Genomic DNA, 56,269 nt, shown 5'->3' on the forward strand with positions numbered 1-56,269 from the left:
CGCTGCTAAAGTGTGGCGGTTGTTATAAGCAGTCGATAGCCCGTCCTTGTTTTCTTTAACAAGCGTTTTGGAATAGCCAAATTCGGTCGAACCGGGAATAAGCGCAACACCGCTTAATTGTTCTTCCTCGTAGCCAACGGCGCGCACAACTTCAAACGTCATTTGCGGCAACCGGTTGCCATATTCAGCAAGTGCCAGCTCTTCAAACACAACATAAGCAAGGCCGCGATACGCTGGAATATTGGCCGTACCCTGCTTTGCAGCAATGAGAGGGTCTGCATCCTGTGTTTCGCTGCCCTTGTAAACGCGCATGGTGATTTTCGTCAGGTCAACTTCTTTACCATCTGCCCATACACGCAAAATTTGCGAGATTGGCCCCTCACAGATCCCAACGGCAAAGTTGGCAGAGTAGCTATAAGTTGTTTGTGTCACGGTTGAAGAAGGCCCGCCGCCTTTGCCGCCTGTCTTTTCCGTTGTGGTGGTCACAACCTCATGCAGACTTGTTGCCCAGATAACCTGCCCGGAGACACGCGCACGCCCTGCCACAATCGGAATTGACGCGCCCTCATTGGAGCCCATCACCTGCAGGCTGTCCAGCCGCTGCCCCTCTACATGGCTCTTACTGCCCGGTGTAAACGCGGAGACAATCAGGCTATCAAGATATGCGCCCGCAACACTTGCAGCTGCAGTAATAGCAAAGGACGCAACCGTCCCCGCCCCGGTTGCACCAATTACAGCACTTGCGGCCGCTGATAAAACGACGGTAGCCATATAATCACCTGTCTGGAAAAGAAAAGGCAGCTACCGCCCGGCGCTGCCACCACCCCGAAAAGGGAACTTCAACGACCCCGGCGCGCTCTTGCGCATGGATCATCCGGCCCGGCCCGCTTATAAGCCCCACATGCTTTGCAATGGCATGGGGCCGCACCCTGAACACAATCACACTGCCAAGGCCGGGCGGGTCCAGTCCTGCACGCTGGAAGTGCGTTTGACCCGCCTCTAAAAGCGTTTCATGTGTTCCAACCTCTCCCCAGTCAGGGGAATAGGTCGGGATCGCTTGCGGCTCTTGTCCGTAAAGTTCCCGCCAGATCCCGCGTAGCAAACCAAGACAATCACACCCCGCCCCCTTACAGCTGGCTTGATGGTGGTAAGGCGTGCCAAGCCACCCGCGAGCAAGCGCAACAACCTCATTTGACAATCGCAGAACCGTCATTGGTTTGTTCATCCTGAGTTGCATAAGCTGTTACAAAATCAGCGCCGGGCATATGGGGAAAGCCGCGATAGTTAAGCGCGTTGTCAAACTTGTCTGCACACGCCGCAAAAGTGTGGGCACATCCAGCAAAAACATTGAAGGTATCGCCCGGTGCAATCGGCCTTGCCGGGGCTTGCCACAAGGAAAGCTCTGCAGCCCCCTCACTGGTGATCTTGTGCACCTTCACCTTGACCCGTGCGCCTTGATTTGCCCCGCTCAACCAAACCACAGACCCCCATGAAAACAAATCAGCGTCAAAGCCGTCTAATCCCGCGCATACAAACACGCGCCCGCTCACACCAGCCACACTGCCAGCCCCAAAATAGGAGGCAGAAAGCAAATTAACCCCGCAACGCTCATCACCTAACTCAGCGTCACAACCATATTGAAACGTGCGCCCGGTGTTCTGGTTAAGCCTATGGGAAAGGCTGCGCATTTCTGCACTAAAGGCCAACTCTCCCCGGCTCACCTCGCCAATGTTCCCCCGTTGCATCACCGCACGCTGCGCCGGATCACTCCAATTCACCCGGTAAAGGATTATTGCTGCATCATCATAAAGCCCGGCCGCAATATCAGCCTCAATAATCACATCAGAAGAAAGCGCGCCTTCAACTTCCATATTGTCAACGGCAAGCCCTAAACCCGCCTCAATGTCAGATCCGGTAAAACCAGATGAAGCCTCAAACGTCACACCGTCAAACTCTATTGGCCGGTCATGATCTGTAAACCCAAGTGTAACCCCATCGCGGCGCGTGACCTGCCAGCACCAACACAGCGTTGTGCACGCCCCGCTTAAATGCTCTTCAAAACCTGCAGAGAACGTTTTCATTAAAGCACCTCTACAACTGGAATATTGGGCACACTGCCAAGTGTGTGCGCGGCAAGGGAGACTTCTAAAATGTCACTGTCAAAGCGTGCTGGAACATCAAATTGAAAACCGGCAGTCACCTGCACGCCCACATCTGGCGCGTTTTCAAACGTCACAACACCCGTTAAAGGGTCAGTTTCAAAACCCGCTGTCATCACACCATCAAGAGCAACCAGATGATCTGCCTCAAGGTCTGGCAAGGTGATTGAACGCGCATAAGGTGCAAAGGCCGCCCCATAGGTTTTAATGAGCTGGAACTGCGTTTGCGCCCCGTCACCAACACCAATGATCTGATCAGCCGCGCTGATCTGATCACCGGGCGCACAACTTTTATAGTCGCTCCAATCCTTCCAACGAAACGCGAACATTCGCCCGCGCCGCTCTTCAAAAAAGGCAATCACCTGATAAAGATCGTTTACAGAGCGCACACCCTTGGCCGCATTATAGCGGCGGCGACTGTCTGCCCATTGCTGATTGCGGTTTTCCCGGCCGTTGCCTCTGATTACAATTTGCGTTTTACGTTCCGGCCCGCCTTTCGCTCCAAGGGAGATATCAGGCGGAAAACGGGTGTCATGAAATTCAGTAAGCATCAAAAGCCCCAATTCTCACCTGTTAGCGGTTGCGTTGCCCGCGTCCGATTGCGTCAAACATCATTGCCGCAACTTGTCCCTGAGATTGCCGGAAGCTTTCAACGTCCTGCGTTTGGATGTTGAATTGAACGTTCAGCGGGGCAGAACCACCGCCAAACGCATCCTGATTAGAGATAATCTTTGCAGGTCCCACCACCGGCTCAACGCCATTTTCACCTGCAAGCCCCCATTCTCCGGCCCCAAGAGTACCGCCTTGCGCAAAGAACCCTTTAAACCCGCTAATAAGTGCCGTTGTCACGTTCGCTTCTGGCGAGCTTCCAAACGTTGAAGCAAGCGGCCCTTGCCCCAAAAAGGCAGCCTGCAGGGCAGCTTCTGCAAGCGTTGCAATCAAGTTACCGGCCGCTGTATCAGCAAGCCCCAGCGCGCCAACCAGCTCACTTATGGAATCCGTTGCAACGTCACCAAACAGGCCCGCCAGATCGTTCACCTGTTGCTGCGCCAAAGCTTGCGCATGGATCTCATCTGTTATCTTAATCAGCTCCTGGCCCTGCTGGCTGCTTGCCTCAACCCCGGCAAGCCTTAAGGCATTCATGCGCCGTTGTTCCTGCGCATTCATCCCAAGCAAGTCTTGCTCGCGCTGCAGCTGCTCTAATACGCGTGCGTATTGGTCAATTCGGGCTACGCTTGATGAGGTTTTTTCTGACTTTTGCGGAATAATTGTAGGCTTGTCTTTTGCCCCTTCAAAAGCTGTAAAACCCTGCCCGATACGATTAGAAAAATCTAAAATCCGATCGCCTTTGCCTTGTGAATTTGCACGCCCTAAATCAAGGTCAGTCAGCATGCTACGATCAATCAGGCCGTACCGGTCCAAAAAGCGGTTGGCGTCCTTCCAAATGTCAGCATTGCCAAACTCAGCAAGCGAGGCCTCCAACTTTTCATACTCATCAAACAATTGGCGAAAGCCCGAAACGGCTTGAAGAGTTGCCCGCTTCGCACCAACTTCAAAAGTGCGCCACACCTTTGCAAATTCATCATCAATTTGCTCAGCCTTACGCAGCAATTCCTCTTCAATTACACCGCCTGCCTCATCAGCGGCCCGCATCAGTTCGCCCAAACCTTCAGAACCATTCTTCAAAGCAAGAACCAGCCCTGCGCCCTCACGGTCAAAAGCTTTAAACGAAAGCAAGAGCCGCTCTTGCTCAGAGCCTGCGTTCTTAATCAGATCCGCATATTCGGCTAATATCTGCCCTTGTGACTTCATTTTGCCAGTCACATCGCGCAGTTCAATTCCGTTAGCCTTTAAAACATCATTCAGCACACCGGAGCCGTTGGCAGCTTCACCAATCCGCCGCGAAAACCGTTGCAACGCTGTATCAGTTGTACCCGCTGCAACACCGGTTAACTCAAAGCCATAGCGTAAGCGTTGCAACTCATCAGTGGTCACGCCCACCTTATCGGCAACTTTGGCAAGGCTTGAGGCGTCCGAAATCGTTTTGCGAGTGGCTACACCCAAAGCAACAACGGCCGCCGTAACAGAGGTGATGCCAACGGCTTTCAATCCCCCCATAGAACGGCCTAACAAGCTCATATCCGTATTTAAAAGCTGCGTTTCCCGGCGTGTCTTTTGCAAAGAGCGCCGGTTGCCTTCAAAGGCCGCGCGGGATTTATCATTAGCCCGCACATTATAGACAAGATCCGGCACGGTCATGATTGAGCTTCCCCGGTAACTTTAAGGTAGATGGACCATTCTAAAAGCTCAGGTTCCGGCCAGTCTTCAAGGTCGCAAACCCGCATATGCAAGCGATCCGCAAGCCTGAAAAGAAACAAGCGCCACGGATCGCCCCTTAGTTTTTTTCCAGCACCTTTGCATCAGCCGGGGCAAGCATCTGCAGCGCAACACGGCCAATTATCGCGCCATCTGCCTGCGTTAAAAGCTTGTGTTTATCATCAGCATTAAACAGCAATTCGCCGGTCTCATCCTGGCTCTTCATAATCAACACATCAACAAAAGCCTCAGAGTTTAAATCTGAATGATCGCCAGAAATGCGCGTGCGTTGTCGCGGTGTCATTGGGTCATAAAAGACCTTAAACGGCGCACCGTCTTCACCCCACTCAGGCACTTCAACAACCTGATTTTTTGCCCGTTTGTAATGGCTGTTCACACGCTCAATCGCACGCATATTTGCACTCCTTGTCTCTGCGCTAAACAAAAAGGCAGCCTGCACAAACAGACTGCCTTCGATTATTTTGGGATCCACTTGGTCAAAGACCTATGCGGAACATTCCGAACTAGTTGGTAAGGCGTATCCAGATACCGCCCATTTTATATTCAGTATCACCAACTTTCAGTTCAGATTTATTGTCCAAATTATTTTTGGCAATTTCTGAAACATTTCCGGTCGCTGGGTCATAAACACTGCATTTATTTTGATCATCAACACTTTGAACAACTGCGATCCAATGCATAGCCCCGGTATCTTCATATCTGACCATCAGTGCATCTACGCCACCATTTGAAGGAGACGTGTAATGATCTTTCTTAGTCCTTTTTATTTCATGATTTATTTTCTCAACCAGCTTAATCTCTACGTCAAATAAGTTTTTGTTGTCACTGCCTTCATTTACGACAGGCTTATAGCCTTCGAATTCAGCTTTTGCTGAATTTGTGTAAAAAAGCTCTACCTTGTCTTTCTTTTCACCATTCAACTGATAAGCAACCTGTATGAGGCCTGAAGGGCTGTTACTGTAAAATCCATTCGCATATTTGGCTCTTTTTTCCGGGCAGTTCATAATGAGATTTCCAGTTACGGAATAACTATCTCGTGCTGCGAGTTGGGCCTCTCCCTGTCTCTGGTTTTCCGGTGAGCTTGCTACTTCTTTCAGGTTGATTTTCACGGCGAACAGGCCATCAGTGTATCCTTCTGAGATATTGTCATATTCCAACAAACTGACACTTGTTTCACCTGGAGATATACCCAACTGGAGCAGACTTGCATTGACTACATATGCACCACATTCAAGAATTGAATGCTGTGAAACATCTTTGTATGCGCGAAAGGCTGCCATCTTCATGTATCCCTTATTTTTATTGATACAAAGAAAGACGGTTGAATTTTATAGTTGTGATCCTTCTCCATTTTCGCGCTAAACAAAAAGGCAGCCTGTACACACAGACTACCTTTCTCACTTCACCGGAAAAAACCGGAGTTAAGGCACTTCTTCCTGTGCCAGCTCACCATTGCCTGTAAACTCAAAGGTTAGATCAACGGTATCGGTGCGCCCCTGTGCATGGCTAATGCTGGTAATTGTCGCCGTGCCGGAATAGTAGTTTTCGCCGCTAATCTCGCCATTGTCATATAGATGCAGCATCACAGACGCCCCGGCGCTAAGCTCCTCTTGCCCCGCATCATCTGTAACCCGTTTTGCATTAATCGAACCAGACCAGCGTTTAGGTGCGCCGGCTAAATGGGTTTCCCACTCTTCACCCATTGCCGTTGCATCTGAAACAGGGGCTTCAATGCTCAAATTGAAGCTTTGCACCTTGCCCACATTTTCACCGCCTGCAGTTACACTGCCTTTATTCCCATGCACCAAAGCCATTTGAATGCTCTCCTTTAGTTTTGAAAATCAAAGTACCAGCCACCCGCTACATGCTGGATTAATGCGCGGTTTGCGGGTCTGCTTCCGGCGTTACTGCAAGCACTGTAAAACTCAGCGTTAAAACGCCCGTTCGCTTTTCGCCTCGATCCCGGCCGGTTGCTAAATTCAAATTGCTGGATTGCAGGTAAAGCTCTTTCACCAGCCCGTTTAAATAGTGACTGCCAGCAAGAGCGCCCTCTACCTCAACTGCAATTTGGTCAAGTTCATCGTCAAAGCCCCTGCCATCTGCAATCGCTTCAACGGTAATGCTCATTTGCCGTTCAATATCGCGGCCCGGCCCCATTTCTGCAGGCTGGCTTTGTTCATCCAAAATATAAATAAGCAAGGCAGGTAAGCGCTTATGTTCCAACGGATATGTACGAGTGACAAAAACCCGCTCTGCAGTGCTTGGCAGCCCTTTTAACGCAGCCTCCACCGCATCACGCACCTGTGTTCTGATATGTGCCATACCTGCCCCTATTCGCGTTCTAACACGATCTCGCTTAAGCCTGCCCCGTCACTCATGGGAGCGCTCGCAGCTGTAAAGCGCTGCCCGTCAATTAAAAGCTCTGCGCCCTCGCCAAACTCATCGGGGATTTCAGAGGTCTTCACCGCAAACACAGGCTTAGACGTGAGCATGCCAGCCTCACCAAAAGGGGTTTCTTCCCCCTCATTGGACAAGATCCCAACAAGCGGCCCGTTGCTCCCGTTTTGCAACGCGTAGGTTGCGTTTGTGGCAAACTCATCAGTGTTCAGCAGGGCGTTCAAGTCATCGTCAAAATCAATCATTGCCGCTTCACCAGTACTTGCCCGCCCTTAACCCCAATTGCCCGGTTTACAGGGGCTTTTCCCATGGCCCGCGCCAACTCTTTAGGCGTTAGGGGTTTGGGCTGTGTCAGCCTGGTTGTGTTCGCCAAGTCTTTTTTCATCGGTACGCTCTCACCTTCCAAGATCCAAGATAAACGGGAGGCACTGCCCCCCGTTTATCTCTCATAAAAGCCGGGGTTTAATTCCCGCTTGGGTCAGGCTCCGGCGCTTTTTCCGGTGCCTTGGCTTTGCCAACCGCCTTCTTTGTTTCTTCCGCTTTGCCCAGATTAATCAAAAAATTAGCCTCTTTTTCAGGGGCGTTCACCACATCACCGGGCCCAACGTTTTCACCGTCGCAAACCGTGCGCTTTACAATTACAATCTTCTTCTTAGCATTCGCCATAACATGACCTCTTAAGTGTTTGAGTAATCAAAGGAAGTTCAAAAAAAGCAGCCGGGTTGCCCGGCCGCTTAAGGGCTGGAAAGCTTAAGCTTGGAATGAATGACAGAAGCTTTGCGGGTGGCGGGTTGCAAAATCTACATCTTGCATTGCAACAACGCGCACCGTGCTACTTGTTGCCTGTGTGAACGGGTCAATGGTCAAATCAACACCGGTCCAGATCGCAATTAAAAGATCTGCCCAGTTACCAAAAAAGGCATTGCTATTAAGCACTTGGTTGGAAATACCGGCATTATAACCGTTTACCGTATTGCCCCGTTCCCAGATAAACTGCGCTGTACCCGCTGCCTTTTCCGTGGTCTTTAGCGCCCCGCGCATCTCTGCATTGAGCACATAGCCAAGCGCCCCAATATCCGCATCATCGCTTGCAACAGAGGATTCCATTTCAACCACCTCTGTAAAAGTTGGTGCACTTGCTGCAAACGTTGTTGAGTTAATGCCGGTTGTGGCTGCAATGCCCTTGGCTGCGTTGCCTGAACCATCACTGTGCAAAGCTGCCCGGTTGATTTCCAACCCGATCACCTTAGCCAGATCATCACGCACCAACGCCTCAACATCTAGTGAGGATTGAATAAGCAACTTACGGGAATAATCGGTGAAGGCCCCAAGTGTCTTGGGCGTTAGGGCGACCTGATCAAACGCAGCTGCGCTTTTGGTCACGTCATCACCTTCACCAACCCAATATGCCGTTGCACCCCCAACCATGCGCGGAATAAGCAAATCACCTTGCAAATCATTGAGCATATGAGCGCCCATATTCATCACAACAGCACGCTTGCGCAGCAATTCAATAAACGAGCCTGCAATCAAATCCTCTGAAACCAGAGCCCCACCGCTCGCAATGGTGCCGGTGTTAAGGTTGCGCGTTTGCCCAAGCACATTGGCGCGCATCACATCAGCAGGCACAAGCAACCCACCTGCAGATTTACCGCGCTTTCTTGCAGCCTCATCAGAGCATTCATATTCAAATTTTGCCGCCTCCACATATTCCTTGTTGTGTGGGTTTGCCAGGGCATTGAGCGCGCGCACAAACGAGAACTTTTTGCGCTCTTTGCCAGTCAGGCCAATATCAGCAGCCCCGGAGATTTTTTCTTGCCCGCGCTCGCCCATTTGCAAAAGCACTTTGCTAGAAAATTCACCAGCAGACAAACCCGAACGGATCGCATCTGCAGCCAGGTCACGACAGTTCCAGCTTGCCGCTGTGGCTTCAATTTCACGAATGCGTGTGGCCTCATTTGCAGCCGTTTCAGAACGGATTTGCGCAAGCTCTTCTTCTGAAGGGCCGTTATTTGTATTTTCAAGTGGTGCAGGCATTGCAGCAGCCTTTCTTTCAAGTGCAATGGAAACAACAGCCCCCTCAAATTGTGAGCGTCCCACCCCCACAGAAGGATCTGCAGGAACGGATACAATTGAAATTTCATGAGGGGTCCAGCGGGTGACGCGGTACACGTCTAAATCATCGTCATTTTCTTCTTCAAGCCGGGCTTTGTGGATCTGATAACCAACAGAAACATTGGTAAGCTCACCATCCAGAACACGGCTTTTAATCTCTTGCGCCCGCTCGGTTTTACCAAAGCGAACAAAGGCCCGGCCCTTGCCGTTCTTGACTTCAACGCGCTCAATCACGCCCACCTGATTATCTACGCTTGCGCGGTGATCAATCAGCAACGGCGCACGCCCGCTCCCAATAAATTCAAGGTCAATTTCGCCGGCCTCGTGACCCAGAATTTCAACGCCCCAATAGGTGCGAATAGGGGAGTCACTGGAAAAGGAAAGCTCTAAAAGGTCTTCTTCTGCGCCCTCTTGCGCGCGCACGAAAGCACCCTGCCGGAACAACCGTTCCGGCAGCTTCAGGTTATTTGTTGGCATGGTGTGGTTAGTCCTCTAAAGCGCTATCTTTATCAGGAACCGGGGCAACCTTGCTCCCAGCTGAAAGCACGGCTTCAAGATCAATGCCGCGATCCTTAGCAAGCTGGCTTGCCTCTGCAAAATCGTCGTAGATATCTTCAAGGGTGCGCCCGCGTTCGCTTGCTACTTCCTGAGGGCTTTTAATGCGGGTTTCCATATTGGTTTTATTGGCGGTTGCATCGTCTTTCGGGTTGACCGATTGCCAGCCCCGGCCTGTCCATTCAATTGCGTTAAACCGCTCGCGCTGCGTCATAGACAAAGGCAATTTGCGCGTTAGCATCGCCATATTCAGCCAGTCTGAAACAATCGCCCCGCAATAGTGATCTGCAAACCAGCTTTGCAATACACCCCATTGCTCACGCTCTTCACCAAGCCCGGCCCGCAGCGATGAAAAATTAGCCTTTTCCAAATCGCTTGAAAGGGATGAATAAGCAACATCCAGCCCGGTTGCTACGCCGCGCAACATGATTTTCATGAAGGGTTCCATTTCCCCGCTTGGGTAGGCTGGATCGAAGGTTTTAAAGTCGTAGCCTTGCGGCAATTCCTCTAAAACCCCACCTTCCATTTCTTCCAGCCGGGGCCGCTCTTCCTCGTCCAAATATGCCTCACCCTCTGCGCCGCCACCTTCTGCAGTCGTAGCCCCGGTTTGATCACTGCCTAACAGTTCATCCGGGTCAGCATCAGCAGAGCGGGTGTAAAAACCCATCTTTTGCGCGCCATAAACCGCATTGGAAAGCGCAGCCTCTTCAAAGCGGTTCATTTGGCTTAAGCGGCGCAAAGCCGTGTGAGCCCACGGCACCCCAATCACCGGGGCCGTTTGGTCGTAAGGTGCAAACAAATGCACGATCTCTTGCGCTGGAATGCGAATGCGTTCACCGCGCCCGCCAAAACGGGAGGGGTTGCGCTTGAACATGTGATAGGCAACCGGCCTGTCAACTGCGTTACACTCAACCCCTGCAAGAATATAATGCCCCGCCCCTAGGTCCTTGTTCAGTTCAATATCAAGCATGGTGATATCAAGGTGTTGCAGCTGAAAGCCAAAGGCCCCGAACTCCGGCCCCAAATATTTGCGCGCCAGAAAATTACCGTCACGGGCAACAGATGTAAGCGCAATGCGCTGGCTATCAGCAAACGAGAACTTGCCGCACGTTGTACACGTTCCCCGTTTACTCCAATCCAAAAAAGCCCGGCGAATAGCCTTGTTGCTTTCCCGGTCTAAGCTTTCATCTTCAAAGCGTACAACCGGCTTGATAAGCAGGCCACCACGGCCCACCACATTGCGCCGCAAATGAGAATAAAAGCCCTTCAGATAGTCGTTGTTCTGGCTTTGCTCTCTGCTATGGGAAACCAAACCCAAAAGGTCCTCTTGCGCATCGTGCATCAAAGAGGAATAAAACCCCATAGCCTTGAAATTTGCCAGGCGATCCGGCCGCGCTGCCTTAAATTTCCGCTCAGCCTTGCGCGGCTGTTTTACAGGTGCTTTGCCTGTGCGAAAGAGCCTTGCCAATACACCCATTATTTAAACCCCACCTTGATAAAGCGGTGACTTGCGCGCCCTGTGCGTTTGCGCTCTTCAATCGCCAGCAGCTTGCGGTAATGCGTGTGCCAGTCGGCAAGCTCTTTCGGGCTGAGCTTCGTCAACTTGCGCCCTGCAATCTCATAGGCGGCAACATTGGATTTTGCCCGCCCTTCCAAAAGCGCTTCAATTTGATCCAGCATGCGCCGGTTATGGCTGCGCGCGTCCGGCAAGTCTCCGGCCCACAAATTAGGCAACACTTCAAACCGGCCGCTGTCTACGCTTAAGCGCTCACTGTCACTCTTGCGGGTAATAAAGGCCGCCCACCGGTACGCCCCTGCAATCCAACCGCTGTTTTCATCAGCCCCAAGGCTCACAAAAAAACCGCCATCAAGGGCGGTTGCGGCAAACTCGATTTTTTCCGGGGCTTTCCCTTCCAGTGTTCCCACATAGGAAAGCGTATAATCAACAGGTGGAAAATCCTGTGCCAGATCATCCCGCCGCCATGAGATAAAGTCACCGGCCCGCATCGTCTTAGGCTCGGCACTTAAAGGTTCATCAAATCCATTTCCTGCCATACATCCCCCTCACAACCCGGCAAGCATGCCGCCTCTGCGCCTTGGCCGCCTGCGTGCTTTCTTCGCAGGCAGCCGCTTTGGTTTTATCGTTGTTGCAGTTTCTGACTTTTCCGTCTTCGTCTCCGGCGCTTGCGCCTGTACTGGCAAACTTTCAGGCACACTTTCCCCGGCAAGATCCGTTGAACCCGCCTCACGGCTTGTCTCTTGCTTTGGTCTAAGTGCAGCAAAACTATTGGTTTCCATAGATCGCGCCCAAATCGGCGGGCGCTTCCAGTTGATTTCTTCACCCTTAAGAACCAGCACCAAAGCCAGCCCGTAAACGCCCAGATCAAGCGCCTCGTTTCGCTTGCGCCCCTTGCGAAGCACCCAGCCTTTCGGGGTGCGCCGCTCTGCGCAAAACTCTTCAAACACTTCACCAGGTAGGTTGCGGGTCAGGTGATAGGCATCTGCGCCCGGATCTTCACGGGCAAGGCTTGCAGTAACTTCAGATTTAAGCCGCCATGTTCCAACGCGCACAATCTTTAAATCAGTGCGTTTAACCCGCTTGCCCTCTACTTTTTCAGGGGTCACTTCTTTGGCCCGGTCGCGCTCCCAACCATTCAGACCTTTGGCAAGAAACACCCGCCTGCGCAGGCCAAGCTTGCGCGATTTACGATAAAAAGCATAAGCATTCTTCGTCACACCATCCGCCCCGCCGCTATCTACGATCAGCGCAGCCGGTTTGATCTGGTAGCCACTGCCCGCAACCGGATAGTACTTTTCCAGTAAAGGCAAAAGCGCGTCCCAGTCTTCTTTGTATTTTGCCGGGTCAATCGCGCGTGCGTCGGCGCTTGGTGCTCCTGCAGGCGGGGCGTGAATGTCAAAGCGATCTATCAACCAGCGTTCCAGCCCCGGCCCCCATGCATCCACTTGGCACACAAAGCGACCCTTTTGCACGTCAACCGCAATGGTAAGAAAGCGGGTTTCCGGTGGTGCGACCTTAAGCAGATATTGCTCTGCCTTGTCCTTCAGTTGCTTCACGCTCAAATCGTCATCATCTTCCACCATGCGCGATGAATAAGGCTTGCCCTGATCAACGTTCACAGTGGTCTTTAATGAGGTTTCATCTCCGGTTTGCTGGAACTCCTGCCAAGCTGTCTCATATCTGGAAACCAAGGACGCCCACGGCTGGAAGGCAGCGGCCGCCCCTTTTAGCCAGTAAGTGACAAGATCCGTTTCCCGCAAAGCCTCATCATGAACGCTCACCAAATCCCCGGCTTTGCTTTCATGCAACCAGCGGCCCGCCCGGTTTAGCTCCACTTTATGCCGTGGTGCAAAGATTGCACCGCAATGCGGACACGCCATCACAGCAGCAAGGCCGCGCTCTTTCGGGCTGCCTTCATCTGGAAAATGCAATAACTCATAGTCTGGTTCAAAAACCTCTGAGCAATCCGGGCAAGTCCAGTAATAGCGCCCACGGGTGCCCCGGTTATAAAGCGCTAAAATACCCGTTGCCGGTGGTGCCATATGGGGCGCACCCTCAGGCGGCAAGAAGTCATTATCTTCAATCAGACGGCCCGGAGAACTTTCTGCAATCGCCATCCCGCGAGAACCGAAAGTTTCCGTACGCTTCAAGGCAAGGTCAAACAGGTTGCCTTCCCCTTCAATGTCTTCCGGCGCACGGTCATAGTCAGTCAGCAGCATTAAAGGCAGGTCAGAAGCAGACACTTTGGAGACCACCGGCCAACCGATATCCAGCGTCATGCCGCCCTGAAAACGCTTGTCTAATATGTTGTTGTCGAACCGGCCCCGGCCTAAGCGCCGCTTTATTGAAGGCGTGTAGTTGATCAGCGCCCCTACTTTTTTCAAGGCAAATTCACGCGCCGCGTTTCTGTCCATATGAATGACACGCATGTCGCACGGCTCACAGCAGATCGCCTGCCCTATGCGGTTGATTATCAGAGCGTCCGTTTTGCCAGTACGCGCAGGCCCGGCAAACACCGTCCCCCGGAAGCGCCGGGACGCACTCATGTCCATAGGCTCTACCATGTAAGGTGTTACCTTGTTATCCCACGCAATGATTGCCCCATTGTCCCGCAGCTTGCGCTCACCACCTGCCCAACTTGATACCGACATACGCCGCACCGGCGCAAGGATTGGCAGCGCATCAGCAAGGCACCCGGCCGCACTCGCATAAGCAGGCGGCCGCCAACCGTGCAAACGGGGCGGAAGTTCGAATGAGGGCATGGTGGGGAACCTGAGTTACTTGCAGTTCTAGCTATATATTTTTGACAATTGTACTCAAAATCACTGAGTACCACCTAATAAGTCTTCAGGGAAAGGAGCCCTGAAGTTTAAACTCAATCCAATAGGAAAGGTCACACCTTATGAATCGCCCCGAAAAAATCACTCGTACAATCACTGACTTTGAGAAACTGCCTATTCAATTTCCGACCCATATGCATCCACCAGAGTTTTGGGAGCAACTAGGTAGAACAATAGGCACTTTTGGTTTTCTAGAGGAAATACTTGCCAAAGCAATTTTGGTTTTCACTGGAACAACACCCTATACTGAGGACAAAATCCAAGAGGCATATGAGGAATGGGACCGAAAGTTAGAACGCACGCTTACAGACCCGCTATATCATTTGGCTAACACCTATCAGAAAGCAGTGAAAAGCAATCCCGCATCAACAATCGAAGACATTGACGACCTAGTTTCTATGATCAAAGAATCTATTAAGATCAGAAACGTCTTATGCCATGGATCATGGAACCAAACACCCGATGCAAATGGCGCGAGTATACCATTCTACTTTCGCAAAGAGGGAAATGATCAGCTCGAATTTGAGACACCAATTAACATTATGTTTTTAAAGCAGACGCAAAAGCAGGTTGCCGATCTTTGTTGTAAAGTGATTAAATCAGTTACCGATATGGGCTACCAGTTTCCAGGCGGGTCGTGACCTGGTCGAAAATTCGTTCTCACCCCTAGTGAAGAAAAGCCCAACTAGATTGCTTTTGACAGCTTGAGCTGCATAATTTTCCACCCGCGATTTTACGAAGCACATCCACATTGCAAGGCTGGTCGAAAGAAAACCAGCAGACCAGTTCCTTGCGTTGTAATCTCTCTGCATCTACTCCGCAGCTTCCATAATCGCAGCTTGCCCGGTGTTCTCTTCCGCGCTCATTCCCTGCATGAATTCAGAAAGCTCCCGGTGAAGTTCCGCCAGCAGATCATCAGCAACCACAACCGCCGCCTCTGACTGGCGACCATCCAAACCAACATCCCTAGACAAACGGTCAGGCATGCCGTTCACCGCATTGCGAACCGCTGAGAAAGTCCGTTCCAGCAACGCCACCACATCAGCACAGGCGATCAGCTCACCACGCGATTGTGCAAGCTTGTTATAGGCTGCCTCAGTCTCATAAAGTTCCTTGCGCTGCCGTGGTGTCAGCGCCATTTCAGAATTGCCAGATCCGCCACCCAGCAACGCCATCTGCATTTGCCGGATATTGCTTTGAATCTTCTCTTCTTCCGCAGCCTCTGAAGCTTCCCTTTCCTTCTGCCATGCATAGCAAACCGAAAGCCGGAACTCATAAGCCTGCCCATTGGTGCCCTTGCTCTCACAAGGCATCCCCTCGCAAATCCACTGATCTATGGTGGGCAGGCTCTTCTTAAAAGCCTCCGCAAGGTGGCGCTTATTCACCACCACATCTTCCACACCATCAGGGAGCGGATAGCGTTCAACATTCTCCATGCACGCCCCCTCTCATCTGGAACAACAACAGAAACGAAAACACCAAGTGCTCCCACACCCCACACAACCCAAAGCCCCGCAGTTCCGAACTACCCGCAGGCCGGGGCAGGTCCAGGAAGGACCCAAAGCTTTTCAGAATATGGAAACGCGCCCCCAAGTTTTAACGGGCAGTTTTCAGAGCCTTCTGCATTGCACGCCGGAAGTTGCGTTTCATCCGGGCGTCTGCAGTCTTGCGTGCACCTTCTTCAAAGCGCAGGCGCGGTTGGTAGTCTGCGCTCTTCTCATAGGCAACCAGCAGCTTTAAACCTGTGCGGCCCTTGGTGCCCCGCGAGCTATCCCGGCGCTTGCCGCGCTTAGGGCGCTGCCAGATTCCCTCAACCCCGTTGATCTCACCTTGAAACACATCCGGGCGTTTCAACAGCCGGTCAATACTGCGCCGTGGTAGGTTGCCGTATTTGTTGAGCCGCTGTGAGAACGGAACCGCCAGCACCTTCCGCTTTGGCTTCCTCGTTCCACCCTTCTCCTGCAGTTCCAAATAATCCGCCTGTCTGTCCTTGAAGAAGACAACGGCCGAAAGGTTGCGCTTACTTGCCCGCTTCAATGCAAGGCCACGTTTGGTGAAGGGTGTGGGGCGATCAAGTCGCCTGCTTAAGGTCTTTTCGGTGTTGGTCTTGATATCCTGTGCGGTCGCATTCAACGCTAAGCTGATCGCATAGGGCACCTGCCGTTGTTCCGCTTTGGTCAGCCCCTTGGCGACCTCACTAAAGTTTACGGTGTACTGGAACATGCAGCCCCCAACGAAAAAGCGCCCTCAGGTAGTAACCTGAAAGCGCAATTATTCATCATCGCTGAATCATGCCGATTAGTGCTGCAGTTGTCAATGCAGCTTTACCGACTAACAAGGCTTCGTGTTAAACATTTTGCATTTTAACGATTGGCTTCCAGCTCTATTATAACGTGTGCGCAATCATTATACTCTCTTGTCGTTATATGGCACATATTAGAAAATAAGCATTGAATGCGATTCAAATATTACTATTTTTCATTACGGGGTGCCCAGACATGAATTCAGTGACCTCACATAATAAAAAAAAAATAAACGTTAATGAAGGAGAGGTAGATTTTTTCTCTGATCTTATAACTGGAGAAAGTGCCCTAAAAAAAGAGTTCACAATTCAAAAGAGGCCCTATTACGTTAAAAGTGTAAAAAACACTGAAACTACAGCTGAATATTCCAAAGGTTGGGAAGTTATTCGGACTGGAAAAATAAGTACACGCCTCAAAAAACTAAAAACTCATGACCAGTTATTGGAGAGTAGAGTTTGGTGTCTTTTGAGGAAGATGGGATTTAGTACTTTAAGTGGTTCTAACTTCAAAATCAGTTTTACACGTGATAATGGAACCATTGGAAATAAGCAAATTGATGTATACGCAGAAGATGATGACGTAATATTTATTGTAGAGTGTAAAAGTAAAGAAAAACGTGGAAGACGAACTCTGCAGAAAGATATACAAGAAACGATTTCTCTTCAGGATTACATAAGAAAAACTATTTTTAGACGATTTAGTGACTTACCAAAACCAAAAATTGTCTGGATCTACGCTACAAGTAATATTTTATGGTCTGCGCCCGACCTGGAGCGCGCAGAGGACGGCAATATTCACGTCATTACTGAGAATGAGCTTCAATATTATGAAACTTTTACAAAACACATGGGGCCAGCAGGCCGATATCAAATAATTGGTGAATTTTTAAAAGGTCAGAAAATACCTGGTTTATCAAACATGAAAGTACCCGCAATACGAGGAAAAATTGGAGGCGAAAAATTTTATAGTTTTGTGACGACTCCTCGCAACCTTCTCAAAATTGCGTATGTGAACCACCAAGCATTAAACAATCCAGATCAAAAGCCAGCTTATCAGCGGATGGTGTCTGCCAAAAGAGTCAAGGAAATTGGCGAGTTCATCTCTAAAGGCGGATATTTTCCAACCAACATCCTTATAAATTTGACAGATAAACCTAAATTTGAACTGATTTCTGATAACGAAAATACTGATCCTAATTTAAAATTTGGTTGGATTACACTTCCATCAAAATTTAGGTCAGCTTGGGTGATTGATGGACAACACCGATTATTTGGCTTTTCACATTTAAGCGATGAGTATCTTGACCAGAGCTTATTTGTTCTTGCTTTTCAACAAATGCCGACCCGCAAAGAAGCTGATCTATTCATTACAATCAATCATGAGCAGAAAAGTGTCCCCAAAGGGCTCCTAATGAGCCTTCTTGCAGACATCAGAATGGGTGATGACGACCCGTCAACAGCATTATCAGCCTTGGCCTCAGCAGTAATCAGAGCACTAAACGACACTAAGTCTAGTCCTTTGTTTGGGAGATTTGTTAAACCAGGGGTTCCACCTGAACCGGAACAGAACTTAACAATCTCCGAAGGCATAAACGGGTTGAGAAGGTCTGGCTTAATTGGAAGAGTAAACGGTAAATACTTAATGCCCGGACCATTATCTGGTGCAACAGATTCAGAGACAGTCGAGCGAGCACAATACATACTCTCCACATACTTCGACAAAGTCTTATTGGCAAATCCAGATAGATGGGAAGCTGGCCGAGAAGCCTACATTTCAACTAACCCTGGGATCAGAGCACATATGACTGTAATCTCCGAAGTCATCAATCATATTACGAGCAAACAATCCCTAGACTTTCAATTAATAAATCAAACTGAAGCGGCAGGACACCTAACAGAATTCTGCCAACCCGTATTTGATTTAGTCGAGAGTTGCCCAGATGATCAAATTAAAACCATGTTTTCAAGGCGTTTTGGTGAGGGCGGAGTGAAAGAATATATATTTCACCTACTTAAGCCACTAAATGAACATCGTCCCGATTTTGGCAATGAAGAATTTCAACGCTGGATAGAACAAAGCACCTCTGAAAAAATTGACCAATATAACCAGTTCCTTATGAAGCTAGCTGAACGTCTTACAAACTACGTTATTGATACACTTAAGGAAGTACACGGACAACACCGATTAGATAGTGACGAACCGGCTTACTGGGAACTGGGTGTTCAAAGTGCACGTATCCGAAAAAATGCCTATGAAAAACAGCAAAGAGACGATAAGCGCAGGAAACCAAAAGAAGCCTATCTTGATATCGTAGATCTTGAAGAAATTGTTCGACAGAAAAACAACTGGATCCGCTTTGAAGCTGTGTTTAATAATCCTAGAGAGGGTGACAGAAAAGGCCAGAAGTATTACCTTAGTTGGATACAAAACTTTAATGAGCTGCGAAATATCGCTGCACATAAAAATCAGCTAAAAACCTATACAGATGACGACTTGGAGTTTATCGAGTGGCTCCGTACGACTGTCAGTCCGAAAGTCCCAGAATGAGTACTAAGCCGCTTAGACCCTTTTTAAAATGGGCAGGAGGAAAACGCTGGCTTTTTGAGAAGCAACTGTTCTCCGCCCCACACTATAGTGGCAAATACATAGAGCCCTTTCTTGGAGGAGGCGCTGTTTTTTTTCAGCTACTCCCCTCTTTTGCGTTATTAAGTGATGCAAATGGTAGATTAATCGAACTTTATACTGTAATTCGCGATGAACTCCTTGAATTTGAAGCAGAATTAAAGACACATGCAGCATTGCATTGTAAAGATTATTACTATGCAATAAGAGGGAAATCCTTTAAGAAACCGGTGGAACGAGCCGCACAGTTTATGTACTTAAATCGCACATGCTGGAACGGTTTATATCGTGAGAACCAAAAAGGACAGTTTAACGTCCCAATAGGCACCAAGCTTAATGTATTTTTGCCTAGTGATAACTTTACTTCTTGGTCCAAGGCTCTATCGAAAACAACACTGTTGCATCAGGATTTTGAGTTAAGCATCGATACTGCAATGGAAGGGGATTTCATATTTGCTGATCCTCCATACACTGTGCGCCATAACATGAATGGCTTCGTAAAATACAATCAGAATATTTTTGCATGGGAAGATCAAATTCGTTTGTGCAATGCCCTATCTAGAGCTGATGAACGAGGCGTGCAATTTGCTTTAACAAACGCAGATCACGAAAGTATTCGAGAGCTATATCGTGGAATAGGTATACAGACCCAACTAACTAGACACAGCCGCATAGCAGCCAGCTCTCAACATCGCTCAAATTCTACAGAAATACTGATAAGCAACACATCATAAATCTCAATTCGTAACCTCTGAACAGCCAACACATACGCACCAATTAGATATCTTCCTCACACCTCTCCGTTCACCCTACGAACTCCCCCGCCACATGCCCCAGGCCATTGCGCATGAGGCGGGAGACGTAGTCGCGGGTGGCTCTGCTTGGGGCGCCAGCCTCCCGCTTGGCTTCGTTCTCCTCAAAGCCGATAGCTGCTTCTGTGATGGATAGGCCCTGCCCGGCGATTGCGAAGACTGCCTGAGATTGATCAGGCCCTAGCAGGGCCGCGATCCGTTCTAGGGTTCTGTTTGCGTCTGTGGTGGAGACAAGAAGCCAATCGCGCACTTTGCGGCTGCAATCTACGCGGGGTTGTGTGAAGTCGATGGAGCTGGCTTGCCCCTCGCATTCAGCATACAGCGCCCGAATTTTACAGCCTGCCAGGTACTGCAGCTTGGTGATGTGTTTGTTGTTGTAAAGCCATTCCAGCGCCTGCCCGCGTTGGTACTTTGCCCGGCGCAGTGCTTCCTGCTTTTGCTCTTTCTTGGTGCCGCGTAAGCGGAGTGGATCTGTATTCTTAGAGCTCAACATCCTGCATCTCCCCATGTCGTAAAACTTCTTTAGCAATCAGACCTGCCAGCCGTTCACGCCGCCGCTCAAATGTATCTGCCATCAACTGAATTGGATGGTTTGGCGGGAGCGCTGCGAGCTCCCGCGTGGTTTCCCCGCGCAGCACGTCCAGAGCAGTCTTCACCTGCCCGGCCACGCGTCGGTTGCGCTCCATTGTGGCGACCACGAGAGTTTCAGTTTCCACCATATCCGGCATGCGCTTTTCCCGGCGCACAAAGTCCACCAGATCCGCTTGCCAGCCAGCAATACAGGCGGAAAGCGCAACATCCGCATCAGCTCCCACCATGACCTTAATCGCCACATGCTCCGGCCATGGATAGCCGCCCACCTGCAGGCTTGGTTCCGGTGCGCCTTCCAGCTGCCGTTGTGCCTCTGTGCAGGCCTTCACGCACTCTCCAACAAACGGCCAGACAGTGCTTTTTGCAGCCAACACCAATGCATCCGCTCCGGCTTTCAGTACGTCCTCTGAAAACCCGCTCAGCTTCTCCCGCAAAGAGGTGAAATAAGCTTCTTCGTTGCTGCCTGGCACCTTTTTGAAAGTACCGCCCAACGTGCTCAAAAAGTACAGCGCTATGAGGTCATTGGCTGATTTTGTCTGTGTGGCCGCGCTCATGCATAGCCCTCACCAAACACTTTGGTAATCGCCGCCCGGCAACGCTCTGCGGATCTGTCCAGATCCCGCGCCCGCGCTGCTTTTGCCTTGCTACCATCAGGGATAAACCGGCCTTCAATCTTGCCCAGTTCTTCCCGGCTTCGTTTGGCCGCAAGAATGGCGCGGGTGAAGTAGTTGAGGCTGCGCGGTTGCTCCGGCGCACGCCCCAAAACATGGGCAATTGTGGGTTTTACGTCCTTTTCAAGATCGCACCCATGGATCAGCCAGCCCCAAACCGGATTTAGGCCGCCCCGCACCTGTGCTGTGGTTGGGTCCAACCCAAGTGACTTTAGAAACCGGCTACAGCCCTCAACAAACCTCTGCCCGGCCCTATCCGCAATTGTGGGAGCCTGTGAGAGTGGAGAAGTGTTTTCGCATAAAGACCCACTCGCAGCCGCTTTGTCTTCTTCTTCTTTAGGTTTTAAGGACTCGTTCTTATAGGTGCCGATCTGGGGTGGCAGGGCCTGCCGATTTTCATTCGAAGCTTTAAGCTCATTTACATGGGCAGTGTGCGGAGCATCCTCGATGAGGTCGCCCTGCTCTTCCTCCTCCTCTTTGAGTGCCCGCATCACACGGTAGGTGTGGGAGCAGCTGCCTCCATCAGGGCGGATACCAGCCATCACCCGGAGCCACCCAGCCTTAGCCAGGTTGCCAATGGATTTTTGCACCGTAGAACGCGCAATCTCCAACTGCCGAGCAATCTTCACCTGACTGCGATAGGTCACGCCGTTGCCGTCCGTGGAGCAGCACAGGACACCCAGCACCTGAATATCACGCGGTTTCAACCGCCGGTCCTCAAACACACCAGCAGGAATAAAAGACAAACGGGGACGATTAACAGGTCTAGGCATTTTATAACCTCCTGAGCAGTGCGGATAATTGGATAAGTGAGAACTAGAAAATCAGTGGCGGAATACGCGCTCTGATTACAAAGGGATTGAAGCTAACAAGGTGACTTGTAACTATACCCTCAGAACAGCCCTAGCGGCTTGTAGCGGTCACGGTCCCATAGCTTTCCGTCTCCCGTTGCCATGTCTCCAATTGAAGAGATGGCGTGGCAGTTCCACATCAGCGGCAAGCGCCAACTGTTCCATCTCATGAAACCACGAAGCAGGAAATTGTCCTCGCATCACGGCAGCGCTTACAGCGCCCGACTTAACCCCGAGAGCATTTTGCAAACTGCCTCTTCCTAGTTTCTGCGCGATCATCCTAGCTGTAGTCATACGACGAGTATTCTAATAAATTTAGAATACGTCAATATGTTATCTGAGCGGTGGTCTAAGAAATGTAGAATGTGTTAATCTAAGCTCATGACAAAAAAGCTAAAAAATATTTCTGGACCTTTTGCGGAAATCGCAATCCGCCTTCGTGCGGTTGAAACATATGTAGGCATGTCACAAAAAGAGTTTTCAGAGTCTGCAGGTGTTCAGCAAAAATCCATGAGCCAATGGCAAAGTGGTGATTTCCGAATTTCTATTCAGGGGGCTCTTAAGCTGCGGGAGAGATACGGAATATCATTGGATTTCATATACTGCGGCAATATAGATGCATTACCAACCAAAATGGCTAATGAGCTTTCATCCATATTACGCGATAGCATTTCCAGCAGGTCAAATGACAATGGTGATCTACAAGCCCCATAATACAATAACTTGTATCGCCGATCCTCATCCATGACCACCTCCTGAACTATCTACTCATTTCCACCAATCAAAATTCCAATATTGTTCTTTTTAAATTCTCAATCGCCATCATGTTTCTGCCGAAACATGTCCGAAGTGAGACGCTAGTAGCTTTATATCTGCTACTGATCAAATAATTGCATTCCGCATAAAAGCATGTTGCGCGTGTATTGCCTACCCATTTCAGGTGCGCCATTTTGTGCACCCCTTAAACAAAACTTGTCTCCCCGAATATAGCCAAGCGAGTTTTTGTGTTTTCTAATTTATTTAGAAATGTATATTGACATTCTAAATTTATTAGAATTAGGATGAGTGGTATTTTCTAGCATACCAAGAAGTAGAGCCGCATAAAACGACGGCCATTTTCCTGAATAACAAGTCCCGAAGCTTTCTTTTACGAAAGGAATAGGCAATGCATGTTTTTCATAACTTCGAAGATGGGGGCGTCACCCACAAGAGCCCACACAGCCTTTCCAGCTACTACAGCTTATTGCAGCCAGAAATATTCAGCCTCGAACGGCTGATTGAGGCTGCACCTCTCCCCTTAAGTGAACGTGGCGAACTTGCGCAAATAATCGCAATCCGCTTTTCCAGCGGAGCAAGCCGCGCCCTTTCCATAGCTCCAACTCAGTGAGGTTCAACATGGCACCTCGCAAAACCACCCCAGAAGCGGAATCAGTATCCGAAGAAACCAAGCAGGCACAAAGCACCAAAGCTGCAACCACCAAGCCTAAGGCCAAGACCACCCCGGCAAAGACTGCCCCGAAAAAGGCAACACCAGCCAAAACGCAAACCGGGTCAAACAGCTCCGGCATTGCCGCCGATCATCTGCAAAGTTTCTTTGATCGCATTGAGCGGCTGGAAGGCGAGAAAAAGGGCATTGCAGACGACATCAAAGACGTCTTTGCTGAAGCTAAAGGCAACGGGTTTGATGTGCCCACCATGCGGGCAATTCTGAAAATCAAAAAGCAGAAGCCGTCAGAGCGCGAAGAGAAGGAATCCATGCTGGACCTCTACATGCACGCCCTTGGCATGCTGGAAGGAGACCTGGACGAAGCCCAACAACTTGGCATAGACGCAGCAAGCGCAGGCAAAGCAGTCACGGACAATCTCTACATAACCGAAGATCCGCGCTTCAAAAAATGGGAACAAGGCTGGCAAATGCAAACAGCTTTCCTAGCAGCGCAAGACAACCAGTAAGCCTCAGCGATCAAAGCCACGGGAGCGGCGCAGGTCATGCAGCCCAATCACCAAAATCAAATAAAGCTGCCTGCGGCCCCTCCTCTCCCCACACGGGAAGACCTAGAAACCGCCCTCAACCTCTTCGCCAAACTCGTCGATAAATACGGCACAGACTACCTCCCCTTCTTCCTGCGCATAGAGCGGGAGCTGATCGCACTGGAAGAAGAAAAAGATGCCCTTTCACGTGCAAAGGCACGGGCGCGTTTACAGGGGTCTACAAGGCGAGCCTAAAATGGGTCAACTGGAAAGCAGCCGGACTGCGGGACTAAGAAATACGATCAGTCGCCATAGTCTCGCTCTACCGATGAGTTTTCTGTCACCCAGTAGCTTTCGTGTCTTTTTTTATCGTAGGCATGATAGCGCTTCGAGAATGCCTTCAAAGCCTTATCGTATTGAACCATCACCAAGACGGCATCACTGTTCTGCGGCAGGTCATCCTCATCCAGCAAATCTAGATACTTTGCCTCCGCCTCATCACCCAAGACTTCCTTGAGGTCTTCGAGCACCCTGTTGAGAAGCTTCACCTTACCCTTGCTAAGCGTCGCATCAGCCTTCTTCTTTGAGAGTTCTCTCATTTCGGCAAGCAGGCCGGAAAACACGCCTATTGCCGCTCGATACGTTGCGACCTTCGCCGTGCTCGTTACGGGTTGATCTGCCATTAGCCTTTACCTCGCGTTTTTGCATCCGCCAAGATTTCGCTCGGATTACCTTCGATCAGATAGACCCACTTGTAGTCATGGTTGACAACATTGTCTGTCCTAAACCTCTCAATCTCTTCAAGATACTGCGCAATAACAAAAACCACATCACTATTTGATGGCAGCTCGTCCGTGTCGAAGGCTTCGAAGTCCTCGAACGGCCGATAGTCTGATCCAAGTACATCATTGGCAGAAGCAATAACCTTGTTGATCATACCTAATTTGAACTTATTGACGGCATCATTCTGAGACTTCTTCGAAAGAAGTGACATTTCGCCGTGAACAGCCTTGAGCTGCCCTATTGTTTTCTCAAGTTTTTCAATATCTTCAATACTCTTCAATATTCCTCCTTAAGGACAAGCCCTTCTAAATTCGACATATTTTTTGACGATGACATCAAGCGGATCGCGTTGATTGCTGTCAAAGACCTCGACCATCTGCTCGATATCAGCGTCCGTTAGAGCAACAATCGCCTTTCGCTGCCCCGACCACAAATCAACCGTGCTTGAAAAACGCGCCTTCTTCAAAGGATTACGCGTCACGAAAACTCCAAAGTTTCCCAAGTTGTCCTTCAGATACCGGTTAAGCTGATCGACATGCTTGGTCTCGATAGCCTTCACGTTCTTCATTTCGAACGTAATCTGCCTCGAACCATAGTCCGTCATAAGTTCCTGGAGAAACGGGTGCGTCCGACTGTTGTAGAAGATCAGATCACGGATGCTCACGCCGCTGTCGGTGCGCGCCTGTTCCTGGGCAAAATCGAGCTGCGGATACAGGAGCGACGGAAGAAGCTGCCCGATCAACTTCTCATAGGCAATGTCCGCCCCATCGTCTTTGCCGGTCGGCAGTTTCTTGATCGCCGCCAGCTTTCGGCGGGCCCACAGCGCCGGAATCTGCGAGAAAAGAGGGTCGTTTTTGCAGTCTTCCAAAGATCGCTCTCGCGCCTGCACATAAGCATCCACGACTGCATAGTTATCGCGGTTGTAGATTTGCACTCTAACGCGGGTTAGTTCTTCGCCCTCGTGCGCTATGTCGTCCTGGGGGCAGAAATTACGAAAATAGGTATCATAGTTGATCCAAGGAACGTGCCGAAGCCAACGCTTCGGGACAAACAACACGGGCAATCCAGTTTCAGGATGTATAGGAACTTCGGCCTGAACGTCCTCGAACATCAGCGAGGATGGATTGTAGACGTTTGAGACCACGGTTCGCTTCAGCCCGACGCCCAACGCTTGACATTCCTGTGCCGTGTAGTCGATCAGGAAACTCTTGATGAAGTTGCAGGCAATATCGCTGATCCGATCCTTACCGATACCATCAACAAATAGCTGGACTTCTTCGAAGTGGCGAAAGCCATGGTCTCGGTAGTAGGGTATCCGTTCGAAAAGGCTGAGAACCTCTTCTGCCTTAGCGCGACCGATCCGCGTCCCTTTTTTGGTTGCGGAAGTCCCTAGTCCCACTTCATCGCATTCCGACGCGGCGATGAGTTGCTGAATAGCTTGTTCCTGGTTGCCCGATTTGGAAAGAACTCCAATGTTATTGAAGGCTCCCAAAATCATCTGGTGCAACCCTTTATCTTGAAGGCTAGGGGAACGCCACAAGAGAAAAGGATCGACATAGAGAGGAATGTCTTCGTCTAGGAACGGGATCGCAAAGTCGAGCTCAGCTTGCGGAACAAAGATATCGTGAAATTCTGTAAATCTCGGGCGAATTATGTTCATGTATGTCATTCTGACGTGAATTGCTCGTTTGCCGATGCGTTGCATTCGACAAAGCTTACCCGTTGAGGTCGAAACAATCCAGAAAGATACCCGACGATTCCGTTTTAAGCACCGCTTTTGTTAAACCAGAGGGCAAGGCGGCCAACGCAGCGAATTTCCGCTTTCCGCCTAAAGCAACATGCCAACCTAGATCAAGATTAAGTTGTGTATCGGACTGGTTCGAACTCCCAGACTTCAGATTGAATGTCCGCAATGGTCACCTTGCGACATGCAGCGCTAGCGAAGGCCAGCGCCCTCACTGATGATAGCAAAGGGCTCAAACAAGCAACTCTCGCGACTTAATCCGACCGGCAAGAACTGGCACTATTTGCCTTTATCCGCTCAAATAACTCCATAGAAAAGCCAAGCTGAATCTTCCGCAGCTCCCCGGCACGATACGCCATAGATCCACCATCCCCGTATTCCGGCCGGTCAATAGCATGCCCCATCAACAGGCACCGCAGCTCATAGTCTAACTTGGCTTCTTTCATGCGGGTTTCAAAGGCATGGCGCAGCGAATAAATCCGGTGGTTCTCAGAGGGTAATAACCCCGCCCGCCGGAAAGCCTTCATAGCCGTTGCAGAAAAGTTGTTTTCCTTATCTACATAGCGCGGGAAGCCCTCAGGCGCCCGCCGCATCGCTTCATAAGACACGCCGATCAGAGGAATATCACGCACGCTGGATTCCGTTTTAATGGCGCGATCCGGCTTAAACTTGATGGAGATATAGGGCACCTTGGCGTCAAGATGGATCTGACGCGCGGAAATATTGCAAAGCTCGGAAGGACGGCAGCCGGTTTCAATGCACGCTAGCACAATCAGTGCTGCATCTCTATTCAGCGAGGCCAGCGCTCCAGGTTCAAGAATTTTCTGTTGTATCCAAGAGGCAGGAAAAGGCGGCACATCCTGCCGCAAGGCTTTGGGACTGCGGAAATTGAGGTTTCTAAAGGGATTCTCTCGCTCTTCCTCCCCGACCCTCTCAAAATAGGCACTATAGAGCTTGCGCATATTGCCAACATCGCGATTGGCAGAATTACCGGAAAGTGGCTTTTCCCCTCCCTTGCCAGTCACACGATCTTGCCACCAGTTGAAAAACTGCAAGGCATCCTCGCGGGTCACCTCTTCCAGGTCTTTATCGCCAACAATCTTGATGAAGTTGCTCACAGCCCGGTTCTTGACTTTCTCAAAGCTCTTTTTCTGAGCTGCACTCATGCCCTTTTGCTCATCCGGTGCAATCTCAGCCAAATAAACATCCATGGCCCTAGAAACCGTCACAGAAGGGCGTTTAGCAGTGCCTAGCAATGCCTGCGCATCTGATTGCAAACCAGCCTCAGGCCGCCCTACCAACGCCAATGCACGCGCCACTACATCCACCACCGGGGCCGCTTCCAGCTCAAAGGCAGGCTTAAATACAAAACCAAGCGCAAGCGCTCGATGCTGCGCTGCCTTATAGTTTGCATCAGCAACGTCCAGCACAGCTTCACCACCGCCCTGCAGAGACAGCCAGTAAAGCCTATCAGCTTCTGCAAGTGCATCGCGCCGCGCACAGGCTTCTTCTAAGGATGATGTTTCGAGAGAGAGTTCAATTTTGCCGCGTTGGTCTAAATGCGCAACCTTCTTAGGCACGCGCCTGATGTAGTACCAGCGACTACCCCGCAACTTTAGGTATTTGTCTGACCCCTGCATAAAACCCCCAATTTGCAAATGTAGGGCAGTTTGTAGGGCAATTTGTAGGGCAGAAAGTGCGGTTTAGTAAACCCGCAAAAACAAAAACGGCGCTTTGCTAAGTAATATCAATCACTTAGCAAAGCGCCGGTTGGTGCGGCCGAGAAGACTCGAACTTCCACGGGTGTTACCCCACAGCGACCTCAACGCTGCGCGTCTACCAATTCCGCCACGGCCGCAAAACCTTGGCTTGCCTCCGGTTTGTTTGGCTCGTTGGCCTCGCCCCGTCGGCTGGTGAGCGGTGATATAGCCAACCCCTCGGACCAGCGCAAGTACCCTTTTTCAGAAATTCACAGGGCTATGCAAAAAAATCGAAAAAACCTCGCTTTGACCGTGACTTATCCACTATCTGCGATATTTCAGATCCGATCTTCCATGTTTACGGGTCGCATTTCCACAGCGCGCTCCAAAACCTTTGTGATGACAATGCCAACTTTATCGCCAACAACAGTGACCTGCCCCTCAGCGACCGGCGTATTATTCGCCAAAATCATAACATCATCAGCTTCATGCGTGTCCAACTCGATCACAGCACCTCGCCCCATGCGTAAAAGCTGATGCACTGGCATTTCCGATTTACCCAGCACCACCGAAATATCGACGGAGATATCATCGAACCTATTCATATCTGCCTTCCAGCATCCAAGAGAATAAAATGCACCCCGACTTGCTCTGTGAGTTGGTGCCCTGTGATTTTTAGTGTAGACGCTTACATCTCATTAGGGCAAACCAACTCACCGAAATCCGCAGATCATTTTGGGATAACAACATGGCAGATCGTCAAACCCTCAAAACAGACTTCTTACCCAAAGAAGGCTCCCCTCCTGTTGAGTGGGTTATAGATGATGAACTTGTACCCTATGAGGTTGCACAAAAGGAGATGGAAGAGCGCGTCGCAGCTATTGCCGCTGGCAAGGCAGCAGAACGCGTCTGGCTTCTTGAGCACCCTCCTCTTTATACTGCAGGCACGAGCGCAGATCCGGTCGATCTCATCGCCAAGGATCGCTTTCCAGTCTATGAGACTGGCCGCGGAGGGCAATATACCTATCATGGCCCTGGCCAGCGCGTTGCCTATGTTATGCTTGACTTAAAACGCAGGCAACAAGATGTACGCGCGTTCGTAGCCGCGCTAGAACAATGGCTTATCGATACCCTCTGGCAGCACCACGTGCGCGGAGAACGCCGGGAAGACCGCGTTGGTGTGTGGGTTCAACGCCCACAAAAGGGCCCGGACGTCGAAGATAAAATCGCTGCCATTGGCATCCGGCTGCGCAAATGGGTCACCTTCCACGGTATCTCGCTAAACGTAGATCCCGATCTCGAACACTTCTCTGGGATCGTCCCATGCGGCGTGCAAAAACATGGCGTCACAAGCCTGATAGACTTGGGCCTGCTACTCACCATGCCGGAAGTAGACGTGATACTGCGCGAACAGTTTGAGAAGATTTTTGGTGCAACGGTGTTGGTTGGCCCTTCTGGCCTGGCTCTAAGAAGCGATCCAGATACCTAATATTCAACTCGGAAAGGTCCCACTTCGTCGGGGACCTTTTCCAAAAGGCTCACCGATTTTACACTTGCCCCTGATGGCCCTTTTTGAACGGCCATCAGCAATGCATCTACCTTTTCCTGCTCACCAGTAACAACCACCTCAACCGACCCGTCCTCTCTGTTTTTACACCAACCGGACACTCCGAGCAGCTCCGCTTTTCTGTGGAGCCAGGCACGATATCCAACCCCCTGCACCAATCCTGAAATGGAAAAGTGTGAGGTTTTCATTGGCATCTCCTAATGTCCTGACGGGTCACACAAACAAAAATCGTCTCGTTGAGCAGCAGATTAATCACCCAGATCGACCATTCGCAGCTCTAGATTGCAAGCCATAAAAAAAACATCAATTCCCATATCTAATAGGTTGAAACTTTAGGAGATACTCTATGAATTTTTTGAAGGTCAGCCTTATTGCCCTAACTGTTTGTGCAACGACAACCATCCTTCCAACCGATACATCAGCGGCAGAAAACACCTCCAAGCTGTTCAGTAAGACGGTCGAAACCGCCACATATAAGCAAGGCATCTCGGCTATCGCCCTACAAGCCCGGCAGAACCCAGCAGACAGCGAAGCGGTTTTTGCCTTAGGCGCCTTGCAGTTCCTAAATGCATTAGAAGGCTTGCAGCACGACCTTTACCGATATGGAGCAGGCAACGCAGACATTGATCGCAACCTGCGCTCATTCCTGCCTATTCTCAGAATTCCTGTCTCCCCCAACCCCTCGCCTGAGCCCATCACCTACGAGAAAACACGAGAGATCTTTAAAACCTTTGTTGCTGGTATGGAGCAAGCAAACCAGACACTTGCAGCTCTCCCAGATAAACCAGTCAAACTACCTGTCGACCTGCTTAAAATATCGCTCGATGCTGATCGAAGTGGCACCATAGAGCCTTACGAAAACCTCGCAACTGTCCTCGGCAGCCTTTCAAGATCGCGAAATTTCAAGGTCGAAGGCGAGGCCCAATCATTCCCGGTCACTTTTGATCAAGCGGATGCAAAGTGGCTTCAAGGTTATTCAAACCTGCTCATGTCAACAGCCAACTTCCTGCTCGCTTTCGATTTTGAGCCAACTTACGACCTCGCCTTCCATAGTGTATTTGGACCCTCAGCGACAAACTACGGCAAATTGCTGGAAGAAAAGGGGAAGCGCAAGACCGGCCGCGACTTCGAAACAATCGCAGCGGCCCTCAACTTCGTTCATAGCGTCAACTGGCAAGTTGATGAGCCAGACCGCCTCGAAGCAACGCGTCAGAACCTGCTGAAAGTTATGCAACTCAATTATGAGACCTGGGATCTTGTCAGCAAAGAAACCGACGACGACAACGAATGGCTACCAAACCCAAACCAGACAAGCCCCTTTCAGGCTCTACCCGTTACACAGCCGACAATTGATGCATGGCTCCAAAATGTTAAAGCAGCAGAACATGTGCTGAATGGAGATCTTCTCATCCCCTCAATGTCTTTTGAAGGGGGGATTAACATGAAGACGTTTTTCCAAACCGCACAAACATTCGACATAGTCCTCTTTATCACCGGTCCAAATTCAGCCGACTATATTGAGGACGGTGAAGTATCGGATGGCAACTTCATGAGAACCATCACAAGACCGATGGGGAGAAACTTCGGCTCCTTTGCCATCTGGTTTAATTAGGTCTTTGAGATACAAAAAAGCCCGGCGAACATGCCGGGCTTTTCATTAAGTGGATTTGCGTTCCACATGAACAATGTAGAGTGAAGCCCCGATAATCAAAGCGGCTCCAAGCCACAAGTTACCTGGTGGAACCCACCCAAAAACAAGGAAACCACAAAGCACATTCAGCGGCAGCTTCAAGTGATCGAACGGCTGCAGATAAGCTGCGTCAACACGCTGATAAGCCATAGCCAGAGACCCTTGTGCAATTGCCCCAAGCAAACCTGCCAGAACCACCAGCCACCACATATTCATACCAACAGGCAGGGCCAAACCACTTGGTGCGAGCAATGCCAATGCAAGGTTGATCGGGGTCAGAAGCAACAGCAAGTACAATGTCACCGACTGAGGGCTATCATTCTCTTCCAGCTTCTTCATGCATAAGATAGAAGAGCCCCACAACAGCGCTGCAACAATTGGCAAGAATGCAACGAGCTGGAACGTATCGTCCCACGGACTAAGAATAATCATCCCGCCAACAAATCCAACGACAGTCGCCAGCCAGCGCTGCCCACTGGCCTTCTCACCAAGAAACGCGGCTGCACCAATGGTTACAAAAAACGGTGACGTCATCAACAGCGCTATGGCCTGCCAGATCGGAACGCCATTCGCCAACCCGGCAACCCAAAACTGAACGCCAAGGGCAGCCAAAACCACGCGAAACACATGCAAACCGAGTTGTTTGGTTCTCAGCCCGGCAAACCCGATACGCCAGATAACCGGAACCATCGCGATAAGAGAGATAAGATACTGCCAAAACGTTGCACTGGTGGAACTAAGTCCCTGTGTCATCGTCAAGTACTGCATGGCAGAGTTGGTAATGGCGAATGCCGCACCGGCGAAGATCATCCAGCTGGCGCCAACAACAGCAGCGGAGGCGCGCGCAGAGCTGCGTGATGTACTCATACACGCACCTCATTCAAATCAAGCATAAACAGATTGGACATAAACATCTTTCTGATCCAAAGAGCAGCAAAAAAGCTGCAAAGTTCCATTGAATCAGGACGCGTAAGCAAACAGTGCCCTTGCGAACACTCCCTCACCTACATTCTCTTTCATCCGGACTATAACCGTCGGTTCCGGGTTCTCACCGGATCTGCTGACCCTTCCTGCAAGCAGGAAAGCGCTCGTGGACTTAGGGCCCAAAACTGCCTATCACCACCGGTAGGGAATTGCACCCCGCCCTGAGAATTAGCCCTCCCTTAAAGAAGGACCACTGTTATCTAACAGATTCTCAGAAAATTGCGAGTGGTCTTTCAGTCTAACTGAAACCAACAATGATAAACAAAATGCGCTTGCTAACGCAGATCCCACTGACGCAGCTCTTCCCGGTAGGTCTCTGGAAACTCCCAGTGTTCACAAGCAGATAAAACCCCTTCCCACGCCTTAAGCTGCGGCTTGCCGGTTTTGGCTGTCCGGCTCACATAGATAATTGCAGACTTGCTCTGCAAACCGTGGCGAATGGGGAGGAATACTTTGTCCAATCCTTTACGGAAAAGCGCTTCTGCGCCATCAACCACCGTGATTTCACCGATCCGGCAATCCCAAAGCACCCCGTGGACGGTTTTGCCCGGTGCCTTTACCATGGACGGCACTCCTTCTGACGTCACGATAAAACGATATCCATCCATAAAGGCCAGCCCCAACGCTTTGGCATTTGGACAGCGGCTTGCCATAATCTTCGGATCCATCAAACGGCCATACGCAAAATAAATCGGCATCAATGTTACTCTTGAATCAAACAGGTTTAGGAGACGAGGCTTTTGGCAAGGTGAGCAGCAAGCTCAGCTGGCGAAGAAACAACAGCACCGGCCTTATGTTCAGCCAACTCCTCAGCAGATCCATAGCCCCAGAGCACACCAATCGACGCGACGCCATTTTCAGAGGCCGCGATGAGATCATGCTTCCGGTCCCCGATCATAATGGTTTTGGAGGGATCAAGGTTTTCTTGTTCCAGCAGGTAGGCCAACAGATCAATCTTATTGCCGCGTGTCATATCCAGCTCGCAGCCATAGGTCTTTTCAAAAAAGCCATCCAGCTCAAAGTGAGCGATAATCTTTTCCGCATAAACCCAAGGCTTCGACGTACACACAAACAGGCGATCACCGCGAGTTTTTGCCTCCTGAAGCAACTCGACTATTCCCTCATAGCGCTCGTTTTCATAAAGTCCAACAGTAGTAAAACGCTCACGGTAGAGGCGGATAGCCTCGAAGATTAGCTCTTCGTCATCTGTATTCAAAAGCTGGCGATACGTCTCAGTCAGCGGAGGACCAATTACAAAATTGAGCTCTTCTGCCGGAGGAACCTCCCAGCCAAGCTTCTCAAGCGCATATTGAACACTTGTAACAATGCCAACAAATGGGTCTGTCAGCGTTCCATCCAAATCAAAAAGTAGAGTGCGCAAAGCCAAATCCTTAAATTGAGAATTGGCTTCGCGCCAACCCCTTATTCAAATTCCATGATTACAGCATCAACAGCCAGACTATCACCCGGAGCCGCCTTGATTGCGCTTACCACACAATCCCGCTCTGCTCGAAGCACATTTTCCATTTTCATGGCTTCAACAATTGCTAACTGCTCCCCAGCTTTGACTTCCTGTCCCTCATTTACGTGAAGAGAAACAACAAGCCCCGGCATTGGGCAAAGCAATAGATTGGATGTATCAGGAGCGACTTTTTCAGGCATCAAAGCAGCAAGCTCAGCAATGCGCGGGCTCATAACCTGTGCAACAACCGAGAAGCCCTGCCAGTCAAGCTGATAGCCATTATCAACAGCTCTCACCTGAACGCTGACATTACGCTCACCCACCTGCCCTTTCCAGAGCATTTCACCTGGAGCCCAGCTGGAGGCAACCCGCTCATTCGCCCCGCCATCAACGCAGATGTCCAAATCCACTGGAGTAGCTGCCAAACCCTCAACAAGCTCGGCTTTCAATGTTTCACCGTCAATACGGACAGCCCACTCGCGCCGTACAGCGCCGTGATGCGGGCGCAACCGACCCGGCAAATGATCCAACCGTTCGCGTTCAATCAAATGCATAGAGAGTGCAACAGATGCCAACACCGAATTGGCTTCAGCATCTGGCGTTGCAGGCTCAAATCCATCTGGATATTCATCAGCAATAAAGCCGGTAGATATCTCACCAGAGCGCCAACGCGGATGTTTCATAAGCGAAGCAAGGAACGGCACATTATGTTGAATGCCATCAACCTGGAACTCATCTAGCGCAGTACTCATTCCCTCAATGGCTTCTGCCCGTGTTGCAGCATGCGTTACAAGCTTAGCAATCATAGGGTCATAGAACATAGAGATCTCAGATCCCTCAACAACACCGGTATCATTACGAACCAGATAGTTGCCATGCTTGCCTTCAACCGGCGGACGGTAGTGGGTCAGGCGACCAATGGATGGCAGGAAGTTCCGGTACGGGTCTTCAGCATAAATACGGCTCTCAATAGACCAGCCATTCAGCTTCACATCCTCCTGCTTGATGGACAGTGCTTCCCCAGCAGCCACCCGGATCATCTGCTCAACCAGATCAACACCTGTAACCAGCTCAGTGACAGGGTGCTCCACCTGCAAACGTGTGTTCATTTCTAAGAAGAAGAAGCTCTTATCCTGCCCAGCTACAAACTCAACAGTGCCGGCACTGTCGTAATCAACCGCCTTTGCAAGAGCAACAGCCTGCTCGCCCATTTTGCGGCGGGTTTTTTCGTCCAGAAGCGGGGATGGAGCTTCCTCAATCACCTTCTGGTTACGGCGCTGGATCGAACACTCGCGCTCGCCCAGATAAACAGCATTGCCATGCTTATCACCCATCACCTGAATTTCGATATGGCGTGGGTTCTCAATAAACTTCTCAATGAAGATCCGGTCATCACCAAAGGAGTTAATGGCCTCAGACTTTGCACGATCAAAGCCATCCATAGCCTCTTCATCGTTCCAGGCGATACGCATACCTTTACCGCCGCCGCCAGCAGATGCTTTAATCATCACTGGGTAACCGACCTCGGCTGCAATACGCTTAGCATCCTGCGGAGTTTCAATCAGGCCCATATAGCCTGGAACAGTAGAGACATTCGCCTCAGCTGCAAAACGCTTGGATGTGATCTTATCACCCATGACTTCAATAGCTTTAGGGTTTGGCCCGATAAAGACAATCCCTTCCTGCTTCAAGCGTTCGCAAAACTCTGCGCGCTCGGAAAGGAAGCCATAGCCTGGGTGAACTGCTTCTGCACCGGTTTGCTTACACGCATCAATAATCTTATCGATCACAAGGTAAGACTTCGCCGCAGTTGGCTCACCAATATGAACGGCCTCATCAGCCATTTCCACATGAAGCGCATCCCGGTCCGCATCAGAATAAACAGCAACCGTCTTGATTCCCATCGCCTTTGCGGTCTTGATGACACGACAAGCGATTTCTCCACGGTTTGCGATCAGAATTTTTGAAAACATGCGCCCATCCCAAATACACGTATTCCTAATATGTAATGCTGGGTTGTAGGCATCTCTTTTCAACTCCGCAACCTCACAATAGGGCGAAGAAGCATTGCACTTTCGTGACTGTGAGATCCTCGCCGAAAATTCTCCGATCCTCTTCAAAACACCTGTTATTTTGCCATTTTTGATCGCATAGCATTGAGTTCGCCCGCAACCTCTGGCAACACAGAAGCCAGAGCGACCAAAGAATAGAAGCGGAGACACCTAATGAATGAGAACAAGATCTACCTGGAAGGCCTTTCTTTCTTCGCGTTTCACGGCCTATTTGATGAAGAGGCTAAACTGGGCCAACGTTTCATCGTAGATCTCACTTGCTGGGCTGATTTTGAACAAGCCACACATTCTGACAAATACGAAGACACGATCTGTTATGGAACACTTGCAAAGACTGTTGAGACCGTCGTCACAAAATCTCGTTTCAATTTATTAGAGCGCTTAGCGGGCGCAATTTGTGAAGCCGTATTCCAGATGGATCCACGCATCTCCAAAATCACAGTTAAGGTCAACAAGCCCTCTGCGCCTGTACCGGTTCATGTAGGCGGGTTTGCAGTTGAAATTACCCGCAACCGACCTGCAACCTCGTCTTAAATCAGCAATTTTTCTTTCAAGACCTACTAACCACTGCAAGGTTTCGCGCTCGCCTTATCCGCCAATGCCTGCAAAACAGAGTAGATAGCGGCTTTTTAAGTCAGTGAATAACTTCTGTTTGGAAAGGTTAGTAAACGTCATGCGAAACGTCTCCACTCTCATTCTCGCCGGCACTTTCCTCTCTGTGTCCTGGTACACTCCAGCGAACGCTCAAGTAAGACCAGACACAAGAAATATGACCTGCGAGCAGGCTAGGCAACTTGTCATTGACGACGGTGGAGTATTACTCTCCACTGGCCCCAGAACCTTCGACCGCTATGTAAGTGGCGTCCGGTATTGTGAGTATAACGAAATACTGCAGCGCCGATGGGTTCAAACAACAGACGATCATACCTGTCTGGTTGGATTTAGTTGCAAGCCACGCACACATGAAGATCAGTAGAAAATATGAGCAAGATCACAGCGATGGCCCTATCGGGGGCCATCGTCCTCCTCATTTCCACGTCAACATATGCAAGACCGGACACCAGAAAGATGTCCTGTCAGGAAGCACGCTCGCTCGTCGCTCGTTCTGGGGGTGTTGTGTTGTCGACTGGCGCACGCACCTATGATCGTTTTGTCGCCAGCATTCGGTTTTGCCAACCTTACGAGCGTTTAAAGAGGCGTTGGGTTCCGACTCGAGATCAGAAAAGCTGCTTCATCGGTTATTCATGTGAGCCCGCAGACGACAGTTACGACGGCATATTCGGATACGATTAAAACCTGGCGCCTGGATATGCGCCCGAACGCATTTAAATTTAAGATTCGCGACCAGCACCCATTGCATGAGAGCAGATGCACAAAACAAAAACACGTTTTCACGTAATGCTGCTCCTCAAGCATCCATAACGCTCCACACCTGGTCTCTTTTTTCTCCCACAACCAAGCAAAACTGTGAGCTTCATCACAGACAGCCAAGTAATCCCCAAAATTACTAAGACACGAACTCGTGAGCGCTTGATATTTCAAGTTGTAAAAAGATGAATTTGTGTCCCACAACACATCTTACTAATTTTTTCTAACTATATTAACAAACATCAACGAACAACAATAAGAAAACAAATCAATAATAATAGTATATAGGCAACATCAGCCTGTTTAATATGCAGATAAACTACAAATAAATAGATCTAAGACGGCATAGATCTGCCTTAGATCAATCAAAAAAATAAAAAGACATGCTGACAAGACAACAAACGTCAGCACCCCTTAAGGGAAAGACTTATCCTCCCGGTCTTTCCCTCAAAAAATGACAAATACGATATAGAACTGAAAGTAAAACAATGAAAAAGATCGCTCTGACACTCTCCATCCTCGGCCTTGTATCCGCTGCTTCTGTCGCTCAAGCTGCTTTGATCAACACAGCAAACTTGACCTCCTCCGAGGCAAAAGCACTAGTACAAGATAAAGGCGCAATCGTACTGACAACCACCCCTGGCATCTACGATCGGTACGTTGCAAACGGCTCTTACTGTGCACCACACGAAGAAGCTGAGCGCGCCTATGTTGTTACCAAGGACTCCAACCGTTCCCTCATTGGATACACTTGTGTAATGGGCAACAACGAAAGCTAAGCCTAACCCGCCCCTGGTTAGGTACGTTCCCCCATCGACGCAAGCCCCGGCCTTCTCCCGAAGGCCGGGGCTTTTTTTATCCATTAAACTTTGAGACCGCGCTTCTAGAGCGGAATGTTATCGTGCTTACGCCATGGCATCTGCTGGTTCTTGGTACGCAGCATTGCAAGCGCACGCGAAATCCGCATACGCGTCGACTGAGGCATAATCACCTCGTCAATGTAGCCACGCTCTGCCGCAACAAATGGGTTTGCAAACCTGTCTTCGTAATCTTTGGTTCGTTCAGAAATCTTCTCGGCATCACCCAACTCAGAGCGATAAAGAATCTCAACAGCTCCCTTTGCCCCCATCACTGCAATTTCAGCAGACGGCCATGCATAGTTTACATCGCCGCGAATATGCTTGGAGCTCATCACATCATAAGCACCGCCATAAGCCTTACGAGTGATCACTGTGATTTTTGGAACAGTGGCTTCTCCATAAGCAAATAGAAGCTTGGCACCGTGTTTGATCAACCCGCCATATTCCTGCGCAGTCCCCGGCAAGAATCCAGGAACATCAACAAACGTCACAAGTGGAATATTGAAGCAGTCGCAGAACCGAACAAAGCGCGCGGCTTTGCGGCTTGCATCGCTATCCAACACACCAGCAAGAACCATTGGCTGGTTTGCTACAATTCCGACAGTGCGTCCTTCAACGCGGCCAAATCCAGTGATGATATTACCGGCAAAACTCTCCTGAATCTCAAAGAAATCCTGTTCATCGACAGTCTTCAGGATCAGCTCGCGCATGTCATAAGGCTTGTTAGGGTGGTCTGGCACCAGCGTATTCAAGCTCTCATCTAAACGTGAGGGGTCATCATAAACTTCCAGTTCAGGAAGCGATGCCTGATTATTCATTGGCAGATAATCGACCAAACGCCGTATCTGCAACAACGCTTCCACATCATTATCAAAAGCACCATCAGCGATTGATGACTTCGTTGTGTGGATACTCGCACCACCCAGCTCCTCAGCCGTCACCGTTTCATTGGTCACGGTTTTCACAACATCCGGGCCAGTGACAAACATGTAGGATGTATCACGCACCATAAAGATAAAGTCAGTCATGGCAGGTGAATACACATCACCACCAGCGCACGGACCCATGATCACAGAAATCTGCGGAATCACACCAGAGGCCTGAATATTGCGCCAAAAAACCTCACCATACCCACCAAGAGCAGCAACACCCTCCTGAATACGCGCGCCACCAGCATCGAAAATTCCGATAATAGGCGCACGATTCTGCAACGCCATGTCCTGGATTTTCATAATTTTCTCTGCGTGGGTCTCTGAAAGCGAGCCACCAAACACAGTAAAATCTTTTGAAAACAAATAAACAGTACGACCGTTGATCGTACCCCAACCCGCAACGACACCATCCCCTGGGAAATGGCTATCCTCCATACCGAATTCGGTACAGCGATGCTGCTTGAACATATCAAATTCTTCGAAGGAACCTTCGTCTAGCAGAATTTCAATTCGCTCTCGTGCGGTCAGCTTTCCTCGTTTGTGCTGCGCGTCAATGCGGCGCTGTCCCCCACCAAGTCGCGCTTCATCACGTCTTTTTTCTAATTCAGCCAGAACTTCCTTCATAAGATATCTCAGCTCCCAATCTATCTGGCTTATCTCCTAGCACGCCCCTAAGCAAAAAAACTAGTAAGCCGTTGGATTGAGAAGCTTATGTCACGACAACCCGGAGGATCAGCCTCCCAACACCCCAAGACCCGCAGAAAACCGAGCATTCACAACGAAAAAGGGTGAAGCATACGCGCCAACTCAAACCCACTTGGCCTCATTGCAGAATCTACACCTTTTGTGTATTTTCCCGCCCCGCCACAATGAAGACCCACAAAAAGAGCTGGAAGTTCAACGCAACACTGGTTCAAGACACAAATCGCGCATACAAAAAAGGGCCACCCGCGTGGCAGCCCTTCAAAATACATCGCATTGAAACGAGTGCCTTATTCGCCTTGATCGGCTGATTTGGCGTTAAGCGCACCGTAGTTTTGCTCGCCAATTTTCTCAAGGAGATCTAGCTGGGTTTCAAGAAAATCAATATGACCTTCTTCATCTGCCAGCAGATCATCAAACAGTTTCATAGTGACGTAATCGCCCTCACCGTCACATACTTCACGGCTCTTTTTATAGGAAGCGCGCGCTTCGTGCTCACCAGATAGATCTGCTTCCAGCACTTCTTTCAAGTTTGTCCCGATTTTCAATCCGCCAATGCTCTGCATATTGGGATGACCACCAAGGAAGAGAATGCGCTCGACCAGCTTGTCTGCGTGCTGCATTTCCTCAATGGATTCCTCGCGCTCCTTCTGCGCAAGCTTACCAAAACCCCAATCGTCGAGCAGACGATAATGCAACCAGTATTGATTCACCGCGCCAAGTTCCAAACGCAACGCTTCATTAAGCCGCTCAATAACTTTTTCGTTATGTTTCATCGGCGGAATTCCTCATTTTTATTTGAATAGGACTGTCATAGATAATGTGATTGTTTTAAACGACCACACTTGCGTCACGCGTACTGCAGAATGCACATTTGAGCAGATTCGATAGTATCACAGCAATCGAAATCCAAGTGCCCACATGCTACAATCCTTTGATTTCTTTCTACGATATTCGAAGAGTGCACCTTTAGTAAACGTTGAGCGCTGCCTATTTATGTTTGTAATGCCAAAGCGTATTCCAAAAAATCAGCCCCGATGTCGCAGGGCAATAAAATGGGGTACGCAGTGCTCAAATATATAGGTCAAGCGCTAATCATTTCCATCTGTGAAGCCACTGCCTTGCAATAAAAAAGCGCAGCAAGGAGCTGCGCTTTGAAACAAACTATAAAATAGCCTGCTATCTTAGGTCTCTTCTGGAGCGCCAATGAGAATAAGAACCGCAGCTGCAAATTCATCACTTTTAAAACGACGAACACGGGCAGCTTCATCATCCTGCCCCCAAAGCTCGATATTCCAATCTTCATCCACATGAGCAGCAGACCAAACGGTTTCCGCATCATACGCCTTCTCAGCAAGTGCAAGAGCAAGTAGTGCGGAGCCACAAATGGAAGTAACCGTATGAATCGCTGCCAATTGAAGCGCATGATAGCGATCTAGTTGGCGGCGATACGCAGCGATGACCACATCATCCTGCGTCACATGCATGATCCCTTCAGCAAGCTTCAAACGCCCACCAAGCAGCTGCTCTGCCCACTCCAGAATACAGTCCCACTGTTCTTTCTGGCGTTTGACTAATTCTGCAGGAGCGTCTGCGCGATAGCACAAGTAATCATTACCGGCATAACGGGTAATTTCGTCTGCAACTTCATTGAATTTATCTTCAACCGCATCAATTGCAGAGTGCGCAATGCGCGTCAGCGGCATTGTGCCGGGATCGATTTCCTCTTCCTGCAACTCCCACTCTGCTGCAATACCTTCTGCAATGCCCTCGTCTTTGAACACCAGTTCATTCCGGGCAGGCGTTTTGATCATGCGTCCATCGAGCAGCACAGCAAATTCACTATCTTTGGCCGTAACACTTACACGCTCATAAAAGCGCTTCGGCAGATTGCGCTTGCTGTGCTCGCGCGCCGCCTGAACAGCATCAACTGGCCCTTTTGCAATATCATCTGCAATTTGGTCAAATATATCGCGCATTATGCGGCTTCCTTATTCCAACTAAAGTGCTTGCTAAGCACTGGAATGAGTTCATTAAAATGGTCGATAACATAGGAAGCACCCGCGTTTTTCACGTCCTTGGCGCTATGATAACCCCATGTCACCCCGATAGACTCTACGCCAGCGTTGCGTGCCATCTGCATGTCAAACGTCGTATCACCGATCATAATGGTGTTTTCAAGGTCGACGCCGGTTTCACTCATCGCTTGAAATATCATACCGGGGTTTGGCTTCGACGGTGCAACATCAGCTGTCTGCATTGTGGTAAAGAAACCTTCCAGCCCATGCAGGCCAATCAGATGCTTCATGCCGCGTGAATGCTTGCCAGTTGCAACACCGAGCAATACATCCTCTCGCTCTGCCAATGCGTTCAGCGCCTCTAGCGCCCCGTCGTACAAAGGATCATAATCCCGGCCTTTGGAGCGCATGTCCCAGACGACCTGCTGGTATCCTTTGACGAGCTTTGCAATCAGTTCCGGGTCGCTATGTCCCAGCAATTGTTCAAACGCCACATTCAACGTCAAACCAACAGTAGAAAGTATCTGATCGCGTGATGGCACCGGCAGATCAACAGATCGATAAGCGGCAGTAAAACCAATCATGATATTGTCTTGGCTGTCCGCGAGCGTGCCGTCGCAGTCAAAAACAATAAGGTACATGAGGAGCAGCCCGTCTTTACTTGTACTTATTCCGGTTCATTGATGTCAGGATCATATTCCTTCACATCCATGCCAAGCAAGTTCCAGCTCTGCTGCATATGCGGTGGCAGCGGCGCTGATACGTCAATTGAACCGTTGCCCGATGGGTGCGGTATCACGATGCGACGCGCCAAAAGGTGCAGCTTGTTTTGAATACCGCCCGGCAGTTCCCAGTTCTTAATATTGAAGTACTTTGGATCACCAACAATCGGACAGCCAATGTGTGCAGCATGCGCACGCAACTGGTGTGTACGGCCAGTCACAGGCTTTAAGCTAACCCAGGACAGTTTCTGACCAGACTGCTCAACCACGTTGTACAGGCTGACGGCATGTTGTGCTTCCTCGTCCCCATGACGAGCCACTTTCATACGCTCTTCACTCTCATCACGAGCCAGATACGTCGAGATGCGGCCCTGACGAGGTTTAGGCACACCAGCAACCATTGCCCAGTAGATCTTGCGTGTGTTCCGGTGACGGAAGGCCTTCGTCAGCTCCTGAGCTGCACGGCGTGTTTTCGCAACCATCAAAATGCCAGAGGTTTCACGGTCCAGGCGGTGAACAAGACGAGGCTTGTCACCTTTCTGGTTAGTGAATGCGTCAAGCATACCGTCCACATGGCGGGTTAGGCCTGACCCACCTTGAACAGCAAGACCGGCTGGTTTGTTCAGCACCATCACATGGGCATCTTCAAACAGGACCATCTGCTCAATTGCTTCACGATCACTATCAACCAGCTTTCGAGGCCGAGGGCGTGCGTTGGCTCTGTCATCTGCTGCCAGCTCGACGCCAAGCGGCGGAATGCGGACTTCCTGCCCTTCTTCCAGTCGGGTGGAGCTTTCTGCGCGTTTACCGTTTACACGAACCTGCTTTGTGCGCAGCAGCTTTTGCAACCGGCCAAAACCAAGCTCGGGAAAATTCTCTTTAAACCAGCGATCAAGACGCATACCAGCCTCGTCGGCATCAACACGGCGCATTTCGATCTTAACGGGGCTGCCACCATTGTTTTGCGGCGCTTCTTTTTTCTGGGAGCCACTCATGAGTGAAGATCCTGACTTTTTAGTGCGGCGGCAGCACAAAAGGTGCGCCAGCCGTCCTTATTAAATCTGTTGGCGCTCATTTGGCATCTGAAGCACAAACATGCAAGCCTTTCGCGCCGATTCTACTCGCCAAAAGCAAAAACCATCAAGTTTATATGAGATTTCGCTGCCCACCTGAAAAAATCAGGCAAGAACCTGCCGTGTTAGATAAAGACCTGCAAACAATGCTGAGACCGAAAAGAAAAGTGAACCCATCACATAAAGAGCCGCAGTAAAAGGCTCTCCGCGTTCCCATAGCACAGCGACGTCAAGCGAAAATGTCGAAAAGGTTGTAAAGCCGCCCAGAAAGCCGGTCGCAATCAGATAACGCAGTTCAGATGAGGCATTCATGCGCTGAGCAAGAACCTCAACAAAGACCCCCATCAGCAGAGACCCAAGTATATTAACGGTGATCGTGCCCCACGGGAAAGATGAACCAAGAAGACGAAGTCCGGCCATTGAAACCAGATGCCGACAAACCGCTCCTGTCCCACCACCAAGTGCAATTAGGATGAGTTCTTTCATGTCTCCTCACTATCGGATTTCAACCGATGTGTCTTGCCCAAACTGTGCTCTTGCTAACAACTCTTCGAAAAGACAGTATCAATACGTTCCCTGCAAGTTTGTATCAGTTTACTCTGAGTTTTCAGATGCCCCTCTTCCTCATCAAGGATCTCATTCAACAAAATACGCAAGTGCCCATCACCTTCAGGCTTGATCCTTTGCACAGTCCCATCGTGAGTGTCATAGACATCTCGCAGCAACCTTACCAGTTGCTCAGCTGCGTTAAGCCGCCCCCATAGATAATCATGTTCGCGCCACCCTTCGTTGAAGAAGGCACCAAACATCTGAAGCTGCGCACCCTTTAGCTGGACCCCGCCCGGACAAAGCAATTGAGCATCAATCGGACTAATACGCCCGACTTCAATTTTGCGCAGTTCAAAGGCATTAAGTGCCTGCTGAACGGGAAACATGCTCGTGTCGAAAAAGGGGAACCCGATATAGGCTTCAAGAATTTCTTGCGCCACACGAAGTCCGCCCAGTCGCTCCACGCCCTCAAACACAATAGAATCTGTGAGCCGATCCAGATCGGGAAGACCCATACGCACGAAAAGAAGCCCCAGAACTTCACCCACGGCATTCCGTCGCTGCCCTGTTTTCTTCAACAACTCAGCAAGATGAATGGTCTGTTTTCCGTAAAATACTCTTGAGTACCTGCTCCTTAGGTGTGTGATCTGCAAGTAAAGGTCTCGTTTAAAGGCATCCAGATGTCGGACGCATTCAATTGAGCCAACAATCTCTTCATGATGATAAAACGTGTTGATTTGCTCGATTAAAAAGCGGAGTTGGCGCACCCGATAATCAACATCAAGCCTTTTAAGTTCGCTCAGTGTTTTAGCTTGATCAAGCTGCACTTCCCCGCCAACTTTTTGAGAGAAGGTCAACGCATTCACAACCAGCTCCTCCACCCTCTCCTGCGTCCAGCCAGACCCTTCCTCGGCCTGTTGTGTGTCAGAGAGCAGGAAAATCAGGGAGGCAAGGCGTTGTGCCAGATGCCGTAACCGAAGCTGCAAATACCCGGCATTTGCAAAGCCTGCCTGTTCCATTGCAGCTAGGTCGGCACCTTGATGTATCCCTGAAAAATCTCGCTCAGTCTCAGGCAGGTATCCGTGCTTACCCAACAACACCCGCACCTCACGGCGCACCATAGGAAGAGCAGCATCCGCAACCTCTTTGAGGCGCTGGACCTTCATATTGATGTTCACAATTTCCTGTAACTCGTCCCCAATTGGCCTATTATGGGGTAGGCGAGACAGTGAAGCAAATACACTGCGAAAGAAACCTGGCGGCTTTGGTTCCGCTGGCACAGCCCCAAGCGCGAGGGGTTTGGGATCAAGGTAAAGCAATCGCCGCACAACCTCGCGCTCCGCTGAGCGGTGTGCAATGGATTCAATAAGCGGCTCGAAAGGCTTATTCATTACCAACCCCCCATCCATAAAGATACGATCACCCTTTTCATCGTGATGGGCATGAAGGATGTCTTTTATAAAAGCGTCTTTGTTGTTCCATTCCAAATCATTGGCCGCAAGGATGGAATCCATTTCTGCAATTCTCATCGGCTTGAAAGCGCCAGGGAAACTGGAAGTAGCGCGAGCAGCGAACACCAAATCAGGAATATAATCGCTTCCCATTTGACTTTCCAAACCGCCTGGCACTTTATGGTGTGCGCTGAACTTCAAAATACGCCTGTGATCAAGTTCCTCAACAAACTCAGGATCGCGCAGCGCGATACGCCGCGTAACACCATAAAAGTCTGTTAGTGTCACAAACAGCTCAAGTCGCTGCCCCGATGGAATGAGTGTTGTACCGCGATCATACTCATCCATCGCCTTGCAGGCTTTCACCATCCAGCCAGCAAAGCGCTCGCCTGAAAACGGCGCGGTAAACCAATTGGAACTCAGGAAATCGCGCAGTTTGCTTCGCGTTTCCGCATTATTAGAAACATCGCGTCCCATCAGCAGCAGCAGTTTATCCACCAAAGGCGCAACGGCAGGTTTGGCATACTTACGAAAGCCATACATTTCGTTGGCCAGCTTATTCACGTCTGCAAGTGTAAGCCACAAGTCGCTATGGTGTTTGAGAGGCAGGTCATGCGCTAAAGCGCGTGCCAGCATAATAGCATTTATGCCTCCTGCAGAAACGCCAGAGATCGCATCAATCACAACGCGCATATCCAGCTTCGGGCTGAAGCTTTCCAGAAGGTCATAATAGGCTTGAACCGATCCATCCAGCTCAAGGTCAATCTCAACACCTTGCAAACGCTCCTTTAGCACCCGGTGAAGGGCGCGCGAGGCGCGTTGCAAATTTAGCAACTCGCGAGTAACTCCGTGCATGTAAATGGCGAGCGAAACACCGCCGTAAAGCACAAGTCCTAACCTTAGTTCAAGCTGCCTCATTGCACGCACCAGCCGTCTTTTGCTACGAGTGTGCAAATATGGGTGCCTGAATGCAAACAGAAACCCAAACAAAGTTACTTATTGTTTTAGCGACCGCCGCGTTCTGCTCTCAAACGATCCCAATATGCCAGACGTTTTTGGATGTCTCGTTCAAAGCCACGTGCATTGGGCTCATAGTAGCGTTGGCGCCCCATCTTCTCTGGAAAGTAATCCTGACCAGAGAACGCATCTGGTGCATCATGGTCATATTGATAACCCTCATTATAACCCATTTGCTTCATCAACTTGGTTGGAGCATTCAAAATGTGCTTGGGCGGCACCAGCGAGCCATGTTCGCGCGCAGCCATCCGCGCGGCTTTATAAGCCATATATGACGCATTAGATTTGGGAGCCGTCGCCAGATAAACCGCGGCTTGCGCAAGTGCATACTCCCCCTCGGGAGACCCCACCAACTGATAAGCATGACGGGCAGCATTCACCTGTACAAGCGCATTTGGATCAGCCATGCCAATATCTTCAGAGGCAATTACAGTGAGACGGCGAATAATGTAAAGCGGGTCTTCACCACCTTCCAACATACGGCACATCCAGTACAGCGTCGCATCTGGGTCAGATCCGCGGATAGACTTATGAAGCGCTGAGATCAGGTTATAATGCCCGTCCTTGGTCTTGTCATAAATCGGCGCCCGGCGCTGCACCACTTCAGCTAGGCGTGCACTATCAAAAACCTCATCATCACCTGCAGTACGCCATACATCCTCAGCCAGCGTCAGGGCAGAACGCCCATCACCGTCTGCCATTCGAACGAGCGACAAACGCGCCTCTTCATCCAATGGCAGATCGCGTCCCATTTCTGCTTCCGCTTTGCTTAGCAGGTCAATCAACGCCTCTTCATCCAGTGACTTGAAAGTCAAGACATGAGAACGGGACAACAACGCCGCATTCAATTCAAAGCTCGGGTTTTCCGTCGTTGCTCCAACGAGCGTGATGGTTCCATCTTCCATCACCGGCAAAAAGCTATCCAGTTGCGCGCGGTTAAAACGATGGATCTCGTCCACGAACAATAAGGTTCGCTTACCTGAGATGCGCCGCCCCCTTGCCCGTTCAAAACACTTTTTTAGGTCTGCAACCCCAGAGAAAATTGCAGAGATCTGCTCAAATTCAAGCTCGGTCTCATTAGCCAATAAGCGGGCAACTGTCGTCTTGCCTGTGCCAGGTGGGCCCCAGAAAATGAGAGAACCCAACGAGCCTGAGCGCAGCATACGACTTAAAATACCACTTTCACCCAATAGGTGACTTTGGCCGACAACATCCTCCAGAACACAAGGCCGCAAGCGATCTGCCAGCGGCCGGTGTTCTGGTTGATCCATCCCATTTACAGAAAACAGATCACTCATGGTCTTTCAACAGTCCTCTTTGCTGCACGCAAGCAGCATTATCTCAAAGTCACCTGACGCAGCTGACCAGCACGCTTAAACGTTATATGCCATGTGCGTTGCGGTACCGCAGAAACTTTAGACAGGTCTTTGGTCCGTTCAACTTTACTGCCATTCACCTCAACAATGATGTCGCCGGGTTTAAAGCCAACATAGGCAGCTTTGCTGCGGGCCTGAATATCAGCAATCACAACGCCGGAAAACTCATTGTACATACGCAGCTCTTCTGCAACTGCCGGAGAAAGGTTCATAACCTTTACGCCAGCAAAGGGCGAGCTACCATTAATCTCAAGGGCCTCTCTAGCCACAGTTTCCGGTGCGCGCTCAAGATTTACATCAACGCGAAAGGCTTCCCCGTTTCGCAAAATCTCAAAAGAAGTCACACCGCCAACCTTCTTCGTCGCAAGGCGGTAACCATAAGCATCAGGGTCATCAACGTTGATGTCTCCAACAGATAGGATCAGATCACCAACGCGAATGCCTGCACGCTCTGCCGGGCTGCCCTCTTGGATACGTGTTACAAGGACGCCGCTCGGGCGCTCCAATGCCAAACTTGCGGCAATATCAGCGCCAACTGGCTGCACACTTGTGCCGACCCACGGACGACGAACAATACCGCCATCATCTGCCGCTGAAGAAACCACCTCTACCATATTGGCCGGAATGGCAAAGCCAATGCCATTAGAGCCACCAGAGCGCGAGAAGATCGCGGTATTAACGCCAACAAGGCGGCCTTTCAAATCAACCAGCGCACCACCGGAGTTACCCGGATTAATCGCGGCATCAGTCTGAATAAAGAACTGGTAGTCAGACACGCCCACCTGATTTCGTGCCACCGCTGAAACGATCCCTTGCGTTACAGTCTGCCCAACGCCAAACGGGTTACCGATAGCAAGCACCAGATCACCCACTTCCAATTCGTCAGAGTTGGCAAATGGCACAACCGGGAAAGCACCCTCCGCATCACGTACCTTTAAGACTGCAAGATCAGTTCGCTCATCTTTTAAGATAACATCTGCATCAAACTCACGGCGATCAGAAAGAGCAACACGCACCTCATCAGCCCCGGCAATCACATGGTGGTTGGTGATAATTGTCCCATCAGCTGAAACGATCACACCTGAGCCCAAAGAGCTCTGGACGCGGCTGCGCGAGCGCGGCGCAAAGCGGTCAGACTGATCGCCAAAAAACCGGCGGAAAAAAGGATCATCCAGAAAAGGTGAAACTCTGCGCCGTTCCTGCACTGTACGGCTGGCATATACGTTAACAACCGCTGGCGAGACTTTCTTCACCACAGGCGCAAACGACAGAGAAATCTCGCCTTGAGAGGTAGGTACCGTCTTCTCTGCAGCCAGTGCATGCATGTTCTGCGTTACGAAGGCACCACTCGTTCCAACAACCGAACAAAAAAGCAAGCGAGCAGCACACTTTCTGAGTTGACCCATTCTCATATCCCTTCGACAAAAGCCCCAATCCAAAATGAATTTCCTTCAAAAAAATTCGGGAGCAACAGGTTACAGATAAGTCTGCAACAAAGAAATAAAAAGGCCAATCTGTCGGTTTTCAGAACTACCTGCACGTTCCCAAAAACAGATTAATGTTGCTCGATGAGAACACCCCCTCATGGTCATCCCACTCATAAAGGACGTCAAAACGCAAAACGCCGGGTCCCCCCGGCGCTTCACTCATCCTAAAGGTAGGTCAGCTGAATTTAAGCTGTCCGGATATTTTCAAGATACTCTTCAACCATGCTCCGAAGAACTTCAGACTGGTGGGTCAACTGATTGGCGGCACCAAGCACGTTCTCTGCTTCATGTCCGGCATCACTAGCAATCATGCTCACACGAGTGATCGACTGAGCGACCTCAGAGCTGCCTGAGCTCACCTGCTGGATGTTGCTTGAGATGTCAGTTGCAGTAACCGCCTGTTCTTGAACAGCGCCTGCGATCGCAGTCGCTGCTTCATTCACATTCGCAATCACAGAGCTGATTTCCTTGATCGCAGCAACAGCCTTTTCAGTTTCAGCCTGCACGGACTGGATCTGCACACTGATCTCGCCAGTCGCCTGCCCTGTCTGGTTCGCAAGGCCCTTCACTTCAGAAGCCACAACCGCAAAGCCTTTTCCAGCTTCTCCCGCACGAGCGGCCTCAATGGTTGCATTCAGCGCAAGAAGGTTCGTCTGGTCTGCAATGTCATTGATCAGAGAAACCACCTCTCCGATGCGCTGAGCTGCTTCCAGCAAGCCATTCACAGAAACCTCGGCAGCCTCAGCTTTTTCAGCTGCTTGCTTAGACACATCAGCTGAACGTCGCACCTCGCGGTCGATTTCGCCAACAGTTGCAGAAAGCTCTTCAGCTGCACCTGCAACGGCCTGCAAGTTCATCAAAGACTGTTCACTTGCTGACGATACGGTTTGAGCTTCGGAGTTGGTCTGCTCAGAGATGCTTGCCATGCTTTTCGCAGTGGTCTCAAGATTACCACCCGCATCCGTAACAGTGGTTAGAACATCGCGAACACCGACATCAAAGCGCTCATTGAGCGCATCAACACGCTTCACTCGCTCTTCCTGTTCCTTCTGCTCTTGCTCCTGCTTGGCATCCAGTTCTTTCGCCCGAATAAGACCAGCCTGGAACGACTGAACAGCACGGCCAATGTCACCAATTTCGTCTTTGCGCTGTGCGGCCACAATCGCCACATCCAAATTACCATCGGCAATCTGCTTGAGGTTAAAGGACAAACGGTTCAGCGGTGTAGACAAGCTGCGGGCCATAAAGATGCCGACTGCAGCAACAACCGCCAATACCAGCAGACCACTAATGATGATCTCTTTGGCCAAGGCATAAACAACAGACAACGCTTCGCTGACATTAGTTTTTGCAACAATCACGCTTGGGAGTTTTTCAAAACCAAGTGGCAGCGCAAGCACGAACTGATCATGAACTTCAGCAAAGCCTACATTCGTTTCTGTGTTTGCACGAAGGTCAGCAACGACCTTTTGAACCACTTCAGGATCGTCTTTCTTAACCAACGCTGTCGGTACATCCGAAAGAACCTGGTTGGAAAGGATTGTCCCATCTATACGCGCGAGATAAGTTTGCCCGGTTTCCCCCATATTCTCACGACTTTGAAGAACACCGTCAAAGAAGGAAGAATCAAGGCGAACCGTTACCACACCTTTGAAAACACTCTCAGTGAAGTCCTCAACAAAGACCGGAGCTGAAATCAGCAACGCGGGAGAATTTCCATCCGGCTCATACTGTGCAATCTCAGAATAAAAGACCTCGCCTTCAGCTGCCTTCGATGCCTTTGCAAATTCCGCGCTCAGTAGACTTCCTGCAAGCTCACCGTCTTTCACATTTTCAAGGAACTCATCAGACTTCGTCGCGGAATAGATCACAAGACCATTAGCATCTGTAATGATGATATCGGCGTAACCACCGCCGTTAACACTCGCTACAAAGTCAGGATGTACAACCGCATGGCGCCAGGAGTAGAGGGTCTTATTGCCCGCCCCCGTCAGCTCAAGTCGTTCAGCTGCCGTAGAACCACTCTTTTGGAAGTAGCCTACGATATCAGCTTTATCGACACCCAGCGAACCAACCGAGGCCAGAAGGTCGGTCATAGCAACACGCATCGCGCTGCTTTTCACAAGGCGCTTGATATCGCTATCAACATACAGAAGCTTTTTATCTAGCGTATCACGACGTGCTTGAGCGACAAGTACCAGCTGCTGCTTGCTCGCCTCAGTCAACGCGCTTTCGGCACGAGTATACCCGAGGAACGCAACAACGGCACTGGCAATGATCGCAAGCCCAACCATGATAAATGGTAGGCGAACAGCAATACGATTAAAATTATTCTTGACTCTTGAAGAGGAGGTAGAGCCGCTATCATCAGATTTAGAACGCATATGAGCCCCCGAGTAGTTCGTTGGCCATATATTCAACTTATAGTATTAAACTCTGCTTAAAACAATTATATAAAATACCATTCAAATCGCAGAAATGACAAATAAATGAAGGATCTACCTGCGACGGCTGTCGAACGACACACAAATCCACAGCGGTACCTGCGGTCATCTACGTACGACCGGAAGTGACGCTCAAAACTCTTCCGTATACGTCAGGATATCCTAATCCATTCAAAAATATAGCAATGCGAAGTTCCGTGCTGGAATCCCCGAACATGAAAATCGTTCAGTCACAAAAAAAGGCAGCCAATTGGCCGCCTTTTTTCAAATCGCTTATGCAAATAGCAAACTATGCAGCAACGTCAGCTTCAGCAGCTTCATCGGCAGCAACGCGTGCACGATCTTCAGCGCCTTTTGCTTCTACGTCGCGGTCAACCAGCTCAATAACAGCCATAGGTGCGTTATCACCATGACGGAAGCCAGCCTTCAGCACGCGAGCGTAACCACCCTCACGGTCTGCGTAACGCTCTGCAAGAGTATCGAACAACTTCGATACCATTGCGATGTCACGGATCTGGGAAATAGCTTGACGACGTGCATGCAGGTCGCCGCGCTTGCCCAGAGTGATGAGCTTCTCGATGATTGGACGCATCTCTTTTGCTTTCGGAAGCGTCGTAACAATCTGCTCATGCTGGATGAGCGAAGCTGCCATGTTAGCGAACATCGCTTTACGGTGGCTTGACGTCCGATTGAGCTTGCGGCCGGATTTACCGTGGCGCATGGCCCTCTCCTTTGTTAAGTCAATTGCGATCTAGTATATCAGACCGCCGGAACCTCACGCAAAGCGCTCGGTTCCTGTTCCTTTAATATTGGTGGTCTTCATAGCGCTTAGCAAGCTCATCGATATTTTCAGGCGGCCAGTTAGCCACTTCCATACCGAGATGCAGGCCCATCTGCGCCAGAACTTCTTTGATCTCGTTGAGAGACTTACGACCGAAGTTCGGTGTGCGAAGCATTTCTGCTTCAGTCTTCTGAATGAGATCGCCAATATATACGATATTGTCGTTCTTCAGGCAGTTTGCCGAACGTACAGACAACTCAAGCTCATCAACCTTTTTCAGCAGTGCTGGGTTGAATGCAAGTTCTGCAACTGTATCTTCCGGAACTTCACGCTGTGGCTCTTCGAAGTTAACGAAGATAGACAGCTGATCCTGCAGAATGCGCGCAGCAAATGCCACAGCATCTTCAGGGATCAAAGATCCGTCAGTTTCAACAGTCATAGTCAACTTATCATAATCAAGAACCTGACCTTCACGGGTGTTCTCAACCTTGTAAGAAACCTTCTTAACCGGAGAATAAAGGCTGTCAACCGGAATCAGACCGATTGGAGCGTCTTCTGGACGGTTAGCAGCGGCAGCAACATAACCCTTGCCGGTGTTTACAGTGAATTCGATGCGAACTTCCGCACCTTCATCAAGGTTACACAGCAGCAGACCTGGGTTAAGAACCTCAACGTCGCCTACAGTTTCAATATCGCCAGCGTAGACCGCACCAGGACCCTGCTTACGCAGAACCATACGTTTTGGTCCCTCGCCTTCCATGCGAAGTGCGATTTCCTTGATGTTCAAGATGATGTCAGTCACATCTTCACGAACGCCAGGAATCGACGAAAACTCATGGAGAACGCCATCGATCTGAACCGCAGTTACTGCAGCACCCTGAAGGGAGCTAAGCAGAACACGGCGCAGCGCGTTACCAAGAGTAAGGCCGTAACCACGCTCAAGCGGCTCTGCAATCACAGATGCTTTGAAGCGTGCGTCTTCGCCCACACGAACGTCGAGTTTGGTTGGCTTGATAAGTTCTTGCCAATTTTTCTGAATTGTCACGTTTAAAAACCCTCTGGCTATCCCGTAGGCCTATTGGCCAACAATTCCTTGCCTGGGTGGAAAACTTGCCTAACGAACTGTTAGACGCGGCGACGCTTGCGTGGACGGCAACCGTTGTGCGGGATCGGAGTTACATCACGGATAGATGTAATTACGAAACCAGCAGCCTGGAGTGCACGCAGAGCGGATTCACGTCCAGAACCTGGACCACGCACTTCTACTTCGAGAGTACGCATGCCGTGCTCAGCAGCCTTACGACCAGCGTCTTCGGCAGCGACCTGTGCAGCATAAGGGGTAGACTTACGAGAACCCTTAAAGCCGAGCGCGCCGGCAGACGACCAAGAGATCGCATTACCCTGTGCATCGGTGATGGTGATCATGGTGTTGTTGAACGTAGAGTTCACATGCGCGACACCAGAAGAAATATTCTTCCGTTCGCGACGGCGCACACGCGCCGAATCTTTAGCCATTCTTTTTCCTAACTTCGATATCTACACCGCCGTAGTGCGGCGGCTCCACCGGATAACCGGCAACTTACTTCTTCTTACCAGCGATCGCTTTAGCAGGACCCTTACGGGTACGCGCGTTGGTGTGTGTGCGCTGACCACGAACTGGCAGACCACGACGGTGGCGAAGGCCACGGTAGCAACCAAGGTCCATGAGACGCTTAATGTTCATTGCAGTTTCACGACGCAGATCACCTTCTACAAGGTAGTCAGCATCAATTGCTTCACGGATCTTCAGAACTTCTGCGTCAGAGAGTTCGTTAACGCGACGCTCAGCAGCAATACCGGTTTTCTCGGTGATTTCCTGCGCGAACTTCGCACCAATGCCATGAATGTACTGCAGCGCGATAACTACGCGCTTATTCGTCGGAATGTTGACGCCAGCAATACGTGCCACGTTTGTTTTCTCCAATTACGAGGGAACGATCTGTACCCTCTCCCATTTTTTTCGCCGAATAACCACCATCAATCCTGCGGATCAAAGGCGCACCTTTAGACAGCAAAAACATAAGCCCCGGTTTCCCAAGGAAAACCGGCGCCAATCGATTATGGTGTCGATGTGCGCCGGCTATACTTTATTATAAAGACAAGCGCAAGCGCCTGCCTTTAAAAAGCACGGAATTAAACCGTGCTCAAAATCGTGTCGATCTCTGCAGCAACCTCATCAACGGATTTCATACCGTCAACGCTCATAAGCATATTCCGCTTGCTGTAATAATCAACAAGAGGTGAAGTCTGCTCGCTGTAAACTGCAAGGCGCTTCTTCAATGAATCTGCGTTGTCGTCAGAACGAGCTTGCGCACTCTCACGAGCCCGCGTTTCGATCCGTTCAAGAAGGATCCCTTCATCAACTTTCAGCTGAACAACAGCATCCAGTCTCTGGTCTTTCTTTTCAAGCAGCTCATCAAGAGCATCAGCCTGAGCAATGGTCCGTGGGAAACCGTCCAAGATGAATCCCTTTGCGCAATCATGATCATCAATACGATCAGAAATGATTGAGCAAATCAGGTCATCAGAAACAAGTTCGCCACGAGTAAGAACGTCTTTAACCTTTAAACCAACTTCGGTTTCAGCTGCTACAGCTGCCCGAAGCATGTCACCAGTTGAAAGCTGAACAATACCATGCGTTGCTACAAGCCGACCTGCCTGTGTACCTTTACCGGCACCAGGAGGGCCAAGAAGAATCAATCTCATCTACGTTTCCCCCTCAACTTTGTTTTCTTCACCAAGCCTTCGTACTGATGCGCAAGAAGGTGCCCCTGGATCTGAGAAACGGTATCCATGGTAACGCTAACAACAATGAGCAGAGACGTACCACCGAAGTAGAACGGAACACCCGTTGCTGAGATCAGGAACTCTGGCAACAAACAAATGAGAGTTATGTATATTGCACCAACAACCGTAATGCGAGTTAGCACATGGTCAATGTACTGCGCAGTACGTTCGCCTGGACGAATCCCTGGAATGAAGCCACCATGCTTCTTGAGGTTGTCTGCTGTCTCTGTCGGATTGAAAACAATCGCAGTGTAAAAGAAGCAGAAGAAGATGATCAATGCAGCGTAAAGCGCCATGTAGGCCGGCTGACCGTGACCAAGCAAAGCAGTGACAGTCGTCAACCACCCCATCGCACCAGTGCTATCACCGGTTTGAAAGCTTGCTACGGTCGCAGGCACCAACAACAAGGAGCTTGCAAAAATTGGTGGAATAACACCAGCCGTATTGAGTTTGAGTGGCAGGAACGAAGTGTTCCCCTCAAACATCTTATTACCTTGCTGACGTCGTGGATACTGAATCAGCAAACGACGCTGAGCACGCTCCATGAATACAATTACGCCAATAACCAACACAGACAGTATAACAACTGCAAGGATGATCGGCGTTGCAAGAGCACCCTGACGACCGAGTTCCAAAGTGGACGCAATCGCAGAAGGAAGCCCGGCAACAATACCGGCGAAAATGATCAAAGAAATGCCGTTACCAATGCCGCGGGAAGTGATTTGCTCACCCAGCCACATCAGGAACATAGTACCACCAACAAGGGTAAGAACCGTTGCAATACGGAAGAACCAGCCCGGATCGATAACAATGTTCGCACCAGCTTCAAGGCCAACGGAAATACCGTAGGCTTGGAAGGTAGCCAGAATCACTGTTCCGAAACGTGTATACTGGTTAATTTTTTTCCGGCCCTGCTCA

Annotated in this window: 57 protein-coding genes, 1 tRNA gene, 1 pseudogene and 1 riboswitch (1 of these 60 cut by a window edge); of the genes and pseudogenes, 12 read left to right on the forward strand and 47 right to left on the reverse strand. The window is 50.1% G+C overall.

The window, feature by feature from the left end; all coding sequences use genetic code 11:
• From BMZ51_RS11975 to BMZ51_RS12045, 15 genes and pseudogenes are all read right to left on the reverse strand, one after another.
• A pseudogene (locus tag BMZ51_RS11975) lies at window positions 1-771 on the reverse strand (baseplate multidomain protein megatron); the annotation flags it as partial.
• Window positions 772-775: 4 nt separating this feature from the next.
• Window positions 776-1,213 carry an NlpC/P60 family protein gene (locus BMZ51_RS11980; protein WP_068001410.1) on the reverse strand — a complete coding sequence of 146 codons (438 nt, stop codon included), beginning with the start codon at window positions 1,211-1,213 and terminating at the stop codon, window positions 776-778.
• Window positions 1,188-2,081 carry a DUF2163 domain-containing protein gene (locus BMZ51_RS11985; protein WP_068001414.1) on the reverse strand — a complete coding sequence of 298 codons (894 nt, stop codon included), beginning with the start codon at window positions 2,079-2,081 and terminating at the stop codon, window positions 1,188-1,190. The genes BMZ51_RS11980 and BMZ51_RS11985 overlap by 26 nt, the downstream gene beginning before the upstream one ends.
• Entirely contained in the window at window positions 2,081-2,710 is a 630-nt protein-coding gene (locus BMZ51_RS11990) for a DUF2460 domain-containing protein (protein WP_068001417.1), read from the reverse strand. The genes BMZ51_RS11985 and BMZ51_RS11990 overlap by 1 nt, the downstream gene beginning before the upstream one ends.
• Window positions 2,711-2,732: 22 nt before the next feature.
• Complete coding sequence (locus BMZ51_RS11995) at window positions 2,733-4,418, reverse strand: phage tail tape measure family protein (RefSeq protein ID WP_068001420.1); 1,686 nt, start codon at window positions 4,416-4,418, stop codon at window positions 2,733-2,735.
• Between the two features lie 136 nt (window positions 4,419-4,554).
• Window positions 4,555-4,890, reverse strand: coding sequence for a hypothetical protein (locus BMZ51_RS12000; protein ID WP_139201384.1), 336 nt, complete (start codon window positions 4,888-4,890; stop codon window positions 4,555-4,557).
• A gap of 109 nt (window positions 4,891-4,999) precedes the next feature.
• On the reverse strand, window positions 5,000-5,776 hold the full coding sequence (locus BMZ51_RS12005; protein ID WP_139201385.1) for a T3SS effector IpaJ family cysteine protease: 777 nt from the start codon (window positions 5,774-5,776) through the stop codon (window positions 5,000-5,002).
• Window positions 5,777-5,917: 141 nt separating this feature from the next.
• Entirely contained in the window at window positions 5,918-6,310 is a 393-nt protein-coding gene (locus BMZ51_RS12010) for a hypothetical protein (protein WP_068001433.1), read from the reverse strand.
• A gap of 58 nt (window positions 6,311-6,368) precedes the next feature.
• Window positions 6,369-6,818: a hypothetical protein gene (locus BMZ51_RS12015; RefSeq protein WP_068001437.1), complete on the reverse strand. Its 450-nt coding sequence runs from the start codon at window positions 6,816-6,818 to the stop codon at window positions 6,369-6,371.
• Window positions 6,819-6,826: 8 nt separating this feature from the next.
• Window positions 6,827-7,138, reverse strand: a complete 312-nt coding sequence (locus BMZ51_RS12020) for a head-tail joining protein (protein ID WP_068001442.1) — start codon at window positions 7,136-7,138, stop codon at window positions 6,827-6,829.
• Window positions 7,139-7,355: 217 nt separating this feature from the next.
• Window positions 7,356-7,559 carry a hypothetical protein gene (locus tag BMZ51_RS12025; RefSeq protein ID WP_068001446.1) on the reverse strand — a complete coding sequence of 68 codons (204 nt, stop codon included), beginning with the start codon at window positions 7,557-7,559 and terminating at the stop codon, window positions 7,356-7,358.
• Between the two features lie 84 nt (window positions 7,560-7,643).
• On the reverse strand, window positions 7,644-9,485 hold the full coding sequence (locus BMZ51_RS12030) for a phage major capsid protein (protein WP_068001448.1): 1,842 nt from the start codon (window positions 9,483-9,485) through the stop codon (window positions 7,644-7,646).
• A gap of 7 nt (window positions 9,486-9,492) precedes the next feature.
• Window positions 9,493-11,040 carry a phage portal protein gene (locus tag BMZ51_RS12035; RefSeq protein WP_068001451.1) on the reverse strand — a complete coding sequence of 516 codons (1,548 nt, stop codon included), beginning with the start codon at window positions 11,038-11,040 and terminating at the stop codon, window positions 9,493-9,495.
• On the reverse strand, window positions 11,040-11,618 hold the full coding sequence (locus BMZ51_RS12040; RefSeq protein ID WP_068001455.1) for a hypothetical protein: 579 nt from the start codon (window positions 11,616-11,618) through the stop codon (window positions 11,040-11,042). The genes BMZ51_RS12035 and BMZ51_RS12040 overlap by 1 nt, the downstream gene beginning before the upstream one ends.
• Before the next feature lie 9 nt (window positions 11,619-11,627).
• The gene (locus BMZ51_RS12045; protein ID WP_068001459.1) at window positions 11,628-13,844 is read right to left on the reverse strand and encodes a phage terminase large subunit family protein; all 2,217 of its coding nucleotides are present in this window, start codon (window positions 13,842-13,844) and stop codon (window positions 11,628-11,630) included.
• Window positions 13,845-13,984: 140 nt separating this feature from the next.
• On the opposite strand from BMZ51_RS12045, the gene BMZ51_RS12050 reads away from it, so the two are divergent.
• On the forward strand, window positions 13,985-14,563 hold the full coding sequence (locus BMZ51_RS12050; protein ID WP_068001462.1) for a hypothetical protein: 579 nt from the start codon (window positions 13,985-13,987) through the stop codon (window positions 14,561-14,563).
• A gap of 171 nt (window positions 14,564-14,734) precedes the next feature.
• Here BMZ51_RS12050 and BMZ51_RS12055 read toward each other — a convergent pair whose 3' ends face one another.
• Together BMZ51_RS12055 and BMZ51_RS12060 are read right to left on the reverse strand one after the other, a co-directional pair.
• The gene (locus BMZ51_RS12055) at window positions 14,735-15,358 is read right to left on the reverse strand and encodes a terminase small subunit (protein WP_068001465.1); all 624 of its coding nucleotides are present in this window, start codon (window positions 15,356-15,358) and stop codon (window positions 14,735-14,737) included.
• Window positions 15,359-15,518: 160 nt separating this feature from the next.
• Entirely contained in the window at window positions 15,519-16,145 is a 627-nt protein-coding gene (locus BMZ51_RS12060; RefSeq protein WP_068001469.1) for a hypothetical protein, read from the reverse strand.
• 275 nt (window positions 16,146-16,420) lie between these two features.
• Here BMZ51_RS12060 and BMZ51_RS12065 point away from each other — a divergent pair, with 275 nt between their 5' ends.
• Complete coding sequence (locus tag BMZ51_RS12065; RefSeq protein WP_068001473.1) at window positions 16,421-18,772, forward strand: DGQHR domain-containing protein; 2,352 nt, start codon at window positions 16,421-16,423, stop codon at window positions 18,770-18,772.
• Window positions 18,769-19,581: a DNA adenine methylase gene (locus BMZ51_RS12070; protein WP_068001476.1), complete on the forward strand. Its 813-nt coding sequence runs from the start codon at window positions 18,769-18,771 to the stop codon at window positions 19,579-19,581. Before BMZ51_RS12065 ends, BMZ51_RS12070 begins: the two co-directional genes overlap by 4 nt.
• A 70-nt stretch (window positions 19,582-19,651) precedes the next feature.
• Here the strand turns inward: BMZ51_RS12070 and BMZ51_RS12075 are convergent, their stop codons facing one another.
• Genes BMZ51_RS12075 through BMZ51_RS12085 form a run of 3 tightly spaced genes read right to left on the reverse strand, consistent with a single transcriptional unit; the run spans window position 19,652 to window position 21,694 of the window.
• Complete coding sequence (locus BMZ51_RS12075; protein WP_068001479.1) at window positions 19,652-20,152, reverse strand: hypothetical protein; 501 nt, start codon at window positions 20,150-20,152, stop codon at window positions 19,652-19,654.
• Window positions 20,139-20,804 carry a hypothetical protein gene (locus tag BMZ51_RS12080; protein ID WP_068001482.1) on the reverse strand — a complete coding sequence of 222 codons (666 nt, stop codon included), beginning with the start codon at window positions 20,802-20,804 and terminating at the stop codon, window positions 20,139-20,141. The genes BMZ51_RS12075 and BMZ51_RS12080 overlap by 14 nt, the downstream gene beginning before the upstream one ends.
• Window positions 20,801-21,694, reverse strand: coding sequence for a helix-turn-helix domain-containing protein (locus BMZ51_RS12085; protein WP_068001485.1), 894 nt, complete (start codon window positions 21,692-21,694; stop codon window positions 20,801-20,803). The genes BMZ51_RS12080 and BMZ51_RS12085 overlap by 4 nt, the downstream gene beginning before the upstream one ends.
• Window positions 21,695-22,153: 459 nt before the next feature.
• On the opposite strand from BMZ51_RS12085, the gene BMZ51_RS12095 reads away from it, so the two are divergent.
• The 4 genes from BMZ51_RS12095 (at window position 22,154) to BMZ51_RS12110 (ending at window position 23,998) form a co-directional block, all read left to right on the forward strand.
• Complete coding sequence (locus BMZ51_RS12095; protein ID WP_068001494.1) at window positions 22,154-22,486, forward strand: helix-turn-helix transcriptional regulator; 333 nt, start codon at window positions 22,154-22,156, stop codon at window positions 22,484-22,486.
• A 451-nt stretch (window positions 22,487-22,937) separates the two neighbouring features.
• Entirely contained in the window at window positions 22,938-23,159 is a 222-nt protein-coding gene (locus BMZ51_RS12100) for a hypothetical protein (RefSeq protein ID WP_068001497.1), read from the forward strand.
• An 8-nt stretch (window positions 23,160-23,167) separates the two neighbouring features.
• On the forward strand, window positions 23,168-23,725 hold the full coding sequence (locus tag BMZ51_RS24680; RefSeq protein ID WP_074882081.1) for a DUF2312 domain-containing protein: 558 nt from the start codon (window positions 23,168-23,170) through the stop codon (window positions 23,723-23,725).
• Window positions 23,726-23,761: 36 nt separating this feature from the next.
• Window positions 23,762-23,998 (forward strand): hypothetical protein, encoded by a 237-nt coding sequence (locus BMZ51_RS12110; RefSeq protein ID WP_068001499.1) that lies wholly within the window; start codon window positions 23,762-23,764, stop codon window positions 23,996-23,998.
• A gap of 47 nt (window positions 23,999-24,045) precedes the next feature.
• Here the strand turns inward: BMZ51_RS12110 and BMZ51_RS12115 are convergent, their stop codons facing one another.
• From BMZ51_RS12115 to BMZ51_RS12140, 6 genes are all read right to left on the reverse strand, one after another.
• Window positions 24,046-24,426, reverse strand: a complete 381-nt coding sequence (locus tag BMZ51_RS12115) for a hypothetical protein (protein ID WP_068001504.1) — start codon at window positions 24,424-24,426, stop codon at window positions 24,046-24,048.
• A complete protein-coding gene (locus BMZ51_RS12120) occupies window positions 24,426-24,806 on the reverse strand; it encodes a hypothetical protein (RefSeq protein WP_139201386.1) in 381 nt (126 codons plus the stop codon). Before BMZ51_RS12120 ends, BMZ51_RS12115 begins: the two co-directional genes overlap by 1 nt.
• A gap of 9 nt (window positions 24,807-24,815) precedes the next feature.
• A complete protein-coding gene (locus BMZ51_RS12125; protein WP_244271354.1) occupies window positions 24,816-26,231 on the reverse strand; it encodes a hypothetical protein in 1,416 nt (471 codons plus the stop codon).
• 293 nt (window positions 26,232-26,524) lie between these two features.
• Window positions 26,525-27,910, reverse strand: a complete 1,386-nt coding sequence (locus tag BMZ51_RS12130) for a DUF6538 domain-containing protein (RefSeq protein WP_068001508.1) — start codon at window positions 27,908-27,910, stop codon at window positions 26,525-26,527.
• A gap of 131 nt (window positions 27,911-28,041) precedes the next feature.
• Window positions 28,042-28,128: transfer RNA gene (locus tag BMZ51_RS12135), tRNA-Leu, on the reverse strand.
• A 180-nt stretch (window positions 28,129-28,308) separates the two neighbouring features.
• Window positions 28,309-28,575, reverse strand: coding sequence for a FliM/FliN family flagellar motor switch protein (locus BMZ51_RS12140; RefSeq protein WP_068001511.1), 267 nt, complete (start codon window positions 28,573-28,575; stop codon window positions 28,309-28,311).
• Between the two features lie 143 nt (window positions 28,576-28,718).
• On the opposite strand from BMZ51_RS12140, the gene lipB reads away from it, so the two are divergent.
• The gene (gene lipB / locus BMZ51_RS12145) at window positions 28,719-29,459 is read left to right on the forward strand and encodes a lipoyl(octanoyl) transferase LipB (RefSeq protein ID WP_068001515.1); all 741 of its coding nucleotides are present in this window, start codon (window positions 28,719-28,721) and stop codon (window positions 29,457-29,459) included.
• On the opposite strand, the gene BMZ51_RS12150 is transcribed toward lipB, so the two are convergent.
• Window positions 29,456-29,725, reverse strand: a complete 270-nt coding sequence (locus BMZ51_RS12150; RefSeq protein WP_068002763.1) for an acylphosphatase — start codon at window positions 29,723-29,725, stop codon at window positions 29,456-29,458. The genes lipB and BMZ51_RS12150 overlap by 4 nt on opposite strands.
• Window positions 29,726-29,883: 158 nt before the next feature.
• On the opposite strand from BMZ51_RS12150, the gene BMZ51_RS12155 reads away from it, so the two are divergent.
• Window positions 29,884-31,149 carry a hypothetical protein gene (locus BMZ51_RS12155; RefSeq protein ID WP_068001517.1) on the forward strand — a complete coding sequence of 422 codons (1,266 nt, stop codon included), beginning with the start codon at window positions 29,884-29,886 and terminating at the stop codon, window positions 31,147-31,149.
• A 45-nt stretch (window positions 31,150-31,194) separates the two neighbouring features.
• Here the strand turns inward: BMZ51_RS12155 and BMZ51_RS12160 are convergent, their stop codons facing one another.
• From BMZ51_RS12160 to BMZ51_RS12175, 4 genes are all read right to left on the reverse strand, one after another.
• On the reverse strand, window positions 31,195-32,094 hold the full coding sequence (locus BMZ51_RS12160; RefSeq protein WP_068001519.1) for a DMT family transporter: 900 nt from the start codon (window positions 32,092-32,094) through the stop codon (window positions 31,195-31,197).
• A gap of 137 nt (window positions 32,095-32,231) precedes the next feature.
• A riboswitch (FMN riboswitch) is annotated at window positions 32,232-32,384 on the reverse strand.
• A 102-nt stretch (window positions 32,385-32,486) separates the two neighbouring features.
• Window positions 32,487-32,909, reverse strand: coding sequence for a gamma-glutamylcyclotransferase family protein (locus tag BMZ51_RS12165; RefSeq protein WP_068001522.1), 423 nt, complete (start codon window positions 32,907-32,909; stop codon window positions 32,487-32,489).
• A 26-nt stretch (window positions 32,910-32,935) separates the two neighbouring features.
• A complete protein-coding gene (locus BMZ51_RS12170) occupies window positions 32,936-33,592 on the reverse strand; it encodes an HAD family hydrolase (RefSeq protein WP_175485023.1) in 657 nt (218 codons plus the stop codon).
• A gap of 41 nt (window positions 33,593-33,633) precedes the next feature.
• The gene (locus BMZ51_RS12175) at window positions 33,634-35,646 is read right to left on the reverse strand and encodes an acetyl-CoA carboxylase biotin carboxylase subunit (protein WP_068001529.1); all 2,013 of its coding nucleotides are present in this window, start codon (window positions 35,644-35,646) and stop codon (window positions 33,634-33,636) included.
• A 252-nt stretch (window positions 35,647-35,898) separates the two neighbouring features.
• Between BMZ51_RS12175 and folB the strand changes: the two genes are divergently transcribed.
• From folB to BMZ51_RS12195, 3 genes are all read left to right on the forward strand, one after another.
• Window positions 35,899-36,279: a dihydroneopterin aldolase gene (gene folB, locus BMZ51_RS12180; protein ID WP_068001532.1), complete on the forward strand. Its 381-nt coding sequence runs from the start codon at window positions 35,899-35,901 to the stop codon at window positions 36,277-36,279.
• Between the two features lie 447 nt (window positions 36,280-36,726).
• Entirely contained in the window at window positions 36,727-37,038 is a 312-nt protein-coding gene (locus BMZ51_RS12190) for a hypothetical protein (RefSeq protein WP_074882087.1), read from the forward strand.
• 563 nt (window positions 37,039-37,601) lie between these two features.
• A complete protein-coding gene (locus tag BMZ51_RS12195) occupies window positions 37,602-37,892 on the forward strand; it encodes a hypothetical protein (RefSeq protein WP_068001536.1) in 291 nt (96 codons plus the stop codon).
• Between the two features lie 104 nt (window positions 37,893-37,996).
• Here the strand turns inward: BMZ51_RS12195 and BMZ51_RS12200 are convergent, their stop codons facing one another.
• The 16 genes from BMZ51_RS12200 to secY form a co-directional block, all read right to left on the reverse strand.
• Window positions 37,997-39,529, reverse strand: coding sequence for an acyl-CoA carboxylase subunit beta (locus BMZ51_RS12200; RefSeq protein ID WP_068001538.1), 1,533 nt, complete (start codon window positions 39,527-39,529; stop codon window positions 37,997-37,999).
• Between the two features lie 368 nt (window positions 39,530-39,897).
• Window positions 39,898-40,383, reverse strand: coding sequence for a bacterioferritin (gene bfr / locus BMZ51_RS12210; protein ID WP_068001544.1), 486 nt, complete (start codon window positions 40,381-40,383; stop codon window positions 39,898-39,900).
• A gap of 408 nt (window positions 40,384-40,791) precedes the next feature.
• Window positions 40,792-41,586, reverse strand: coding sequence for an ATP12 family chaperone protein (locus BMZ51_RS12215; protein WP_068001547.1), 795 nt, complete (start codon window positions 41,584-41,586; stop codon window positions 40,792-40,794).
• Entirely contained in the window at window positions 41,586-42,266 is a 681-nt protein-coding gene (locus tag BMZ51_RS12220; protein WP_068001550.1) for an HAD-IA family hydrolase, read from the reverse strand. Before BMZ51_RS12220 ends, BMZ51_RS12215 begins: the two co-directional genes overlap by 1 nt.
• Window positions 42,267-42,292: 26 nt before the next feature.
• Window positions 42,293-43,342 (reverse strand): RluA family pseudouridine synthase, encoded by a 1,050-nt coding sequence (locus BMZ51_RS12225; RefSeq protein ID WP_068001552.1) that lies wholly within the window; start codon window positions 43,340-43,342, stop codon window positions 42,293-42,295.
• Between the two features lie 183 nt (window positions 43,343-43,525).
• A complete protein-coding gene (crcB, locus tag BMZ51_RS12230; protein ID WP_068001554.1) occupies window positions 43,526-43,906 on the reverse strand; it encodes a fluoride efflux transporter CrcB in 381 nt (126 codons plus the stop codon).
• Window positions 43,907-43,959: 53 nt separating this feature from the next.
• Window positions 43,960-46,338, reverse strand: coding sequence for a patatin-like protein (locus tag BMZ51_RS12235; RefSeq protein WP_068001557.1), 2,379 nt, complete (start codon window positions 46,336-46,338; stop codon window positions 43,960-43,962).
• 86 nt (window positions 46,339-46,424) lie between these two features.
• Window positions 46,425-47,735 (reverse strand): replication-associated recombination protein A, encoded by a 1,311-nt coding sequence (locus tag BMZ51_RS12240; protein ID WP_068001560.1) that lies wholly within the window; start codon window positions 47,733-47,735, stop codon window positions 46,425-46,427.
• 38 nt (window positions 47,736-47,773) lie between these two features.
• Complete coding sequence (locus BMZ51_RS12245) at window positions 47,774-49,219, reverse strand: DegQ family serine endoprotease (RefSeq protein WP_068001563.1); 1,446 nt, start codon at window positions 49,217-49,219, stop codon at window positions 47,774-47,776.
• Between the two features lie 266 nt (window positions 49,220-49,485).
• Window positions 49,486-51,684, reverse strand: coding sequence for a methyl-accepting chemotaxis protein (locus BMZ51_RS12250; RefSeq protein ID WP_068001566.1), 2,199 nt, complete (start codon window positions 51,682-51,684; stop codon window positions 49,486-49,488).
• A 349-nt stretch (window positions 51,685-52,033) separates the two neighbouring features.
• A complete protein-coding gene (rplQ, locus tag BMZ51_RS12255; protein WP_068001568.1) occupies window positions 52,034-52,465 on the reverse strand; it encodes a 50S ribosomal protein L17 in 432 nt (143 codons plus the stop codon).
• An 82-nt stretch (window positions 52,466-52,547) separates the two neighbouring features.
• A complete protein-coding gene (locus tag BMZ51_RS12260) occupies window positions 52,548-53,570 on the reverse strand; it encodes a DNA-directed RNA polymerase subunit alpha (RefSeq protein ID WP_068001570.1) in 1,023 nt (340 codons plus the stop codon).
• A gap of 80 nt (window positions 53,571-53,650) precedes the next feature.
• Window positions 53,651-54,040 carry a 30S ribosomal protein S11 gene (gene rpsK, locus BMZ51_RS12265; protein ID WP_068001573.1) on the reverse strand — a complete coding sequence of 130 codons (390 nt, stop codon included), beginning with the start codon at window positions 54,038-54,040 and terminating at the stop codon, window positions 53,651-53,653.
• Window positions 54,041-54,104: 64 nt separating this feature from the next.
• Window positions 54,105-54,473, reverse strand: a complete 369-nt coding sequence (gene rpsM / locus BMZ51_RS12270; protein ID WP_068001576.1) for a 30S ribosomal protein S13 — start codon at window positions 54,471-54,473, stop codon at window positions 54,105-54,107.
• Between the two features lie 224 nt (window positions 54,474-54,697).
• On the reverse strand, window positions 54,698-55,270 hold the full coding sequence (locus tag BMZ51_RS12275) for an adenylate kinase (RefSeq protein WP_068001577.1): 573 nt from the start codon (window positions 55,268-55,270) through the stop codon (window positions 54,698-54,700).
• Window positions 55,267-56,269, reverse strand: the 3' portion of a protein-coding gene (gene secY, locus BMZ51_RS12280; RefSeq protein ID WP_068001580.1) for a preprotein translocase subunit SecY. The gene runs 338 nt beyond the window's last position; only the last 1,003 of its 1,341 coding nucleotides appear in the window; the start codon falls outside the window, past its right edge; the stop codon is at window positions 55,267-55,269. The genes BMZ51_RS12275 and secY overlap by 4 nt, the downstream gene beginning before the upstream one ends.

This window comes from Pseudovibrio axinellae, from assembly GCF_900110875.1.
Lineage (GTDB): Bacteria > Pseudomonadota > Alphaproteobacteria > Rhizobiales > Stappiaceae > Pseudovibrio > Pseudovibrio axinellae.

What these genes read in the sequence shown, in the direction of transcription:
- BMZ51_RS12010 (WP_068001433.1), bottom strand. Translation starts at nt 6,310, where the DNA reads ATGGCTTTGGTGCATGGGAATAAAGGCAGTGTAACTGCAGGCGGTGAA.
- BMZ51_RS12275 (WP_068001577.1), bottom strand. Translation starts at nt 55,270, where the DNA reads ATGAGATTGATTCTTCTTGGCCCTCCTGGTGCCGGTAAAGGTACACAG.
- BMZ51_RS12095 (WP_068001494.1), top strand. Translation starts at nt 22,154, where the DNA reads ATGACAAAAAAGCTAAAAAATATTTCTGGACCTTTTGCGGAAATCGCA.
- BMZ51_RS12080 (WP_068001482.1), bottom strand. Translation starts at nt 20,804, where the DNA reads ATGAGCGCGGCCACACAGACAAAATCAGCCAATGACCTCATAGCGCTG.
- BMZ51_RS12195 (WP_068001536.1), top strand. Translation starts at nt 37,602, where the DNA reads ATGAAAAAGATCGCTCTGACACTCTCCATCCTCGGCCTTGTATCCGCT.
- BMZ51_RS12245 (WP_068001563.1), bottom strand. Translation starts at nt 49,219, where the DNA reads ATGGGTCAACTCAGAAAGTGTGCTGCTCGCTTGCTTTTTTGTTCGGTT.
- rplQ (WP_068001568.1), bottom strand. Translation starts at nt 52,465, where the DNA reads ATGCGCCACGGTAAATCCGGCCGCAAGCTCAATCGGACGTCAAGCCAC.
- BMZ51_RS12030 (WP_068001448.1), bottom strand. Translation starts at nt 9,485, where the DNA reads ATGCCAACAAATAACCTGAAGCTGCCGGAACGGTTGTTCCGGCAGGGT.
- BMZ51_RS12115 (WP_068001504.1), bottom strand. Translation starts at nt 24,426, where the DNA reads ATGGCAGATCAACCCGTAACGAGCACGGCGAAGGTCGCAACGTATCGA.
- BMZ51_RS12250 (WP_068001566.1), bottom strand. Translation starts at nt 51,684, where the DNA reads ATGCGTTCTAAATCTGATGATAGCGGCTCTACCTCCTCTTCAAGAGTC.
- BMZ51_RS12035 (WP_068001451.1), bottom strand. Translation starts at nt 11,040, where the DNA reads ATGGGTGTATTGGCAAGGCTCTTTCGCACAGGCAAAGCACCTGTAAAA.
- BMZ51_RS12045 (WP_068001459.1), bottom strand. Translation starts at nt 13,844, where the DNA reads ATGCCCTCATTCGAACTTCCGCCCCGTTTGCACGGTTGGCGGCCGCCT.
- BMZ51_RS12050 (WP_068001462.1), top strand. Translation starts at nt 13,985, where the DNA reads ATGAATCGCCCCGAAAAAATCACTCGTACAATCACTGACTTTGAGAAA.
- BMZ51_RS12070 (WP_068001476.1), top strand. Translation starts at nt 18,769, where the DNA reads ATGAGTACTAAGCCGCTTAGACCCTTTTTAAAATGGGCAGGAGGAAAA.
- BMZ51_RS12015 (WP_068001437.1), bottom strand. Translation starts at nt 6,818, where the DNA reads ATGGCACATATCAGAACACAGGTGCGTGATGCGGTGGAGGCTGCGTTA.
- BMZ51_RS11985 (WP_068001414.1), bottom strand. Translation starts at nt 2,081, where the DNA reads ATGAAAACGTTCTCTGCAGGTTTTGAAGAGCATTTAAGCGGGGCGTGC.
- rpsK (WP_068001573.1), bottom strand. Translation starts at nt 54,040, where the DNA reads ATGGCTAAAGATTCGGCGCGTGTGCGCCGTCGCGAACGGAAGAATATT.
- crcB (WP_068001554.1), bottom strand. Translation starts at nt 43,906, where the DNA reads ATGAAAGAACTCATCCTAATTGCACTTGGTGGTGGGACAGGAGCGGTT.
- BMZ51_RS12040 (WP_068001455.1), bottom strand. Translation starts at nt 11,618, where the DNA reads ATGGCAGGAAATGGATTTGATGAACCTTTAAGTGCCGAGCCTAAGACG.
- BMZ51_RS11980 (WP_068001410.1), bottom strand. Translation starts at nt 1,213, where the DNA reads ATGACGGTTCTGCGATTGTCAAATGAGGTTGTTGCGCTTGCTCGCGGG.
- BMZ51_RS12060 (WP_068001469.1), bottom strand. Translation starts at nt 16,145, where the DNA reads ATGTTCCAGTACACCGTAAACTTTAGTGAGGTCGCCAAGGGGCTGACC.
- BMZ51_RS11995 (WP_068001420.1), bottom strand. Translation starts at nt 4,418, where the DNA reads ATGACCGTGCCGGATCTTGTCTATAATGTGCGGGCTAATGATAAATCC.
- BMZ51_RS12065 (WP_068001473.1), top strand. Translation starts at nt 16,421, where the DNA reads ATGAATTCAGTGACCTCACATAATAAAAAAAAAATAAACGTTAATGAA.
- BMZ51_RS12055 (WP_068001465.1), bottom strand. Translation starts at nt 15,358, where the DNA reads ATGGAGAATGTTGAACGCTATCCGCTCCCTGATGGTGTGGAAGATGTG.
- BMZ51_RS12110 (WP_068001499.1), top strand. Translation starts at nt 23,762, where the DNA reads ATGCAGCCCAATCACCAAAATCAAATAAAGCTGCCTGCGGCCCCTCCT.
- BMZ51_RS12155 (WP_068001517.1), top strand. Translation starts at nt 29,884, where the DNA reads ATGAATTTTTTGAAGGTCAGCCTTATTGCCCTAACTGTTTGTGCAACG.
- BMZ51_RS12220 (WP_068001550.1), bottom strand. Translation starts at nt 42,266, where the DNA reads ATGTACCTTATTGTTTTTGACTGCGACGGCACGCTCGCGGACAGCCAA.
- BMZ51_RS12160 (WP_068001519.1), bottom strand. Translation starts at nt 32,094, where the DNA reads ATGAGTACATCACGCAGCTCTGCGCGCGCCTCCGCTGCTGTTGTTGGC.
- BMZ51_RS11990 (WP_068001417.1), bottom strand. Translation starts at nt 2,710, where the DNA reads ATGCTTACTGAATTTCATGACACCCGTTTTCCGCCTGATATCTCCCTT.
- BMZ51_RS12125 (WP_244271354.1), bottom strand. Translation starts at nt 26,231, where the DNA reads ATGCAACGCATCGGCAAACGAGCAATTCACGTCAGAATGACATACATG.
- BMZ51_RS12190 (WP_074882087.1), top strand. Translation starts at nt 36,727, where the DNA reads ATGAGCAAGATCACAGCGATGGCCCTATCGGGGGCCATCGTCCTCCTC.
- BMZ51_RS12075 (WP_068001479.1), bottom strand. Translation starts at nt 20,152, where the DNA reads ATGTTGAGCTCTAAGAATACAGATCCACTCCGCTTACGCGGCACCAAG.
- BMZ51_RS12150 (WP_068002763.1), bottom strand. Translation starts at nt 29,725, where the DNA reads ATGAAAACCTCACACTTTTCCATTTCAGGATTGGTGCAGGGGGTTGGA.
- BMZ51_RS12005 (WP_139201385.1), bottom strand. Translation starts at nt 5,776, where the DNA reads ATGGCAGCCTTTCGCGCATACAAAGATGTTTCACAGCATTCAATTCTT.
- BMZ51_RS12175 (WP_068001529.1), bottom strand. Translation starts at nt 35,646, where the DNA reads ATGTTTTCAAAAATTCTGATCGCAAACCGTGGAGAAATCGCTTGTCGT.
- folB (WP_068001532.1), top strand. Translation starts at nt 35,899, where the DNA reads ATGAATGAGAACAAGATCTACCTGGAAGGCCTTTCTTTCTTCGCGTTT.
- BMZ51_RS12020 (WP_068001442.1), bottom strand. Translation starts at nt 7,138, where the DNA reads ATGATTGATTTTGACGATGACTTGAACGCCCTGCTGAACACTGATGAG.
- BMZ51_RS12240 (WP_068001560.1), bottom strand. Translation starts at nt 47,735, where the DNA reads ATGAGTGATCTGTTTTCTGTAAATGGGATGGATCAACCAGAACACCGG.
- lipB (WP_068001515.1), top strand. Translation starts at nt 28,719, where the DNA reads ATGGCAGATCGTCAAACCCTCAAAACAGACTTCTTACCCAAAGAAGGC.
- BMZ51_RS12100 (WP_068001497.1), top strand. Translation starts at nt 22,938, where the DNA reads ATGCATGTTTTTCATAACTTCGAAGATGGGGGCGTCACCCACAAGAGC.
- BMZ51_RS12025 (WP_068001446.1), bottom strand. Translation starts at nt 7,559, where the DNA reads ATGGCGAATGCTAAGAAGAAGATTGTAATTGTAAAGCGCACGGTTTGC.
- BMZ51_RS12225 (WP_068001552.1), bottom strand. Translation starts at nt 43,342, where the DNA reads ATGAGTGGCTCCCAGAAAAAAGAAGCGCCGCAAAACAATGGTGGCAGC.
- BMZ51_RS12215 (WP_068001547.1), bottom strand. Translation starts at nt 41,586, where the DNA reads ATGCGCGATATATTTGACCAAATTGCAGATGATATTGCAAAAGGGCCA.
- BMZ51_RS12200 (WP_068001538.1), bottom strand. Translation starts at nt 39,529, where the DNA reads ATGAAGGAAGTTCTGGCTGAATTAGAAAAAAGACGTGATGAAGCGCGA.
- BMZ51_RS12140 (WP_068001511.1), bottom strand. Translation starts at nt 28,575, where the DNA reads ATGAATAGGTTCGATGATATCTCCGTCGATATTTCGGTGGTGCTGGGT.
- BMZ51_RS12165 (WP_068001522.1), bottom strand. Translation starts at nt 32,909, where the DNA reads ATGCCGATTTATTTTGCGTATGGCCGTTTGATGGATCCGAAGATTATG.
- BMZ51_RS12085 (WP_068001485.1), bottom strand. Translation starts at nt 21,694, where the DNA reads ATGCCTAGACCTGTTAATCGTCCCCGTTTGTCTTTTATTCCTGCTGGT.
- bfr (WP_068001544.1), bottom strand. Translation starts at nt 40,383, where the DNA reads ATGAAACATAACGAAAAAGTTATTGAGCGGCTTAATGAAGCGTTGCGT.
- BMZ51_RS12000 (WP_139201384.1), bottom strand. Translation starts at nt 4,890, where the DNA reads ATGCGTGCGATTGAGCGTGTGAACAGCCATTACAAACGGGCAAAAAAT.
- BMZ51_RS12235 (WP_068001557.1), bottom strand. Translation starts at nt 46,338, where the DNA reads ATGAGGCAGCTTGAACTAAGGTTAGGACTTGTGCTTTACGGCGGTGTT.
- BMZ51_RS24680 (WP_074882081.1), top strand. Translation starts at nt 23,168, where the DNA reads ATGGCACCTCGCAAAACCACCCCAGAAGCGGAATCAGTATCCGAAGAA.
- BMZ51_RS12130 (WP_068001508.1), bottom strand. Translation starts at nt 27,910, where the DNA reads ATGCAGGGGTCAGACAAATACCTAAAGTTGCGGGGTAGTCGCTGGTAC.